The sequence below is a fragment of the Pseudomonas sp. Pseusp10 genome (assembly GCF_059492225.1).
In genome coordinates this window covers 5,231,160-5,287,637 of sequence record NZ_CP168528.1, presented here as the reverse complement: position 1 = coordinate 5,287,637, position 56,478 = coordinate 5,231,160, and the positions used below count along the sequence as shown (strand labels likewise).

Here is a 56,478-nt window from a genome sequence, read left to right as displayed (position 1 = left end):
CAGCAGAAAAAACTTATTTTAGTCGTAACGCTAGTTTCTACTTTTATAGCTGGGGTGTATGCATTTGTATCGCCGCCCGTGTACGAAGCTAAATACTATGTATCTCCACCGACTTTTGAAAATATTGCTAACTTGAATTATGGGCGCGAGAAAAGCTCTGCTTTAAATCCATTTACAGTTGATGACGTATACAAGGTGTTTCTGCGAAATCTTCAGTCTGACTCGTTGCGTCGAACATTTTTTGAAAATAACTTTATACCTGTCTCAAGTCGAAACGCTGAACAGTACGAGAAGTTTTCCAGGGATGTGGCGGTTTCGCCTGTGGATAAAGACTTGGGCGGGCGTTGGTTGGTTTCCATTCAGGGAAAGGACCCCGTGACAGTTACTAATTGGGTGAGCCAGTATGTTGAGCTGGCTGGGCAACGTGCACAGCGTGAAGTGATTAGCAACGCAACTAAAGAAGCTTCAGTTTTAGCTCGTAACCAACAGTTGCAGATAGATTCTCTTCGTGAGTCAGCCAAAAAAGTTCGAGAAGATACGATCAGCCAGGTACGGGAGGCTTTGGCACTTGCAAGAGCTAGTGGATTGGAAAAATCTATCGTTTTTACTGGTGACGGTACATCTGGGTTGGCCGGTAATATGGCAGGTAGTGATGCCTACATGCGCGGTAGCAAGGTGCTTGAGGCTGAGTTGAAAAATCTCGAAAACAGGGAGTCGAATGACCCATTTATTCCAGGGTTGAGAACCTTGCAAAATTGGTATGATTTTTACAAGGCCCTGGAAACAGGTGAGTATAGCGTCACGGTGTATCGACAGGATGGCATTGTGGATCAACCTAGCACTCCCATTAAACCTAAAAAAGCTCTTGTCTTGATATTGGGTGTTATTTTAGGTGGGCTATTGGGTACTGCTATTGCGTTGGGACGAGTTTTTGTTTTGAAATCGAGACGGAGTTAATCTTCTACTCGCGGATCGCAATGAATTTGTTGTTGCAGAAATCGGTGTTGGGATCCTTTTGGAAATCTAGAAGCTCCCAATATCGATTACTTTATATGGTTTGCGCTGGCGAATTTTATGGACTGAAGTTTCGATGTTGAATATTTTATTGGTGTCTGGAAGCTGATTATTACTAAGTATACGAAAATTTAGGGAGGTAGGACCTGGCGATATGGGGCAGATTGCTTTCTGGTGCAACTCTACCTCTCGCATATTTGTATGGTCTTTCATTTAGTGTTTTGATTTTGGCTTCCAGGTATGCGAGTGTCATTTTATTTCATGGCCCATGCAGTTTCTTGATAATCATTCCAAGTGCTTTTATGGAGGGTAGGGGCTAATTAATTAGTCTCTAACATGGGGTTGGTTTTTAAACTGACGTGATTTTAATTAGCTGGGTTTTCTGGCGGCAATATTCAATTGTTTTAGTCTTCCGAAGACTATTTTCGATCTTGTGAGGGGGGGCTAGGTCGTGTATTGGCGATGTCTTTGTAAGACACGGCTTCGGAGGGGGGGGAAGGAAGTTAGCCTTCTCACCTGGTTGATATGTTTTTTTGAATGCTGTGCAGGGGTGTGTCAGAGAAAAGCGATGTTGTTTTGCTATTGCATGGAGGACGCTAAGTTTTAGGGGCAATATAGAATGCGCATGCATTTCGTCAATGTTAATCGCAAAGTCCACCAATTCTCACCCTACAGTAAATGGTTTCAGCTTGGCGCGCAAGCATTTTGCCATCATTATAAAAAATAATCTATTTCCGAGCTTGGTGTCGTGCAGTTTAGGTGGAAATGCGATAATGCTCACGGCCACGGTTCATTTTATGGATTGTTTTTGGTCGCAATCGAGTGGGTCGGGAACGCAGCTGACTATCTTAGGGGCGCAGTTGCGTAAAGCGGCGTTGCATGCCGCCCGGTATGTTGGTGCTCATTCAAGGATTGACAGATGTTTTGGGCGGGCTGCTTTTCAACGCTGCTTCAACGCTGGTTTTGCCTGGATGTCTTGGTCTTGCAGAGCAGGCTGTGCCGGTGTAGCGGAGAAAATGGCTCCCGCGAAAGTGATTTTCGTCTCAATAGAAAAACACAATCGCCAAGGGGCACAAGGGCCAATAGCTATCAGGATGATTTTTGGTCAAGTAATAAATTGGCGTAATGGAGATTTGGTTTTGTTTTATATCTGGTTAGCCATAGCATTAGTGCCAATGTATTTTTGCGAACTTGCTTGTGGTTCACGAGTCAAAAGTTTTGGGCTCGCAGTTTTTGTAGCCTTTGTTTATTTTGTTATCGTGGCTGGGTTGCGTGATGATACCGGATACGATTGGTTTGTTTACAAGAATATATATAATGGAGTATCTGAGAGTGGCAGTTTGGCGGCTGCTATTTCGTTCGGACGAGATAACGGATCTGAATTAGGTTTCTCGGTGTTTCTTTATGTTTTGAGTCTCCTCGGTTTGAGTTTTTGGTGGATGCAGTTTTTGGTTGGTATCTTCAACTGTTACGCCTTCTTGAAGTTGAACAATGCACTTGGAAGAGGGACGGTGACCGGAGTATTGATTTACTTCTGCTGGTTATTTCTTGTGCTGCAAATGGGTGTCCTAAGGATGTCTGTTGCGTTATCCTTTTTGTCTTTGGCATTGCTTTTTATGTTGAAGGGGAAAAACGTAAAGTTTCTTTTGTTTGTTATGTTGGCCTCGTTGTTTCACACCTTTTCTATCGTGATTGGCGTGCTGATGTTATTGGCGCGTTTGTCTTTTCCTCGGTCGCATACGCTGGTTTTTTTATTTCTGGTTGCCATTATGTATGTTGCGGGCATAGATTTGGCTGGAGGTGTGGTTCAAATTGTTTCAGGGGTTATGCCAGAATTTATTAGCTCGAAACTAAATTTCTATTTGTTGTTGGGCGTAAACTATCAGAGAGGGGTGGGAGAGTTTTTATACAAGCTGATTGTGGTGTCTATGTATGTTTTTCTGGTGTTTCGAATTCAGGAAGAAGAAGATGAAAAGCTACTGCTGAATTTGAGTTATATATACATAATCGCATTGTTGGTTTTCTGGAAATATCCAATTTTTCATGATCGGCTTAAGTATTTTGTATTGATGCCTTTCTTTTATTTATTTTTAACAGCTGTAATGCGAATGAGAGTTTTCAATAGGTTGGTTTACGGTGTTGTTTTTTTGATGGCTAGTTTTATGGTGCTGATGCACGAGGTTAGTGGTCCGCTGTTTTTCCCGTACACCCCCTATTACAACATGTATGAACGGTGGTTGAGCGGGGAGGGGAATGACGGTGAGGAGCGGACACTGAAGTATTATAAAGAGTATGACTCTCAGTGGCTTGGGGGCGAGCAATGAAAGGCGTCCTTTATATAGGGTTTTCATTTTCCGTAAAGATGTTTTGTGCGTTGGCTGTTTTGAGGTTTTTGGCGGTAAGCCTAGGTAGTGAAGGTTTTGGTTATATAACACAGTTTATGGCATTTATGGCGATTGTGTTTGGGCTTTCATTAGGGGGGGCAATAAATTATTTGGTGAATAGGCTTTCGCAATCAAGCGATGTGATCTCTTCGGAAAAAGAGATTTCTGTTGTGTTTTCCTATGGCTTGATTTTTTTGTTTTTACTTGCATTTTTAATGATTGGTTTCAAGAGTTATTTAGAGACTTACATTTTTTTTGATGAGGTTAGTTGGTTTTTTATATTGTATTGTTTGGTGGTGTTTTATATATCAAATGTTTATGGTTGTTTGATGGCGTTGGCGCTGGCCAGAAAAAGGCTGAAGTTGTTTGCCTTTTCGAACGTTGCGGCGTCTTTGGTGTATTTGTTTTTGGTATTTGTTGCAGTGGAAACGGACTCGATTAAGGCTATCTACTGGATTATGCCTTTGTCGTATGTCCTCCCTGTGATGTTTTTAATCAAGTCATTTCCAGAGCGTATTCGATTCAACTTCAAGGCGCTGTGTGTAGATGGTGGTTTTTTGGCGATATTGAAGTATTGCATCATAGTTTACGCAGGCCTCGCATCATTGCCATTTGTTGGGATCCTGGTGAGAGAGTTGTTTCTCCAACTCTATGGCGGAGTAGAGCTAAGTAACTGGCAGGTCGCAGTGAAGTTTTCTGACACCATGCAGCAGTTCTATGGATTGTTTTGCTCTGCGATTCTCCTCCCATATTTTTCGAAAAATCTGTCGGCGATAAGTTGGTGGGGTTGGCAGAAAAAGTTAATCGCCATTTCAATGGTTTACCTTGCTGTAGCGGTGACGGTGTTTTGTCTTCGCGATATTATTGTGTACTTGTTGTTTAGTGATGAATATAAAACGGCAAGAAGTTATTTTTCTTATTATTTGATTGGCGATTATTTTAGAGGGGTTGCATTATTCTGTTCGTTTACTTTAATATCGGCTGGGCGTTACGGTAGTGCACTGCTGTTCGAGGTATTGCAAGGTGTTCTATTTTTTACTTTTTATCACCTCTTGCAATCTCGTGGCAATGTTGAAGGGGTGGGTTTGTCCTATGTGGTTGCGTATGTAATATGCGCTTCTGTAATGTGTGTTTTGGTTTTTTGTTATTTTAAGGGGCGCCAAGTTGAAAATTCTAATGCTGTGTAGTAGTTACTCTCTTCAGAGTGGTCACTCTTGGTTGACGGATAGTTTGGCTGAGGAGCTCGCGCTTAACCATAGTGTGGAGGTGGTTTTTCTAGATTGGAGTGGACAGCATAAGCAATACGCTTTCGTTGAAAAGAATGGCGTAAAAATTCATGTCTTTTCAACTATGGTCGGTGCTTTGAGGGGAAGGGTTGGCCAGGTCTTGAAGTGGTTTTTTGCTGCGCGTCTAAATATTCCAAATGTTAAAAAATGCTTGTCTCAGTCACAATACGATCTGGTGATTAACTATTCACCTGCCATGGTTATGCACCCAATATTCAATGCTCTGAAACGTAGAGTCAAATCGTCCTACCTGATACTTTGGGATTTTTTTCCAATTTACCATTTGCAGTTGGGTTTGCTGCCTAATTGGGGGGCGCCGATCTTAAAGTTCATCGAGACAAAAGCCTGTAATGGTTATGATCGTATTGGTCTTATGTCTCAAAAAAATCTCGAGTTTTTTAAGAGTAACTATAAAATCAGTCCTGGTGTTCAGTCAGAGATTTTATACCTTTGGGGCCCCAATGATGTTCAAGTCAGAAATAAGCAGGCTTATCTTGAGGCAAGAGCATCAGAAGGGATCCAGGACCAATTGGTCTGTGTGTTTGGCGGGCAACTTATAAAAGGGCGCGGAATTGATAAGTTAATCGAGTTGGCGTTGCATTCAAAAACGAATGGAATCAACTCTGTTTTCTATATATTTGGTGATGGCCCTGAGCGAGATGCAATGCTCAATGATTTAAAAGCTAATGATGTGCTGGATATCGTTCGCTATAAGGGCTTTAGACCCAGGGAAGAATACATGCGTTTTCTTAAAGGCGCTGACCTCGGGTTTGTATTTAATTCGGGGCACGTATCCGTGCCCACGTTTCCTTCGAAAGCTGTTGACTATTTCAGAGCTGCCGTTCCGGTGCTTGCCTATGTAGAGGATGCTACCGACTTCGGAAGTATTCTCGAGGAGGAGATAAGGGGGGGGTGGAGTGCTTCGCCGAAGTATCACTCTAAGCTAGTTGAAAGCTTTGAAGCAGCTTATAAGCTGTCGAGAGATGAGCTATTTAATGTTGGGTGTTCAGGGCAGAAATGGTATCTTGAGCATTTGCAGGTGCGTAAAACCTCGCATCACTTGACTGACGATCTAATTTGATGCGATTGGCGATTGGCTGGAATGAGTGCTAGCTGATAAGCGGGTTTTTGCTTTAGAGCATATTGAGATTGGACTGGAGAATAATATGTTTACAGATAAAATTCTAATGATCACTGGTGGTACCGGATCTTTTGGTAACGCGGTCCTTAAGCGGTTTTTAGATACTGATATCGCCGAAATTCGCATATTTAGTCGTGATGAAAAGAAACAAGACGATATGCGTAAGCGTTACTCAAGTTCCAAGTTGAAGTTTTATATCGGGGATGTTCGCGATTATCAATGTGTGTTGAATGCTTCGCGTGGTGTGGACTATATCTTTCATGCTGCAGCTTTGAAGCAGGTGCCTTCCTGTGAGTTTCACCCTATGGAGGCCGTCAAAACCAACGTTGTTGGCACAGATAACGTATTGGAAGCTGCAATTCAAAATGAAGTCCGTCGTGTAGTTTGCCTGAGTACTGACAAGGCGGTATATCCGATTAATGCAATGGGTATATCAAAGGCAATGATGGAAAAGGTTATGGTGGCGAAGTCTCGAAACGTCGATGACACTAAAACCGTAATTTGTGGTACGCGATACGGCAATGTTATGGCGTCTCGTGGATCGGTAATTCCGTTGTTTATAGAGCAAATTCGTGCGGGTAAGGCTCTGTCCATAACAGACCCTAATATGACACGATTCATGATGACATTGGCCGATGCGGTCGAATTGGTGTTGTACGCGTTTGAACATGGTAATAATGGCGATTTGTTTGTTCAAAAAGCTCCAGCAGCTACGGTAGAGGTCCTTGCGCAGGCATTGACGCAGATGGTCGGTAAACCTGATCACCCAATCCAGGTTATAGGAACTCGACACGGCGAGAAGCTCTATGAAGCGCTTCTGAGTCGCGAGGAAATGGCATGCGCGGAGGATATGGGTGACTATTTCCGTGTCCCGCCTGACTTGCGGGATTTGAACTACAGTAAATTTGTTGAGCAGGGTGAAGAAAAAATTTCTCGGATGGAGGATTATAATTCTCATAATACTCAGCGCCTGGATGTAGCAGGTATGCAGCAATTGTTGCTTAAGCTGGATTTCATGAAGGCCATCCAGCGCGGTGAAATTGTTACTCCGGAGGAATGATTGATGAAGGTACTAATCACCGGTGCCAGCGGTTTCATTGGCAAGAATCTTGCTGCTCATCTACGCGAACGTGCGGATGTCGAAGTGCTTTCATTCGTTCGCGGAGACGACCCGGCGTTGCTTGGGGGGTTAGTCGCTGAAGCTGATTGTGTATTTCACCTGGCGGGAGTTAACCGACCACAGAATCCGGAAGAGTTCGTGAGTGGTAACAGCGATCTTACTCGGATTGTTTGTGATGCCGTTGCGGCTAGCAGCCGAAAGATACCTCTTGTATATACATCGTCAACTCAGGCTGATCAAGACAATCCGTATGGTCGGAGCAAGCTCGATGCGGAAAGTGCATTGAGCGAATTGGCCCGTAAAAATGGGAACGACGTACACATTTTTCGTCTCCCTAATGTGTTCGGGAAGTGGGCAAGACCTAATTACAATTCAGCGGTAGCAACTTTTTGCCATAACATTGCACATGATCTGCCTATTCATATTCACGATGAAAATGCCTCTCTTACATTAGTTTATGTTGATGACGTAGTTCGTCATTTTATCGCAATTATGGACGGCCGTATTTCAAAAGAGTCGGCTGCCGTCGTTCAACCCGTTTATTCTACAACGGTAGGCGCATTGGCTGCTCAGTTGCGAGCGTTTCGCGAAAGCCGGTCGACGCTTATTAGCGAAGCCGTAGGTGAGGGGTTGCCCCGCGCTCTTTATTCAACGTATCTGAGTTATCTCCCACCTGAGTCTTTTACTTATGAGGTTCCTAAATATGGAGACCCTCGTGGTGTGTTTGTGGAGATGCTCAAGACAAAGGACTCGGGACAGTTTTCTTATTTCACAGCATTTCCCGGTATCACACGTGGCGGTCATTACCATCACTCAAAGACTGAAAAGTTTCTTGTGATTAAGGGTACCGCAAGTTTCCGTTTTCGTCATATCGATTCTGGCGAATTTTACGAGTTGCAGACGACAGGCGATCAACCGAGAATAGTTGAAACAGTGCCGGGCTGGACCCACGACATCACTAATATTGGTAATGATGAACTGATCGTGATGCTATGGGCAAATGAAATATTTGATCGTGAACATCCGGACACCTATGCATTGCCAGTGTGCCCTTGAAGCCTATCGATCAGGTAGAGGATTGTGATGAAAAAGCTGAAAGTAGTTACTGTTGTAGGTACGCGCCCGGAAATTATTCGTTTGTCGCGTGTCATAGTCGCTCTCGACCGATACTGTGACCACGTCTTGGTACACACCGGTCAAAATTATGATTATGAGTTGAACGAGATTTTCTTTCAGGATCTTGGTATACGGAAGCCCGATTATTTTTTGAATGCGGCAGGTACGACTGGCGCAGAAACGATTGGCAATGTAATTATTTCGATCGATCGGATGCTTTCCGAGGTGTTACCCGAGGCTATGTTGGTCTTGGGGGATACTAATAGCTGTATGGCAGTTATTCCGGCGAAGCGACGCAAGATTCCAACGTTTCATATGGAGGCTGGTAACCGTTGTTTTGACATGCGAGTTCCTGAGGAGATTAACCGTCGAATTGTAGATCATACGGCTGACATTAATCTCACTTATAGCACAATAGCTCGTGACTACCTCCTGCGTGAGGGGCTTGCACCGGACATGGTCGTCAAAACAGGAAGTCCAATGTTTGAAGTGCTGACCCACTATCGTGAGGGCATTGATGCGTCGGATGTATTGGAACGTCACGGTTTGCAGGCGGGACAGTTTTTTGTTGTCAGCGCACACAGGGAGGAAAATATCGATTCAGATAAAAACTTCCTTAAACTGGTTGAGGTGCTGAACGCTGTAGCCAAAACATATGATCTTCCGGTCATTGTGTCTACGCATCCGCGTACACAAAAGCGTGTCGATGCACTTGGGGTTGTGTTTCATAAGAATGTTCGGTTACTTAAACCTCTTGGTTTCAAGGATTATAACAAGCTGCAACTCGCATCGAAGGCCGCCTTGTCTGATAGTGGCACTATCAACGAGGAGTCTTCGATTCTTAATTTTCCAGCGCTGAATTTACGTGAGGCCCATGAGCGACCTGAAGGTATGGAGGAAGCGGCTGTCATGATGGTGGGGTTGGAGCTGGAGCGCGTGCTCCAAGGATTGCAGTTACTAGAAAGCCAGGGTCGCGATGAAAATCGAAGCTTGCGTCTGGTTGCGGATTACAGCATGCCGAATGTATCCGAAAAAGTGGTACGAATTATTCATAGCTATCGAGACTACGTTATGCGTACTGTCTGGAGAAGGTACTGATACGAATGGCTATTCGGGTTTTGTTGTAGAGCCATAGCAGTTGACGGTTTACTGGGCTCGTGATCGCATTCTGTCCGGGATTTCTGCGCTTGGCGTTCCATGTTATTCCAGATCTTGCTCTGAGGTGTACCTTGATAAAGCATTTGACGATACTGGCTGGCGTCCAGAAGCACGACTACCTATTGCGAAAGAGCTGGTTGAGACAAGCTTGATGTTCTTGGTACACCCGACGTTGACTGAAGCCGAAATCGAAAAGACCTGCGAGGTGATTTGCAGTGTTATGCAGCAAGTCGTGAAGCCTTAGACCCATTTGGGGCCTCACAATTTCCTGCTTTTGATGCGAGTCGGTTCTTGCCGGTGGGAAAAGGGGATGGCGAAAAATCGCCTGATATTCGTAATATCTGATCCCCTTCTCCTCAGGGTTTCAGTTCTTGCCGGTAGTAACGGTCGAGGCCTGCATTCCTTGCACGCGCCTCGTGCTGGTGATTTAGCTCCCTTATGGCGCTACCGGTTTCAATATTTTGAGCCAGACTAGTTATTAAAAAGTACGAGAGCGTCGGAGACGTACACTCGTCAGCACGATCAACAGGTGAGCGGTTCGAGGTGTACGACGGAGTTATGGATAAATTGCGCAAACTGTTGCTTGAGCTGCCACGCCATCAAAAACGGTTCATTCAGGTTGCGGCCGACGTCGTTCTTGTGTGGGTAGCCTTATGGATGGCGTTTATTGTGCGTCTGGGACCAGACGAGATGGTCAACTCGTTTATTCCGCACGTCTGGCTATTTATTAGCGCTCCTGTGATTGCTGTTCCTCTTTTCATTCGCTTTGGCATGTACCGTGCTGTCATGCGCTACTTTGGAAATGATGCGCTAATCGCCATTATCAAGGCGGTCAGCTTGTCGTCGCTGATTCTTGGCGTAGTTGTTTATTGGTACAGCAATCACCAAAACGTCGTTCCACGCTCAATCATTTTCAACTACTGGTGGTTGAGTCTGATCATGATCGGCGGGCTTCGCCTGGCCATGCGTCAATACTTTTTGGGCGACTGGTTCAGTGCTGCCCAGCACGTTCCGTTTACCAGTCGTGACGATGGTTTGCCGAAAGTCGCCATTTACGGTGCGGGGGCAGCCGGTAACCAGCTGGTTGCTGCCTTGCGGATGGGGCGAGTCATGCGTCCGGTGGCGTTTATCGATGATGATAGCGGGATTGCCGACAGGGTTATTTCCGGTTTGCAAGTTTATAAGCCCAAACATATCCAGCAGATGATCGATAACACCGGGGCCCAGGAAATCCTGCTGGCCATCCCGTCATCCAACCGTGGGCGGCGCCGGGAAATTCTTGGTTATCTCGAAGGTTTCCCGCTCCACGTTCGAAGCGTTCCCGGTTTCATGGACCTGGCCAGCGGGCGGGTAAAGGTCGATGACATCCAGGAAGTGGACATCGCCGACCTGCTGGGCCGGGATACCGTTCCAGCCCAGGGTGACCTGCTTGAGCATTGCATCAAGGGACAGTCTGTTCTGGTCACCGGGGCCGGCGGTTCGATCGGTTCAGAGTTATGTCGGCAGATTCTTGCATTGCATCCAACGACGCTGCTGTTGTTCGAGCACAGTGAGTTCAATCTTTACAGCATCTTGTCCGAGCTTGAGCAACGGGTTGCCCGTGAGTCTTTGTCTGTACGTTTATTGCCTATTCTCGGTTCCGTGCGCAATCCGGAGAAGTTGCTCGATGTGATGAAAACCTGGCATGTAGACACTGTCTATCATGCGGCGGCGTATAAACACGTGCCGATGGTTGAGCACAACATCGCTGAAGGTGTGCTGAACAACGTGGTGGGTACGCTCAATACCGCCCAGGCGGCATTGAAAGCCGGTGTTGCCAACTTCGTACTGATCTCGACAGACAAAGCCGTACGGCCCACCAATGTCATGGGCAGCACCAAGCGCCTTGCCGAATTGACGTTGCAAGCGCTGAGTCGTGAGTTGGCTCCGGTGTTGTTCGCGGATACGAGCAATGTTTCGCGAATGAACAAAACACGCTTCACCATGGTACGGTTTGGTAACGTCCTGGGATCGTCGGGTTCGGTCATTCCGTTGTTTCACAAGCAGATCAAGTCAGGCGGTCCACTGACGGTCACACATCCGAAGATCACCCGATACTTCATGACCATCCCTGAAGCGGCGCAGTTGGTGATTCAGGCGGGCTCCATGGGGCAGGGTGGTGACGTTTTTGTCCTGGACATGGGCGAGCCCGTGAGGATCGTCGAACTGGCCGAGAAGATGATCCATTTGTCCGGTCTGAGCGTCCGTTCGGAAAAAAACCTGCATGGTGACATCGCTATCGAGTTCACCGGGCTGCGTCCGGGTGAAAAGCTCTACGAAGAGCTGTTGATCGGTGACAACGTCAGCGCGACCCGGCATCCAATGATCATGACGGCCAACGAGGATCATCTGCCGTGGGATGTGCTCAAGCTGAAGCTGGCCGAGTTGCTTGGGGCCGTTGAGCAGGATGATTATTCGCGCGTCCGCCAGTTGTTGCGCGATACCGTCAGCGGCTACACCCCCGACGGTGAGATTGTCGATTGGATCTACCAGCAGCGCCGCCTTGAGCCCTGATTGTTTCACATTGCGCAACAGGCATATTTTTGACAGACTCCAGACATCGCCTAACTTTGGGGGGCGCTTGAGAAAAGCTGCTTTCCAAAATTGATGTCATGGAGTTCCGACTATCCGTAATGGCTACGGTCGCTGAGTACCGCATGCCGAATATTGCCGAGAAAGTAATGGGGATTGTTTACAATAGCTTGATTGTATAAACGAAAAAATGCTGAGTTGAGCTGCAGGAATGATTGAAAATAAGTTAAAGATTCTGATAGTTACACAGTATTTTTGGCCGGAAAATATGCGTATCAATGACCTGGTTCGCGCCTTCTCGGAAAATGGTCATGAGGTCACTGTGTTGACCGGATGGCCAAATTATCCAGAAGGTTCGGTATATTCTGAATTTAGTGCCAGTCCTGAGCGTTTCAGCAACTACTTCGGTGCGCGCGTAGTTAGAGTTCCATTAGTTTCGCGTGGAAAACGCAGTGTTAGCCTGGTTTTCAATTACGTTTCTTTTTTTCTCAGCGCTTCTACACTCGGCGTTTTCAAGCTTCGAAATGAAAAGTTTGATGCAGTTTTCGTATACGCAGTTTCTCCTATTATGGCTGCTATTCCCGCAGTTGTGTTAGGGCGAATAAAAAAGGCCCCGGTATTTGTCTGGGTCCTTGATCTTTGGCCGGAAACTCTGAGGGCTGTAGGGGTACTTCGTCAGCCCGCCTTGTTGGCTTTGGTCGGGCGCGTGGTCAGTGCGATCTACAATCGTGCTGATTATTTGCTTTTACAATCCAAAGGTTTTGCCGACAACGTAAAACAATATTGCACGAAGGAAATCACCCCAGAGCGTTTGATTTATTTCCCAAGTTGGGCTGAGGATGACTTTTCGGCCTCCACTCCGCTCACTTCAAATTTGCTACAGCGAGATGACTCAGTCTTCACCATTGTTTTTGCAGGAAATTTAGGCGAAGCGCAGGATTTTCCCGCGATCCTGGACGCCGCAGAAGCATTGAAGAACAAAGTCGCAGTGCGCTGGGTGATCGTGGGGGATGGACGTATGAGCAAATGGTTGCATGAACAAGTCACGACAAGAAACTTGAGCAACGTATTGCTGCTGGGACGACACCCTCTGAGCGAGATGCCTGGGGTGTTTGCTTGTGCCGATGCGTTGCTGGTTTCATTGAAAACCAATGATGTATTCGAGAAGACGATTCCCGGGAAGGTTCAGGCTTATATGGCTTCGAGCAAGCCGATCCTGGGCATGATCAATGGGGAGGCAGCACGGGTAATCGAAGAGTCAGGCGGGGGATTTTCCTGCCCCTCAGGTGATATCCAGGGGCTTGTGCGGATTACTTTGGAGTTGGCCACCACATCCCCTGCTCAACGTGAAACTATGGGGCGTGCCGGTCGGTCCTACTATTTGAGCCACTTTTCCAAACCTGCACTTATGGAGCGTCTGGAAGAGTTGTTTCGCGTTGCTACTTTGCGAAGGACCACCCAATAATGTCGAAGACCGTATTGTTAACCGGAGCAACAGGGTTTGTTGGTGGCGCGACGCTAAGGTGTCTGGTCGCAAGAAACTACACTGTCATTGCCGCGCTGCGTAATGGATCGCAATTACTTCAGAATAAAGTCTCGACGATCCACGTTGACAGTATCGATGGTGCTACGTCCTGGAAAAACGGTCTCACCGGCGTAGACGTGGTCATACATGCCGCGGCTCGCGTTCATGTGATGAACGATACCGAAACCGATCCCTTGGCGGCATTCAGGCGAGTCAATGTTGAAGGTACATTGAACCTTGCACGCCAGGCAGCGTCTGCAGGTGTCCGACGCTTCGTATTTATCAGTTCCATCAAGGTGAACGGCGAAAGTACCGATTTGGGTGTCACATATTCTCCCGAGGACACGCCAGCCCCGGCAGATCCCTATGGGATATCCAAGATGGAAGCCGAAGAGCTGTTGCGTGAATTGGCCGTGGAGACCGGGATGGAGGTCGTGATCATAAGGCCAGTGTTGGTTTACGGCCCCGGGGTCAAGGCCAACTTTCAAAGCATGATGCGATGGCTCGATAAAGGTATTCCCTTGCCTTTTGGGGCGATTCACAACAGCCGCAGTCTCGTAGCATTGGACAATCTGGTGGATTTGATTGTCACCTGTATCGGTCATCCGGCGGCCGCTAATCAGACCTTTCTGGTCAGTGATGGTGAGGATCTTTCCACCACTCAATTGCTGCGCAAGATTGCGCTTGCCCTTGGGCGTACGGCTCGGCTTGTACCAATACCTGCCAGCGTCCTGCGCGGCATCGCCACATTGCTCGGAAGGAAAGCCCTGTCAAACCGGTTATGTGGATCCTTGCAGGTAGACATCAGCAAAACGCGCTCATTGCTGGGGTGGACACCTCCGGTCTCGGCAGATGACGCACTGAAGGCTACAGCACAACATTTTCAAGAAAGTAAATAACAATGATCTATTGGTGGTTAGTTCCTGCGGTGGCGAGTGTTTCCTTAATATTGACAGCGGTATTACGTCGTTATGCATTGGCGCGAAGTATTATCGACGTCCCCAATGCTCGCAGTTCTCATTCAGTACCCACTCCCAGGGGCGGTGGTGTCGCGATCGTCATCGCATTTTTGTTGGCGCTGCCATTTCTGGCATGGGCGCAGTTGGCAACCATGCCACTGTTGATCGCTATCGGGGGGGCGGGTGGCCTGATCGCAATTGTCGGCTTCATGGATGATCATGGTCATATAGCAGCACGTTGGCGCTTGTTAGGCCATTTCTGTGCGGCCGCCTGGGCCTTGTTCTGTCTGGGGGGGCTGCCTCCGATTACCTTGTTTGGATGGGCTGTGGATCTTGGTTGGCTCGGATGCATCCTGGCGGCGGTCTATCTTGTCTGGATGCTCAATCTTTACAATTTCATGGATGGAATCGATGGTATAGCCAGTGTTGAAGCGATTTCGGCGTGCCTGGGTGCTTGTCTGCTTTATTGGCTGAATGGATTCGAAAGCCAGATGTGGGTTCCAGGACTGTTGGCGATGGCGGTTGGAGGATTTCTGTTTTGGAATTTTCCCCCTGCACGCATCTTTATGGGAGACGCTGGAAGCGGGTTCCTCGGTATGGTGCTCGGTGTCATCTCGATTCAGGCTGCCTGGATTGCACCGCAGTTGCTCTGGGCCTGGCTGATCCTGTTGGGAGTGTTTGTTGTAGACGCAACCTTCACCTTGATTCGTCGCCTGGTTCGCGGTGACAAAGTTTATGAAGCTCATCGTAGTCACGCCTATCAGTTTGCATCACGCCGATATCGCAAGCATTTGCCTGTCACTCTCGCCGTCGGGGCAATCAACGTAGGTTGGTTGCTGCCCGTTGCACTTTGCGTGACTTCCTTTGGATTGGATGGTGCGCTTGGCCTGATAATCGCCTATATCCCACTGGTAATTCTGGCGCTCAAATTTCACGCGGGTGAAATCGAAAAAGCCAGTCCCTCAATAGCTGATTTGTGATTATTTGAAGTAACAAGTGCGTCAGGAGACGTACACTGATCAAGCACGGTCATGGGGAGTGGTTAGAGGTGTACGACGGGGTTATGGATAAATTGCGCAAACTGTTGCTTGAGCTGTCGCGCCGTCAAAAACGGCTCATTCAGGTTACGGCTGACGTCATTCTCGTGTGGGCAGCGTTGTGGTTGGCGTTTCTGGTTCGCCTTGGCATTGATGATATGGTCAATCCACTGATCGTCCATTCCTGGCTTTTCTTGAGTGCCCCGGTCGTTGCAATCCCGTTGTTTATCCGGTTTGGCATGTATCGCGCAGTCATGCGCTACTTCGGCAACGATGCGTTGATCGCCATTATCAAGGCGGTCAGCTTGTCGTCGCTGATTCTTGGCGTAGTTGTTTATTGGTACAGCAATCACCAAAACGTCGTTCCACGCTCAATCATTTTCAACTACTGGTGGTTGAGTCTGATCATGATCGGCGGGCTTCGCCTGGCCATGCGTCAATACTTTTTGGGCGACTGGTTCAGTGCTGCCCAGCACGTTCCGTTTACCAGTCGTGACGATGGTTTGCCGAAAGTCGCCATTTACGGTGCGGGGGCAGCCGGTAACCAGCTGGTTGCTGCCTTGCGGATGGGGCGAGTCATGCGTCCGGTGGCGTTTATCGATGATGATAGCGGGATTGCCGACAGGGTTATTTCCGGTTTGCAAGTTTATAAGCCCAAACATATCCAGCAGATGATCGATAACACCGGGGCCCAGGAAATCCTGCTGGCCATCCCGTCGTCCAACCGTGGGCGGCGCCGGGAAATTCTTGGTTATCTCGAAGGTTTCCCGCTCCACGTTCGAAGCGTTCCCGGTTTCATGGACCTGGCCAGCGGGCGGGTAAAGGTCGATGACATCCAGGAAGTGGACATCGCCGACCTGCTGGGCCGGGATACCGTTCCAGCCCAGGGTGACCTGCTTGAGCATTGCATCAAGGGACAGTCTGTTCTGGTCACCGGGGCCGGCGGTTCGATCGGTTCAGAGTTATGTCGGCAGATTCTTGCATTGCATCCAACGACGCTGCTGTTGTTCGAGCACAGTGAGTTCAATCTTTACAGCATCTTGTCCGAGCTTGAGCAACGGGTTGCCCGTGAGTCTTTGTCTGTACGTTTATTGCCTATTCTCGGTTCCGTGCGCAATCCGGAGAAGTTGCTCGATGTGATGAAAACCTGGCATGTAGACACTGTCTATCATGCGGCGGCGTATAAACACGTGCCGATGGTTGAGCACAACATCGCTGAAGGTGTGCTGAACAACGTGGTGGGTACGCTCAATACCGCCCAGGCGGCATTGAAAGCCGGTGTTGCCAACTTCGTACTGATCTCGACAGACAAAGCCGTACGGCCCACCAATGTCATGGGCAGCACCAAGCGCCTTGCCGAATTGACGTTGCAAGCGCTGAGTCGTGAGTTGGCTCCGGTGTTGTTCGCGGATACGAGCAATGTTTCGCGTGTGAACAAAACACGCTTCACCATGGTACGGTTTGGTAACGTGCTGGGATCGTCGGGTTCGGTCATTCCGTTGTTTCACAAGCAGATCAAGTCAGGCGGTCCGCTGACGGTCACACATCCGAAGATCACCCGATACTTCATGACCATCCCTGAAGCGGCGCAGTTGGTGATTCAGGCGGGCTCCATGGGGCAGGGTGGTGACGTTTTTGTCCTGGACATGGGCGAGCCCGTGAGGATCGTCGAGCTGGCCGAGAAGATGATCCATTTGTCCGGCCTGAGCGTCCGTTCGGAAAAAAACCTGCATGGTGACATCGCTATCGAATTCACCGGGCTGCGTCCGGGTGAGAAGCTCTACGAAGAGCTGTTGATCGGTGACAACGTCAGCGCGACCCAGCATCCAATGATCATGACGGCCAACGAGGATCACCTGCCGTGGGATGTGCTCAAGCTGAAGCTGGCCGAGTTGCTCGCTGCGGTGGATCAGGACGACTATGCGCGCGTCCGCCAGTTGTTGCGCGATACCGTCAGCGGCTACACCCCCGACGGTGAGATTGTCGATTGGATCTACCAGCAGCGCCGCCTTGAGCCCTGATTGTTTCATATGCAGTAACGTACACATTTTTGACAGTCCCATGGCATAGCCTACGTTTGGAGAGCAGCTTCGGAAAAGCTGCTTTCTCAAACGACGTCATGGAGTTTCACTAATGCGTACAAGCAGTTTCTACTCTCTGGTATTCGCCCTTCTCACCAGCGTTTCCCTTACGGCAATCGCCGCGCCTGTCAAGGCACCTGAGGTGACGAATGCGCCTCTGGTGCAGGATGTGACCGTCAAGGCGCCATCCGGCAAAGTCGATCTCAATAGTGCTGATGCACCTACGCTGCAGCGTGAGCTGGCTGGGGTGGGTGAGGTCAAAGCGAAAGCAATTGTTGCTTATCGTGAAAGTAATGGTGCGTTTGCGTCAGTTGACGAATTGCTGGAAGTGAAGGGTATCGGCAAAGCGATTCTGGATAGAAACCGCGATAGGATCGAAGTGAACTAAGGGCGAAACTGGACGACAAAGGTCGATCATTGATCGGCCTTTGCCAGTAGCGAGAGTTATGCCCGGTGGGTCAGTCGCAGTACTTGAATGGTTTGTCGGTTACCCACGATCAGGCAAAGTACAGGTCCGCGTTGTCCAGCAAGGTCGTCTGCCCAAGCAGCGTGATATTGCCACCGTAAGCGCCATCACTGCAATGTCGAATGTCACGACCAGCCCATTGGTTTGCAGCATTTGCGTCACTGCCTTGGTAGTCGTCCAGCCGTTGATATGCAGGGTGTCTTCACCTTGTTTGAATTCCTGGATGGTGTCCGAGCTACGAAAACGTCCTGCCCATTTCCGCCAATCAGACATCGCTTTGATCGCCATATGGGCTGCTTCGACGCATGAAAGTCCTGTCGCTCAGTCACCGTTGAATGCGCACTGTTCATCCGCCCCACCATTTATCGGTCGGCCCGCAATACCGTTCATTCCATCGCAGAGGTTCGGCGCGGTTTTGCGTTTGTTCAGGGTCTACTCTCTCATTCTGGCCTGGGCACCGACGAGAGCCGAGCGCTTCGTGGATATGGAAAATTACGGCTATCATATTGCGTTTGAATTATGCGTATAATAAATACCGCTTGCGTCGAAGTGCCTTGGCGTCAGGCGTCCTTCAGCATCCTTCAGGAGCACCGTCATGAATTCAGTTCAGTCCCAAGGTACGGCCCTCGTCACCGGCGCTTCTTCCGGTATCGGGGCGGTTTACGCTGAGCGGTTGGCAGCCCGTGGTTTTGATTTGTTGCTGGTGGCTCGCGACGAGCAGCGGCTGGAAGCGGCGGCGAGCAAGCTGCGCTCCGAGCATGGGATCAAGGTCGAGGTGCTGAAGTCGGATCTGACACGGAAGGAAGACGTGTTGCAGCTCGAACAGCGGTTACGCAGCGATTCGAGTATCAGCCTGTTGCTCAATAACGCCGGTGTGGCGGCGGACGGGCTATTGGCCAATGCCGATACCGACCAACTGGAGAGAATGATTCAGTTGAATATCACCGCGGTCACGCGATTGGCCTCGGCGGCTGCGGCCAGTTTCACCAAGGCCGGGCGCGGCACGATCATCAATATTGCATCGGTGGTGGCATTGTTTCCCGAGCGTTTCAATGCGACGTACAGCGCCAGCAAGGCTTATGTATTGAGCTTGACTCAATCGTTGAACGCCGAGCTGAATGGCACCGGGGTCAAGATTCAGGCGGTGCTGCCCGGTGTGACACGTACTGAAATCTGGGAGCGCTCCGGTATCGATGCTTCACAAATTCCTGCGGAAATGGTGATGGAGGCTGCAGAGATGGTCGATGCTGCGTTGTCGGGTCTGGACCAGGGTGAATTGATCACTATTCCTTCGTTGCCTGATGCGGCGGATTGGGATGCGTTCGTGGCGGCGCGTCATGTGATGGCGCCTAATCTTTCCAAAAGCAAGGCTGCTGCCCGTTATCGGTAAGCGCCATCAATCGGTTTGAGGTGTGTTTGGTATGAGTGATCGTCGCGTAGTTGTAACAGGCATGGGCCTGGTATCGCCGCTGGGGAGCGGTGTCGACGCGGTCTGGGCACGGCTGTTGGCCGGGCGTTCCGGGCTGCGCAAGTTACCTGAAGAGGTGGTTGCCGATCTGCCGGCCAAGGTCGGCGGTGCGGTGCCTGCGCTGGCTGATGATCCGCAGGCGGGGTTCGATCCGGACCGGGCAACCCCACCCAAGGAACAGAAGAAGATGGACCGCTTCATCCTGTTCGCCATGGAAGCCGCGCGTCAGGCACTGGAACAAGCCGGCTGGCAAGCGCTGGATGCCAATGCCCAGGAGCGCACGGCCACCATCATCGGTTCAGGTGTGGGTGGCTTCGGCGCGATTGCCGACGCGGTGCGCACCACCGATAGCCGTGGTCCGAGACGTTTGTCGCCATTCACCATCCCGTCGTTTCTGGTCAACCTCGCGGCAGGTCATGTGTCGATCCAGCATGGCTTCAAGGGGCCATTAGGCGCGCCTGTCACGGCATGCGCCGCCGGGGTTCAGGCGATTGGTGACGCGGCGCGGTTGATTCGTGCGGGTGAGGCGGATATCGCTGTGTGCGGTGGTGCGGAAGCGGCGATCGATCGGGTCAGTCTTGCCGGGTTTGCAGCTGCTCGCGCCTTGTCCAGCGCTTACAACGAAACGCCTGAGCGCGCTTCGCGACCTTTCGACAATGGTCGCGATGGCTTTGTCATGGGAGAGGGGGCCGGGCTACTGGTTATCGAGTCTCTGGAGCATGCGCTGGCTCGGGGGGCTCAACCTCTGGCGGAGCTGGTCGGCTACGGCACCAGCGCCGATGCCTATCACCTGACCGCTGGCCCCGAAGACGGCAGCGGTGCGCGGCGAGCGATGTCGTTGGCATTGGCTCAGGCAGGTGTTTCACCGGCTCAGGTTCAGCACCTGAATGCTCATGCAACCTCGACCCCGGTGGGTGATCTGGGTGAGCTGGCAGCGATCAAGGCGCTGTTCGGTGCGCAAAATGGCATCGCCGTGACATCGACCAAGTCGGCGACCGGGCATTTGCTCGGTGCAGCGGGAGGACTCGAAGCGATCTTTACGCTGCTGGCGATCCGCGACCAGATCGTGCCGGCGACTCTCAATTTCGAGAACCCGGACCCTGCCACTGAAGGTGTGGACATCGTTCATGGCAACGCGCGGCCGATGGCGATCGAATACGCATTGTCCAACGGCTTCGGATTTGGCGGGGTCAATGCCAGTGTGCTGTTCAAGCGTTGGCAGGGTTAATCCTGCGAGTGTTTGAGGTGTTCGCGTGCGACGTCGAGAATCCGTTGGGCAAACTCGGCGTCGGCAACGCTGCGGGATAACAGCAAGGCGCCGACCAGCGTAGACATGATGACGATGCTGCGCTCGGCGGTGCGCGCTCCGTCAAGAGTGTGCTGGATTTGATCGAGTCGCGCCTGGAGCACAACGTCGCTGGTTGGACTCGGTTGACCACGCAGCCCCAGTTCCGAGGAAATGGTCAGCAGTGGGCAGCCTTCCTGAGGTGAGGTTTGATGCCATTCGGACAGATAAGCGTCGATGAAGGCTTCGAGTGGATGCTCCTCGGCGAAGATTTGCGCGCACAACTTGTCGACTTGTTCGCCAGCCTCTTGCAAGGCTTTTTCCACCAGTTCGTCTTTGGATTTGAAGTGCGAGTAAAAGCCACCGTGGGTCAAGCCCAGTGCTTTCATCAGGGGTTGCAGCCCGGTCGCGCCGATACCGTCGCGTCGAAATCGCGCTGAAGCTTCCTTGATTATGCGTTGGTGGGTCTGGGCTTTATGGTCCTGCGAGTAACGCATCTGATATCTCCGCATCAATGCGGCCCATATTAACCAATGAAAATTGCATGGTGACTGTACTTCTACTTCTAAAAAGCATGCAGATGCTTCGATATGGGGACGAAGCGGCATGGTTTCAGGCGCTTTCACGCAAAAACAAACCCCGCCGTTCCAGGCGGGGGGGGCAGTCAGCGGTCCTGCGCTTCCTTGGCGTCCATTTCCGCATTGCGTTCGGCGACGCGCTTACGTTGCTCTTCGGTCAGTTCGACTTTGTTGGCGGTGTCACGCAGCAGCATCAGGCCACCAACGATCGAGCCGATGGCAACGACCAGAATCAACCAGGCATACCAGGGCATAGGACTCTCCTTGAAAACAGGCGGTCGGCGAAGGTTCATCAACCGATCGTGCATACCACTTTGAGTGATGGGGTTCCATCGCTATCACCCTTATTCTATGCCTGTTGTTCAAGGTTCACTCGAACGCTTTCAATGTCCGGTCAACATCGCATCCGCCGGTGCGTCGGCACGTAATTGCGCAGTGAGCATGAAGTACACGAAACCTGCCACCATGAAGCCCAGGAAGATCAGACCGATCAACGTGTTGAACCAGGCCATCGCCACCAGGCACACCACCGCCAGCATCAGTGCAATGAACGGCACCAGCGGGTAGCACGGAGCGCGGAAGGTGCGTTCCAGGTTCGGCTCGGTTTTACGCAGTTTGAACAGGCTGAGCATGCTCATGATGTACATCACGATGGCGCCGAACACGGCCATGGTGATCATCGCGGCGGTCAGCGTCATGCCGCCGAGGTTGATCAGTCCGTCGCTATAGATGGCTGCAATGCCGATTACTCCGCCGGCGACGATCGCCCGGTGTGGAGTCTGAAAACGCGACAATCTGGCCAGGGATGTCGGTAGGTAACCGGCCCGGGCGAGGGCGAAGAACTGCCGCGAGTAGCCGAGGATGATCCCGTGGAAACTCGCCACCAGGCCGAACAGGCCGATCCACACCAGCATGTGCAGCCAGCCCGAGCTTTCGCCGACCACGGTTTTCATCGCCTGCGGCAGCGGGTCGTTGATGTTCGACAAGGTGCGCCAGTCGCCGACGCCACCGGCGAAGAACATCACGCCCATCGCCAGTAGCACCAAGGTCAAAATACCGCTGATGTAAGCCTTGGGAATCGTGCGCTTCGGGTCCTTGGCTTCTTCGGCGGCCATGGCTGCGCCTTCGATGGCGAGGAAAAACCAGATGGCAAAGGGGATGGCCGCGAACATCCCGGCAATCGCCGGAGCACCGAACACGTCGGAGCCGGCCCAGCCATTGAGCGCGAAGTTGCTGAAGCTGAATGCCGGGGCGACGACGCCCATGAACACCAGCAATTCGGCGACCGCCAACACGCAGACCACCAACTCGAAGGTCGCTGCCAGTTTCACGCCAAGGATGTTCAGGCCCATGAATACGATGTAGGCACCGACTGCCGCGTGTTTCGGATCCAGGGCGGGAAACTGAACATTGAGGTAGGCGCCGATGGCCAGGGCAATCGCCGGCGGAGCGAAGACAAATTCGATCAGTGTCGCCAGCCCGGCGATCAACCCGCCTTTTTCGCCAAAGGCGCGACGGCTGTAGGCAAAGGGACCGCCGGCGTGAGGAATGGCGGTGGTCAGCTCGGTGAAACTGAAGATGAAGCAGGTGTACATGGTGGCGACCATGAACGAGGTCACCAGAAAGCCCAGCGTCCCGGCCACGCCCCAGCCATAACTCCAGCCGAAATACTCTCCGGAAATCACCAGCCCGACCGCAATACCCCACAGATGCAAGGTGCCCAGCGTGGGTTTGAGTTGTGTGTTCATGCGTTTGCTCCCTGAGTGGTTTGGAAAGCTCAGGGGGGCAGTGCAGTGGGCGTGCCATTTCGCGATTGTGCGTCGTAATGGGCTGAAAGCTGTCGTATCGGGGATGTTCGCCACCGGATGCACGAATTTTATGCTTCAGTCAGGGGCGCAGTTGTTTCAGATGCCGCTTTCGTGAGCAAGCCCGCATACCCGCTACCCGACACCGCGGCGACGCGGAGATTTCGTAGTTCAATGCTGGTGCGGGCTGCGGTTGATGCTCAGGTTTGTTCACTAAGGCACTCGCGCAACGCCGTTTGCCAGTCAGGTTGACTGACGCCCCAATCGCGTCGCAAGCGACTGCAATCCAGGCGCGAGTTGAGCGGTCGGGCGGCCGGCGTAGGGTAGTCGCTGGACGGGATCGGTAACAGGTCGGCGCAGGGCCTGCCCTGTTGTCGCAATGTTTCGCCGATCGCCCGGGCGAAGCCAAACCAGGAGGTTTCACCTTGAGCGGTCAGGTGATAAGTACCCCAGTTGGCAACGTCGTTCGTCTGCCAGCGTTCAATCAGGGCAAGGGTGCTATTGGCGATTGTACCGGCCCATGTAGGCGCTCCGATTTGATCGGCGACTACCCGTAACTCGGGTTTCTCTTGCAGCAAACGCTGCATCGTCAGCAGAAAGTTGCGGCCATGGGTTGAATAGACCCAACTGGTACGCAGGATCAGATATTTACCTTGCACATCCCTGATGGCCTGTTCACCGGCCAGCTTGCTCTTGCCGTACACCCCGAGCGGATTTGGCGTGTCGTCCTCGTTGTAGGGGCTGGCTTTCATCCCGTCGAATACATAGTCCGTGGAGTAATGTATCAACGGGATGTCGAGAGCCAGCGCTTCTTCGGCGAGGATGCCGGGAGCTACCGCATTAATGGCAAAGGCTGTTTGCGGCTCGCTTTCTGCCAGATCAACCGCGGTATGGGCCGCTGCGTTGATGATCAGATCGGGCCGGACGTTTTGCACCTGTCGGCGAATCTGATCGGGTTGCGCGAGATCGAGCTGATCGCGACCCAATACGATCAGTTCGCCGACAGCCCCCAGCCGCCGCTGCAACTCATGTGAAACCTGACCGTGCCGGCCATTGATGAGTATTTTCACAGGTACAGTCCAGTCTCGTTACCGGGCAAATCGGGCTCACACAGGTTCATTGCTCTTCCCCTGCGAGTTTGGCCAGGTACTGGCCATATCCGGTCTTGCCGAAGTACCGGGCGCGCTCCAGCAACTGTTCGCGGTTGATCCAGCCATGTTCATAGGCAATCTCTTCGAGACAGGCAACTTTGAGGCCTTGGCGGTGTTCGATGGTTTGCACGTACTGGGAGGCTTCGAGCAAGCTATCGTGGGTGCCAGTGTCGAGCCAGGCGAAACCTCGACCAAAGCGTTCGACCTGCAGATCGCCACGTTGCAGATAGGCATTGTTGACGTCGGTGATTTCCAGCTCGCCGCGAGGCGAAGGTTTTACCGCCTTGGCAATCTCGATCACGTCGTTGTCGTAGAAATACAGGCCGGTAACGGCATAACTTGATTTCGGCTTTTTCGGTTTTTCCTCGATCGAAAGCGCACGGCCGTCGCTGTCGAAATCGATGACACCGAAGCGCTCGGGGTCTTTGACCCAGTAACCGAACACGGTGGCGCCGGAAGAGCGTTTTGCCGCGCTCTGCAATTGTTCGCCAAAGTGCTGACCATGGAAGATGTTGTCGCCGAGGATTAGGCACACAGAGTCATTGCCAATGAACTCTTCGCCAATCAGAAAAGCCTGGGCCAGACCGTCCGGTGATGGCTGCTCGGCAAAGCTGAAATTCACCCCGAACTGGCTGCCGTCGCCCAGCAGATTGCGATATTGAGGCAGGTCATGCGGTGTGGAAATCAGCAGAATATCCTTGATGCCGGCCAGCATCAGCACCGAGATCGGATAATAGATCATTGGCTTGTCGTAGACCGGCAACAGCTGCTTCGACACTCCGAGCGTAATCGGGTGCAGGCGTGTGCCCGAGCCACCCGCCAAAACGATGCCTTTCATCATGCGAGCAGTTCCTTCGGATTGATGGCGCCAAGGCGTTCGCCCTGATAGCTGCCATCTTGAACACGGCGGCACCATTGCATGTTGTCCAGGTACCATTGAACGGTTTTGCGCAGGCCGGTTTCGAACGTCTCTTCGGGCACCCAGCCCAGTTCGCGTTCAATCTTGCTGGCGTCGATCGCGTAGCGTAAGTCATGGCCAGGACGATCCTGGACGAACGTGATCAGGTCGGCGTAATGCGCAACGCCCTCAGGCTTGTGCGGTGCCAGTTCTTCAAGCAAGGCACAGATGCCACGCACCACGTCGATGTTCTTTTGTTCGTTGTGCCCGCCGATATTGTAGGTCTCGCCGACGGTACCGGTGGTCACGACTTTGAGCAGTGCCCGGGCGTGATCTTCGACGAACAGCCAGTCGCGAACTTGCAGGCCATCGCCATACACCGGCAGCGGCTTGCCGGCCAAGGCATTGAGGATGACCAGCGGAATCAGTTTCTCGGGGAAGTGGAACGGCCCGTAATTGTTCGAGCAATTGGTCAGCAGCACCGGCAGGCCATAGGTTCGTTGCCAGGCGCGGACCAGGTGGTCGGACGCTGCCTTGCTGGCGGAGTAGGGCGAGCTCGGTGCGTAGGGCGTCGTTTCCGTAAACAGATCGTCGGCACCGTGCAGGTCGCCGTAAACCTCGTCAGTGGAAATGTGATGAAAGCGGAAGGCGCTTTTCTCAGGCTCCGGCAGGGCTTGCCAATAGGCGCGGCTGGCTTCGAGCAGGCTGTAGGTACCGACGATGTTGGTCTGGATGAATTCCGATGGCCCGTCGATGGAACGGTCGACGTGGGACTCCGCTGCCAGGTGCATGATCGCGTGAGGCTGGAAACGTGCCAGCACGGCTGTGACGCTCGCCTGATCCACGATATCGGCCTGAACGAACTCGTAGCGAGTGTCGTTGGCAATGCTGGTCAGCGATTCGAGATTGCCGGCATACGTCAGTTTGTCCAGGTTGAGCACTTCATGCTCAGTGTGTTGAATCAGCTCGCGAACAAGGGCCGAGCCTATGAAACCGGCTCCGCCGGTAATAAGGATACGCACGTTGGGCCAGCCTTTTTCAGTAATGCGGATAACGGTAGCTTGCAGGCGCGAGCGGGGAGGTGCAAGAGTTCTTGACCCCATTCGGTTGCGTCACGCCAATCGGGCGGAATTATCCACGACTTGCAGCCATCCCTCACTACTCTCGCGCACAATTTAGAGTTCTACCTGCGACACTCCCGTTTTTTCCGCACCGGAGCTCCTCCTCACACCCTGTAACCCCAGCGTAAACCCACTCTTTACGCTTTCTTTATGCCCCGCCCGCACCCTCTATCTCGTTCCTTTACAGCCTCCTTTCCGACAATGACTCCACACGCGGCAATACGCCGTAACACGGAGAACTTCCATGAGCGTTCTGGACGGGGTGTCGCTGCTGCTGGCAGTGGGGCTGTTCATTTATCTGTTGGTTGCGCTGCTGCGCGCGGACCGGAACTAGGAGCGGCTATGCACAGTTATGACTATTGGCTGATCCTCGGGTTTTTCGCCCTGGTATTGGTCCCGGCGCCGTTTCTCGGGCGCTTCTACTACAAGGTGATGGAAGGGCAGCGCACCTGGCTGACGCCGGTTCTCGGTCCGGTCGAACGCGGTTGTTATCGTCTGGCCGGCGTCGATCCGCAAGCCGAACAGAGCTGGCAGAAGTACACGCTGGCCTTGCTCGCCTTCAACCTCGCGGGTTTCCTGCTGCTGTTCGCGATCCTGTTGTTCCAGGACCACTTGCCGCTGAACCCGCAAAACCTGCCGGGTCAGGAGTGGACACTGGCGTTCAACACCGCCGTCAGCTTCATGACCAACACCAACTGGCAGGCCTACAGCGGTGAAGCGTCCCTGAGCTACTTGAGCCAGATGGTCGGCCTCACCGTGCAGAACTTCGTCAGCGCCGCCACCGGTCTCGCTGTGCTGGTTGCTCTTTGCCGCGGTATCGGGCGCAAGTCCACCCAGTCCCTGGGCAACTTCTGGGTCGACATGACCCGCGCCACCCTCTACGGCTTGCTGCCCATGTGCCTGCTGCTGGCGCTGTACCTGGTCTGGCAGGGCGTGCCGCAAACCTTCGCCCAGTACGTGAACGCGGTGACGATGCAGGGGGTTGATCAAGTGATCCCGCTCGGCCCGGCCGCCAGTCAGATTGCGATCAAGCAATTGGGCACCAATGGTGGCGGTTTCTTCGGCGTGAACTCAGCGCATCCGTTCGAGAACCCGACCGCGTGGAGCAACCTGTTCGAAATGGCCTCGATCATTCTGATCCCCGTCGCGCTGGTGTTCACCTTCGGCCATTACGTGAAGGACCTGCGCCAGAGCCGCGCGATCATCGCCTGCATGCTGGCGCTGTTCCTGATCGGCGGCGCGACCTCGCTGTGGGCTGAATACCAACCGAACCCGGCCCTGAACAATGTCGCTGTCGAACAGACGGCACCGCTGGAAGGCAAGGAAGCGCGTTTCGGCACCACTGCCACGGTGTTGTGGTCGGTGACCACCACGGCCGCGTCCAACGGTTCGGTAAACGCCATGCACGACAGCCTCAACCCGCTGAGCGGCATGGTGGCGCTGGTCAACATGATGGTTGGTGAAGTGATCTTCGGTGGCGTTGGCGCCGGTCTCTACGGCATGTTGCTCAACGTGCTGATCGCGGTGTTCCTCGCCGGCCTGATGATCGGTCGTACTCCGGAGTACCTCGGCAAGAAACTGCAAGCCAAAGAAGTGCAATTGCTGGTGGTGACCCTGATGGTCATGCCGATTGGCGTACTGGTGCTCGGCGCGATTGCCGCCAGCCTGCCAGGCCCTGTGGCCGCCGTGAGCAACCCTGGCGCCCATGGTTTCAGTCAACTGCTCTACGCCTACACCTCGGCCAGTGCCAACAACGGTTCGGCGTTTGGTGGCTTCGGCGCCAACACCCCGTTCCACAACCTGATGCTGGGCCTTGGCATGTTGATCGGTCGCTTCGGTTACATCCTCCCGGTTCTGGCCCTGGCCGGCAGCCTGGCGATGAAGAAAACCGCACCGATCGGGCAGAACAGCTTCCCGACCCACGGCCCGCTGTTCGTGACCCTGCTGACCGTGACCATATTGCTGGTGGGTGGCCTGACCTTCTTGCCGACGTTGGCGCTGGGTCCTATCGCTGAACATCTGAGCATGGGCTTCTGAGGATTATTTGATGAATATGCCCGTAATTAAACCGGTCGCCCTGAAAGCGCCGGAGCAACCGAAAACCGCGATCTCGGCCCTGTGGCGCCCGGCGCTGCTGCAAGCCTTCGTCAAGCTCGACCCACGGCAATTGCAGCGTGCGCCGGTGATGCTGGTGGTCGAACTGACGGCGATCCTGACCACCGTGCTGTGCTTCATTCCCGACACGGCGGTGCCGACCTTCGTTGCCGCGCAAATCGCGGTGTGGCTGTGGTTCACCGTGCTGTTCGCCAACTTCGCCGAAGCCCTGGCCGAAGGCCGCGGCAAGGCCCGCGCCGACAGCCTCAAGGCCGGCAGCGAAGGCCTCAGCGCCCGGCGCAAAACCGGCAACGGCAGCTTTCAGGTGGTGCCGGCCGCCAACCTGCGCAAAGGCGATGTGGTGCGCGTCGAAGCGGGGGAGATGATTCCCGGTGACGGCGAGGTGATTGAAGGCATCGCGGCGGTCAACGAAGCGGCGATTACCGGTGAATCGGCACCCGTGATTCGCGAGTCCGGCGGCGACCGCTCGGCCGTTACCGGCAACACCCGACTGGTGTCCGACTGGCTGCTGGTGAAAATCACCGCCAACCCCGGCGAGTCGACCCTGGACCGCATGATCGCCCTGGTCGAAGGCGCCAAACGCCAGAAGACCCCGAACGAAGTGGCGCTCGACATCCTGCTGATCGGCCTGACCCTGATCTTCCTGCTGGTCGTGGTGACCCTGCAACCGTTCGCCCACTTCGCCAATGGCAGCCTGCCGCTGGTGTTCCTGGTGGCGCTGTTGGTCACGTTGATTCCGACCACCATCGGCGGTTTGCTGTCGGCCATTGGTATCGCCGGGATGGATCGACTGGTGCGCCTGAACGTGATCGCCAAGTCCGGTCGTGCGGTGGAAGCGGCGGGGGACGTGCACGTCCTGCTGCTGGACAAGACCGGCACCATCACCTTCGGTAACCGTCGTTGCTCGGCGGTGCATGCCGCGCCAGGCGTGACAGCCAGGGAGCTGGCTGAGGGCGCATTGCTGGCTTCGCTGGCCGACGACACTGCCGAAGGCAAGTCGATCGTCGAGTACTTGCGTGGCACTCATCCGCAACCGGAGCCGTCCTCTGACTTGCTGACAGCCGTGCCATTCAGTGCTGAAACCCGCTTGTCCGGTGTCGACTATCAAGGGCACGTGTACCGCAAAGGCGCGGTGGATTCGTTGCTGGCGTTCGTGGGCCTCAAGCGTGCCGATCTGGCGGCACCGTTGTCCCGTGAAATCGACAAGATCGCCCAAAGCGGCGGTACCCCGTTGCTGGTGTGTGCCAACGGTAAACTGCTCGGCGTGATCCACCTCAAGGACGTGGTCAAGCCCGGCATCCGCGAGCGCTTCGCCGAGCTGCGCAAGCTGGGGATCCGCACCGTCATGGTCACCGGCGACAACCCGCTGACCGCCGCCGCCATCGCTGCCGAAGCGGGTGTGGACGATGTGCTGGCCGAAGCCACGCCGGAGAAAAAACTGGCGCGCATTCGTCACGAGCAAAACGACGGTCGCCTGGTCGCCATGTGCGGCGACGGCGCCAACGACGCCCCGGCCCTGGCCCAGGCGGACGTCGGCATGGCGATGAACGACGGCACGCAAGCGGCACGTGAAGCGGCCAACATGGTCGACCTCGACAGCGACCCGACCAAGCTGCTGGACGTGGTGCAGATCGGCAAGGAATTGCTGGTCACCCGAGGTGCGCTGACGACCTTTTCCATCGCCAACGACGTGGCCAAGTATTTCGCGATTCTGCCGGCGCTGTTCGCCGCGATCTACCCGCAATTGGGCGTACTCAACGTGATGCACCTGAGCAGTCCGCAGAGCGCGATTCTGTCGGCGATCGTGTTCAACGCCTTGATCATTGTGGTGCTGATTCCTCTGGCGCTGCGCGGTGTGCGGGTGCAAGCGGCGAGCGCGGCGGCGTTGCTGCGGCGCAATCTGCTGATCTACGGCCTGGGCGGGATTCTGGTGCCGTTCGTGGGCATCAAGGCGATCGACATGCTGTTGACGGCGTTGCATTTGGTTTGACCTGACACCCCCCACTGTAGGAGCGAGCTTGCTCGCGATGGTGGTTAACGATAACGCGCCCTTTCTGACAAAGCGCGGCGCCTTCAGATCCATCGCGAGCAAGCTCGCTCCCACAGGTTTTTCCTGCGAATTAGAGGATTTTGAAATGTCCACATTGATACGCCCGGCCCTGAGCCTGCTGGTCCTGATGACGCTGATCACCGGCGTCGCTTATCCACTGGTGGTCACCGGCGTGGCCCAGGTGGCTTTCCCGGATCAGGCCAATGGCAGCCTGGTGCGCGATGCCGAGGGCAAGGTCCGCGGCTCCTCGCTGATCGCCCAGGATTTCGTCGGTGACGCCTGGTTCCACCCGCGCCCTTCGGCCGGTGCCTTTGCCACCGTGTCGAGCAGTGCCAGCAACCTGTCGCCCAGCAACCCGGCCCTGGCCACGCGGGTGATCGACGATGCCACTAAACAGCTGGTGCCAGGCCAGGGGCCGGTGCCACTGGCGCTGCTCACTACGTCCGGCAGCGGTCTCGATCCGCACTTGCCACCGGCAGCGATTGCCTATCAACTGGCGCGAGTCGCGACGGCGCGCAACCTGCCGGTAGCGACCCTGCAGCAACTGCTGGATACCCACATCGAGCAGCCACTGGTAGGCCCGCCGGTGGTGAATGTGCTTGAGTTGAATCTGGCGCTGGAAAAACTGTAATTCCGTGGTGGAGCCATTCGCGAGCAAGCCCGCTCCCACAGGAGTACGCATTCCAACTGTGGGAGCGGGCTTGCTCGCGAAGACGGCTTCGCAATCACCACATCGACATCTGAAAAAAGAGATCCCCAAGCATGAGCAACTCCGGCCGCGCCGACGCGCTGTTAGCAAACCTGCCCCGCGACGGCCGTGGACGGCTCAAGGTATTTCTCGGCGCCGCGCCGGGTGTCGGCAAGACCTACGCCATGTTGCAAGCGGCCCACACCCAGTTGCGCCAAGGGGTGAAAGTCATCGCCGGCGTTGTCGAAACCCACGGCCGGGCCGAAACCGAAGCGCTGCTCAGCGGTTTGCCGCAGCAGCCGTTGGTGCGTTCGGAATACCGTGGCGTGTTGCTCGAAGAAATGGACCTCGACGGTCTGATCAAAGCCAAGCCGAAACTGGTGCTGGTCGACGAGCTGGCCCACACCAACGCACCGGGCAGTCGTCACGAAAAGCGCTGGCAAGACATTCAGGAGCTGCTCGCCGCCGGCATTGATGTGTACACCACGGTCAACGTTCAGCATCTGGAAAGCCTCAACGACCAGGTGCGTGGCATCACCGGCGTGCAGGTCCGTGAAACCCTGCCGGACTGGGTATTGCAGGAAGCCTACGAACTGCTGCTGATCGACTTGCCGCCGCGGGAGTTGCTGGAGCGTTTGCGCGACGGCAAGGTCTATGTGCCGGAGCAGGCGCGGGCGGCCATCGATGCGTTCTTTTCCCAGACCAACCTGACGGCCCTGCGTGAACTGGCGATGCAAACCGCGGCGGCTCAGGTCGATAACGATCTGGCCCAGGGCTATCGCCAACTCGGTCAAGCGGCGCCAGCCGTGCGCGGGCGTTTGCTGGTGGGGGTCGACGGCGATGCCCAGGCCGAGCGCCTGGTGCGGCATGCCAGTCGCGTGGCCCAGCGGCGGCACCTGCCCTGGAGCCTGGTGCATGTGGACAACGGCCGCGTGCGTGACGAGCAGTCGCGCCTGCGCCTGCAAAGTGCCCAGCAACTGGCTGAACGGCTGGGGGGCGAAGTGGTGTTGCTACGGGCCGGTGAAGTGGCGAAAACCCTGATCCAGCATGCCGCCGAACGCCGCGCCAGCCTGGTGCTGGTCGGTCAGTCTCGGCCGCGCTTGCGCCGACGTCTGTTCGGTGGCGGGCTGGCGGCGCGGCTGCTGCGCAATGCTCGCGGACTGGAAATCAACGTTCTCGATAGCGATCATCAACAGCATCAACCCCATCAGCGGTCGATGCAGACGCTGGTCTGGTTCGACTACGCCCTGGCCGTGTTCGCGACGGTTCTGGCCAGCGCCCTGGCCTGGGCCGTGGCGAGTGTTCTGCCGCTGCCAAATATTTCTCTGGTGTTCCTTGCTGCCGTTTTGCTGGTCGCGGTGCGCAGCAGTCTCGGGCCGGCTCTGGCCTGTGCCGCGCTGTCGTTTCTGACCTATGACTTTCTGTTCATTCCACCGACGTTCTCTTTCAGCATCCAGCGCGAAGAAGACGTGCTGACCTTGCTGTTCTTCCTGCTGATGGCGGCCCTCACCGGTAACCTCGCGGCGCGCCAGCGCAGGCAATTGCAGGCACTGCGCGATACACAGGAAGAGACCACCGAATTGCTCGACCTGTCACGTAAACTCACCGCCGCCACCGACCGTCAGGCTGTGGTCAGCGCGGCTGCCCAGCACCTCAACGGTTGGAGTGATGTACAACTGTGCCTGCTCAATCGCGACGGGCAAAACGGCTGGAAAGTCGAAACCGGTGGCCCGCTGGAGTTCACCGAAGCCGAACGCGCTGCCGCCGACTGGGCCTGGCAGCACGATCAACCGGCGGGGGCGGGCACCGGCACATTGCCGTTCGGCCGCTGGTGGTGGTGGCCGTTATCGGTGGAGGACGGCCCGCTGGCGTTGCTCGGCGTATGCGCCAGGGAAGGCCAGGTCTTGAGTGGCCAGCGCCGACGCTTGTTGACCGCGCTGAGCCAGCCGCTGGCCCAGGCACTGGCTCGGGCGCAACTGGCCGATGATCTGGAAGCGGCGCGGCTGCACGGCGAAACCGAGCAACTGCGCAGTGCCTTGCTGGCTTCGGTGTCCCATGATCTGCGCACACCGCTGACGTCCATGCGCGGCAGTATCGACAGCCTGCTGGCCCTGGGTGAAGCGATCCCGCTGGAGGATCGACGTGAACTGCTCGAAGGCACCCGCGATGAAGCCGAGCGTCTGGACCGCTACATCCAAAACCTGCTCGACATGACCCGGCTCGGTCACGGTGCCCTGAAGCTGGCGCGGGACTGGGTGTCGCCGGCGGACATCGTCGGCAGTGCGCTCAATCGCTTGCGCGCGGTACTCGCGTCGCTGCAGGTCAGCACCGAAGTACCGGCGCAACTGCCGTTGCTGTTCGTCCATGCCGCGCTGATCGAACAGGCACTGATCAACGTGCTGGAAAACGCCGCGCGGTTCTCGCCGCCCCACGGGCGCTTGCAATTGCGCGCCGGGGCTGATGACAGTGAGCTGTTTTTTTCGGTCAGCGATGAGGGGCCGGGCATTCCGGAGGCGGAACGGGCGAAAATTTTCGACATGTTCTACACCGCGGCGCGAGGTGATCGTGGCGGGCAGGGCACCGGGTTGGGGCTGGCGATTTGTCAGGGTATGGTCGGTGCCCACGGCGGGCGCATCAGCGTCGCCGACGGCATCGAGGGGCGTGGCACCTGCATCTCTTTACATCTGCCGCTACAGGCTCAGCCGGGATACGAAGGTGAAGCCTGATTGTGCTTGCGCTACTCTCTTGCCACTTCTTGGTGTTGATGTGAATTCATGAGCCAGACCGCGACCATTTTGGTCATCGATGATGAACCGCAGATCCGCAAATTCCTGCGCATCAGCCTCGCGTCCCAGGGCTATAAAGTGCTGGAGGCCGCCACCGGCAGCGAGGGATTGGCACAAGCCGCACTGAACAAACCGGATTTACTGGTGCTCGACCTCGGCTTGCCGGACATGGACGGCCAACAGGTATTGCGCGATTTTCGCGAGTGGTCGACGGTGCCGGTGCTGGTGCTCTCCGTGCGCGCCGGTGAAGGGCAGAAAGTCGAGGCCCTGGATGGTGGCGCCAATGACTACGTGACCAAGCCGTTCGGCATTCAGGAATTCCTGGCACGGGTTCGTGCGTTGTTGCGCCAGGCGCCCGTAGGCGAGGTCCAGCAAGCGGCGCTGACCTTCGGTCCGTTGACCGTCGACCTGGCGTATCGCCGGGTACTGCTCGACGGTGCCGAAGTCGCGCTGACTCGCAAGGAATACGCTGTGCTGGCGCAACTGGCGCGGCATCCCGGGCGAGTGATCACCCAGCAGCAATTGCTCAAGGACATCTGGGGGCCGACTCACACCGAAGACACTCATTACCTGCGCATCGTGGTCGGGCACTTGCGCCAGAAACTGGCGGATGATCCGACCCAACCAAGGTTCATCGTGACCGAGGCGGGGGTGGGGTATCGGTTGTTGAGTGAAGACAGCCTTTAGTTTTGTGCTGAATGATCCGCCCCCATCGCGAGCAGGCTCGCTCCTACATGGGATCCCCTGGTCAGACACAAACTTTGTGTACACCAAAGATTCACTGTGGGAGCGAGCTTGCTCGCGATGAGGGCATTACATTCAATCGAGAGTTTTCAGACAGTCAGTTCTGCTCATTCTCATACCGGTCCAGCGTATCCCGCGCAATCTCCCGTCCCAGCGCGATCAGCTCCGGCGCCTTGTAGAACTCGAAAAAACGGCACACACGCTTGGGCACGTTGATCAGGATGTCCGGTGGATACCCGGCAATCTTGTACTGCGCCAGCGACGTCTGCATCACCTCGAAACTCTGGTTGATCAGATCCAGCAAGGACGCCGGCCCGACGTTGTCGATGATGAACGAACCGGTGGCGGAGCGGGGCGCACCACTGGCTTGCGGGGCTGCCGCGGGTTGCTGCGCGTCGGGCTCGGCGGATTCGATCCACGGGTTGAAGTCCGCACCTTCGGCCTTCAAGGCTTCCTGTTCCAGAACCAACAATTGTTCAGCCTGTTTGCGCCGGAACGGCAACTTCGAGCCGACGGAGTTGATCAGGCTGTCGAAGCGGGTCTTGAAGGCGGCGGGGCGCTGGATGACCGGCAATTGATAGTGGCGCTGGTTGGTGGAGTTGAGGTTGACTGCGATGATCAAATCGCAATGGCTCGACACTACGGGCACGATCGGCAGCGGGTTGAGAATGCCGCCGTCGACCAGCATGCGGTTGCCCTGCATCACCGGAGTGAACAGGCTGGGAATCGCTGCCGAGGCGCGCATGGCCTGATGCAGGCAACCTTCCTGGAACCAGATTTCCTGCTGGTTGGTCAGGTCGGTGGCAACCGCGGTGTAGGGGATACGCAAGTCTTCGATGTTGACCTCGCCGACGATCTTGCGGATCTGCCCGAACACCTTCTCGCCACGAATCGCCCCCAGACGAAAACTCACGTCCACCAGACGCAACACGTCGAGATAATCCAGGCTCTCGATCCAGTCGCGGTAATCATTGAGTTTGCCGGCGGCATAGATCCCGCCTACCACCGCGCCCATGGAGCAACCGGCGATACAGGCAATGTCATAGCCGCGCCGTTCGATCTCTTCAATGACCCCAATATGCGCATAACCCCGGGCTCCACCCGAGCCCAATACCAGTGCGACACGCTTTTTCATGGATCGCCCTCGCTTGAATGGTTCAACAATGCACCCATCGAGGGCCATGCTTCAATCGCCATGGTCGTTCGATGGGGCAAGAGCGTCGTTTTTTCGACACTCCATGGCGGCACATGGTTATTCTCGGCAGCGCTATAGTTTGCACAACGGACCAACGGCACTTTTCAGGTGCCACACCGTCTTACCTGCACGACTGTTGACCTATCTTTGAGGAGTGAGTGATGAAAGCCTGGATCTGCGTGCCATTGATTGCCCTGGCGCTCGCCGGTTGTGCCGGCAAAACCGCTTATCGCGACAGTTGCGGTAGTAACCTGGATGCCGCGTGGCATGAGCTGGACCTGGCCAAGGCCGAAGGTTTCGCCGGGACCGTCAGCTACTCCAAGGCCTTGTCGCTGTTGACCGCGGCCAAGACCCAGCAGCAATTCGAGGGGTTCGAAGGCTGCACCACCAAAGCCGAGAAGGCCCGTTTCTACATTCGTGAGTCGCGCGCGGGGCGTTGAAGGCAAAAAGCAGCCGCAGGTTCTAAGCTACGAGTTGCAAGACTCATCGGGCTTGCAGCTCGTAGCTTGCAGCCTGGCGCTGTTTACGGAGTAAACCCCCATGATCGATCGGTTGGTGGCTCATGTTCTGGGCCTGGAAGTTCGTCTGCTGGCCTGTCAGGCCCGTTTGAAGGAGCGTACTGACCCTGAAGCGTTACACGATCTGCGCACAACCATGCGTCGGTTACGCAGCCTGTTGCGACCCTTGAACGGGGTGCCCGGAGTCGAACAACTGGAAGCGGCCGCCTCACGGGTGGGCGAACTGACCACGCCATTACGTGATCGCGAAGTGCTGGCGGCGTACCTGCTCCAGCACCATCAACTCCAAGCCGCACAGTGGCGCATGGCACAAATGGCCGAGGCCTATCCGGCCGTAGCGGCCAGTCCCGAGCTCGCGCAAATGCTGATCGTCCTCGATGCGTTTCCGCGCTTTCTACGCGCTGCCCAGCGCCAGGGATTGCTCAAGGGCTTGCGCAAGCGCATTGAAAAACGCCTGGGCAAGCAGTGGAAAAAACTCGACGAAGCGTTGCACGACCCGACCCACGACCGCCACCGGCTGCGCCTGCTGATCAAGCGCGTGCGCTATGGCATCGACGCTTACCCCGAGCTGGACCGTTTGCCGAAAGCGGCCATGCCCCGATTGAAATCGGCCCAGGGCGCGCTGGGTGACTGGCACGATTGCGTGCAATGGCTGGCCATGGCTGAACGGGAAGCGGATTTGCAGCCCTGTGTTGCAGTGTGGAAAGCCACTATGGCCGAGGCTGAACAATGTGCAGACCGTGTGCTGGAAAAACTCAGTCGCGATTGCTTCAAATCCTGAGACCACCACCGAACAAATGTGGGAGCGGGCTTGCTCGCGAAGACGGTTTGTCAGTCTCCATCAATGTCAGGGCTGATGGCCTCTTCGCGAGCAAGCCCGCTCCCACAGGGTTTTATGTCGACATGAAACCTGCACGGCTCATCTGTCAGTCAATTTGGCCGGAATGGGTGCTGTATAGCCATCGCTGGCTGGTTAAGATCCCTTCATCTTTTTCCGATCCCTGAGGTTTTCATGCGCTTTTCAGAACTGCTTGACGCTGTCCGTAGCCAGCCGCTGGAGCTCTCTATCCCGGCCTCCTGGGCACAGGGGCGGGCCAGTTTCGGTGGCCTGGTGGCCGCTTTGCAGTACGAAGCCATGCGTGCCCGGGTTCCGATGGATCGTCCGGTGCGTTCGTTGGCAATCACCTTTGTCGGCCCGGTTGAACCCGAGGTTCCGGTCAGTTTCGAGGTCGACGTGCTGCGCGAAGGCAAGGCCGTCAGTCAAGTGTTGGGCCGGGTGATGCAGAAGGGCCAGGTAGTGACGTTGATCCAGGGCAGCTTTGGTGCCTCGCGCCCCTCGGAAGTGGCGGTGGTCGCTGAACTGGCACCGGAAATGAAGCACTGGGACGAGTGCCAGGAACTGCCTTTTGTCGAAGGCGTCCTCCCGGCGTTCATGCGGCATCTGGCGATGCGCTGGAGTGTCGGCGGGCTGCCGTTCAGCGCAAGCACATCGCGTCAGATGGGCGGCTGGGTACGCTTGCGCGGCGACGTTAAAGAAGAGGCGATCAGCGAGGCGCATATTCTGGCACTGGTGGACGCCTGGCCACCGGCCCTGATGCCGTTTTTAAAGAAACCGGCGATGGGCAGTACGCTGACCTGGACCATCGAGTTCGTGCAACCGCTGCTGCAACTGAACACCCTGGACTGGTGCAAATACCTCGTCGAAACCGAGTACGCCGCCGACGGTTACGGGCATGCCGCCGCGAAAATGTGGAGCGCGGATGGCCGGTTGATCGCCATGAGCCGGCAGACGGTGACGGTGTTCGCCTGATCAGTGACGGCGGTGGCGCTCACGCCAGGCGCGCCACCAGCCACCGCTGAGCAAGAACCTGGGAAAAGTCAGGAACTGCTCGACCAACAAGCGCGATATCGCATCTTTGCGATCACTGAAAGGTTCGGAGGCTTGCGTCTCCAGGTTGTGGCCGTGGCGTTGCAAGGCCAGCGCAGCAATCACACCGACCACGCCAATGGCGACGTTCGCCAGGCTCAGGCTGAATACCCCGGACACGATCAACAGAAACGCCACGATGAAGAGTGGCACCGCGATCAGGTGCAACACCAGATTGGTCGGGTGCTGATGATTGTTCGGGTACGCTCGCCATTGCCAGGCGGGAAGGTTGGGGTGACGTTTGCCCATGATGCTGATCCTCGATCCATGTTGAACACATATGATGAAGAATAGGTCCGGTCAATGCTGGCGGCGAATCAAGGCTGGCTATTGGCTTGATAGGCATCATGGTCTGGATTGATGTTGCCGGCTCCGGCCTCTTCGCGGGCTTGCCCGCGAAGAGGCCCTCAAAGTTTCAGCTGACCTATCGCCTTGCTCAACTCCCCGGCCAATGCCGCCAACTCATTGCTGGTAATCGCCGAAGTCACCGTCTGCTGCACCGTATTCTCGGTCACGTTACGGATGCTCACCACCGCCCGGTTCATCTCTTCCGCTACCTGACTTTGCTGCTCGGCCGCCACCGCGATTTGCGTGTTGCTTTCACGCATCTGCGCCACCGCGCTGGTGATCTCGGCCAATGCCGAACCTGCCTCCTGCGCCTGCTGCACGCAATCGTCGGCCTTGAACGAGCTCTCTTGCATGAAATCCACGGCGTCCCGCGTGCCAGACTGCAACGCCGACACCATGATGGTGATTTCATCCGTGGAGACCTGCACGCGTTTGGCAAGGTTGCGCACTTCATCGGCGACCACCGCAAAGCCGCGACCCATCTCACCGGCCCGGGCCGCTTCGATGGCAGCGTTCAACGCCAACAGGTTGGTCTGCTCGGCGATGCTGTGAATCACGTTGACCACGCCGTTGATCTTCTGGCTGTCCTCCGCCAGGCGTTGAATCATCTCGGCGGTCTGCTGGACGCCGGTGGACAGTCCGGCAATCGACCTCTGCACCCGCGTAACCACCCCCTGGCCGCTGCCGGCCAGGGTATCGGCCGATTGTGAAAGGTCACGGGTGGCGCCCGCGTGTTGGGCGATGTGATAGACCGTGGCAGTCATTTCATTGATCGCCGTGGCGGCCTGATCGGTTTCGCTTTGCTGACCCAACATGCCGTGGCGCACCTCATTCATGCTGGCTGCCAGCCGCGCGGCGCCGACGTCCAGTTGCCGGGCGGTGCTGGCGACGGTGCTGACCACCCGTTGATAACCGGCCTGCATGGCGTTGAAGGCGTTGGCCATTTGCCCGACTTCGTCGCTGCAAGCCAATGGCACGCGGGCCGACAGGTCGCCGGTTTTCTCCACGTGCAACATGACGTCTTTCAAGGTGTTGAGCTGGCTGAGCAGGAAGCGGATCAACAACTGCGATGCGCCGAGCATTGCCAGCATCAGGATGAACACGGCCACCGCGTAATTGGCAAAGCGCTCGCTGAACACCTGGCTCAGGCTGGGACCATGAGCAATCACGGCGACCTGCTGGCTGCCGGCGCGGGTAAACACTTCGGCGCCCATCAACGGGTCGTCACCGAACAGCGGCATCGCGTTGATCTCGACCCAGCCATTGGCATTGGCCAGTGCCTGCACGGGTTGTTCATTGAGCGTGGGTGCCTGCCCGCGACTGAACGCCAGCAGGTTGTCGGCATGGGGCAGCGGTTGCCCTGCGGGCCAGGCTTCGAGCAATCGGGCCTGGGCCTGGGCCGAAGCCTGGGCGGACTGACTGCGAGCCTGCTGTTCGAGCTGCACCGCGTACAGCACCAACAACAGGGTGGTAACGAACGCGACGGCATTGACCGCCCAGAATTTGTATTTCAGCGAGATATTGCTAAGCCAGGCACCCATGGAGGTCTTCTCTGATAGCGGAAACAGATTTGGCAAGGTGCCATCATTGTGCCGCTACTCAGGTGACTGATTCTTGATGCAGATCAACGGGCCAGCAGCATCCCCATGTGGGAGCGAGCTTGCTCGCGATAGCGCTAGAACCGTCACACGTGAGGTGACTGTCAGAGCGCTATCGCGAGCAAGCTCGCTCCCACAGGGGATTTGTGGTTATTGAGGGATTGATGGCAACCCGAAGAACGCCCGTGCGCACGCTGTGGTGTGCGCCGCCAGATCTTCCTGGCTTTCGCCGCGATGCAGCGCCACTTCGCGCAATACTTCGGTCAGGTACGCCGGCTCGTTACGCCCGTTTTTTGGCTTGGGGCGCAGGCTGCGCGGCAGCAGGTACGGCGCATCGCTTTCGAGCATCAGGCGCCCGCGCTTGATCTCCTTGACCAGTGGATGCAAATGCGTGCCCCGGCGCTCGTCGCAAATCCAGCCGGTAATGCCGATGTGCAGATCCAGGTCGAGATAGCTGAACAGTGCCTTCTGTTCGCCAGTGAAGCAGTGCACCACGGCAGCCGGCAATTGATCGCGGAAGTCGCGCAGGATTTCCAGCAATCGCTGGCTGGCGTCGCGTTCGTGCAGAAAAACCGGCAGCTGCATTTCAACAGCCATGGCCAGATGTTCTTCGAGGACCTTCTCCTGCTGCGGACGCGGCGAGAAATCACGGTTGAAATCCAGCCCGCATTCGCCCACGGCCACCACATTTGGCTCATTGAGCAAACTGCGCAAACGTCGGGCGCTGTCGGCGTTCCAGTCGCTGGCGCAGTGAGGGTGAATACCGGCGGTAGCGAACAGGCGCTGCGCACTTGCATCCAGCTGCTGGCACAGCTCAAGGGCCTGTTCGCTGCCCTCGACACTGGTGCCGGTCAGCACCAGTTGGCACACGCCGGCCGCGTAGGCGCGGTCGAGTACGGCCTGGTGTTTGTCGGCAAAACCGGGGTTGGTCAGGTTGACGCCGATATCGATGAGTTGCATGGTGCTACCTCGGCCCAAAGGCCGGAAAGCATATCAGAGCCGTGGATTTATAAGAAAAGCCAAGAACTACAACGGGTTAACGCTGTCTCTTGAGCCGCGAGCCAGACCGGGTTGGTAGTTTTGCCATCATTGTGCCAGTCTTTCGCACTTTGCCAGCGCCTTGGGCGCTCTGTTTTTGTCGCCGTGCTTGATGTCATTCGTCATTGAAGCGGGCCTTATATTCTTTCCGGAGAGTGGATGATTCGTCCCTCGGTTTTGCTACTGCTGTGTTGTTCGCTGCTACTGCCGATGTCGGCGGTCGCGCGTCTGCCCGGGCCGCTGCAAGCCGTACCGGCCACCAAGGTGCGCGACCTTGCGGAAATTCGCAGCAGCCGTGTGCTGCGGGTGTTGGTCAACCAGAGCCGCAACAGTTCCGGCGAAGTCCAGGGGCAGGCGATCGGGGTCGAATACCATCGCCTGAGAGCTTTCGAGCAATACCTCAACGGCCACGCCCGTGACGGTCAGGAAATCATCCTCAAGATCATTCCCAAGGCCAAGGATCAACTGCTCGGTGCATTGCAGCGCGGGGAGGGCGATCTGGTGGCGCCAGGCGAGTTGCTCGATCTGCAAGCGGGTTTCGCCGTCAGCACCAGTGAGCCGATTGCCAGCAACATCCCATTGGTCCTGGTGGGCATCAAAGGCGAACGCCGCTACACCCGGCTTGAACAGCTTTCCGGCAAGACCCTGGCGTTACCCGCCGGCAGCGCCGCCGGGGATGCCGTCAGCCAGATCAATCAAAAACTCGCCCTGCACAAACTGCCACCGGTCAAAGTCGAATGGGTCGATCCGAGCCTTGCCGTCGAGGACGTACTGGAGATGGTGCAGGGCGGGATCTTCCACCTGACCATCGTCGAGCAGCCGATAGCCGAACGCTGGGGCAAGATCCTGCCCAACCTGCGTTTCGACAGGCAGGTACTGATCAGTGATCCGGGAGAAGAGTTCTGGTTCGTGCGCCGTGATGCGTCGATGTTGCGGGCCAGCATTGATCGTTTCCTCACCGTCTACAAAAAACCATCGGATCAGGACGCCGCATTCCTGCGGATCTATCGTCGTCTCTACCAAGTGCACTATCCACTGGCCAAGGCGGACCGGCAGCGTCTGGAAAAACTTCGCCCGGTGCTGCAGAAACACGCCGATGCCCAGGGCATGGACTGGCTGAACCTGGCGGCGCTGGCCTTCAAGGAGTCAGCCCTGCAACCTGCCGCCCGCAGTGGCGGAGGCCCGACCGGTCTGATGCAGATCACGCCTTCGGCGGCGCAGCGGGTGGGGGTCGACAATATTCAGGACGTAGACGGCAATGTGCAGGCCGGGGCCAAGTACCTGGCGATGATCCGCCGCAAGTTTTTTGCCAGCCCGAAACTCAACGAGCGCGAACGCATGGCTTTCGTACTGGCAGCCTACAACATCGGGCCGGAGCGGGTTCAGGGCATGCGCGCCGAAGCCCGGCGGCGAGGATTGAATCCCAACCAGTGGTTCTTCCAGGTCGAACGCGTTGCCATGGAGCAAGTGGGTATGGGCCCCGTTAGCTATGTTAATAGCGTGAACAAGTATTTCTTGGCGTTCGACCGGGAGCGGGAGTCGTTGGAGCCACAGGGACAAAAAGTTGTCTTGCGACAATGATCAATTAATTCGATTTTTATGTTGAGATTTTTGCGCTTTTAACATGCGATTTACTGATTAATATAGCGGCCAACCAACACACACTTACAAGGAATGAAACAGCATGAGCACTCTGATCAACAAGGTACTGTCTACTCGCGCTAGCTACGGCCTGACCTTTCTGCGCATCGTGGTCGGTATTATTTCCGCCGCTCACGGCTCGCAGAAACTCTTCGGGGCATTCGGTGGCTATGGTCTGGCGGGAACCGCGCAGTACATGGAAAGCCTCGGACTGACGCCGGGTTACCTGATGGCGACACTGGCGGGCGGCATCGAGTTCTTCGCCGGCCTGGCCCTGATCATCGGCCTGCTGGTTCGTCCGGCCGCACTGGGTCTGATCTTCCTGTTGCTGGTCGCGATTTTCTCGGTGCACATCAGCAACGGACTGTTCATGGCCAACAACGGTTATGAATTCGCCCTGGCCCTGCTCGGTGGCAGTATCGCGGTATTGATCGAAGGTGCGGGCAAACTCTCGGCGGACCGTGCCATCGCCGGCTGACCGCTCTGGCTCAACAAAAAAGGCCCGCATCGTGCGGGCCTTTTTGTTGCGCGTCATTCTTGACACTGTCCAGTCAGCTTCTCTAGGATGTTGCTCATGCGCCGATTTAAACAGCTACTTGCGGGGCGCCAGGTGACTCATTCAGTTGCCGACAGAAGCCAGAACAGGCTTCGAAATACCGCTAAAGCGCTGGTTCGGTGTTGCCTCTCACCTGCCATGCAGACTTTTGAGGCAGAGACACGACACAATGAATGCACTAAACCCTGTTGTACGTCCCGCGCCGATCACGGCACATCTGACCCAGCGCAATCCAAAAATCCTGCTTGGCGGCAAACATCAGCCGACGCTCTTGCGTTATCTCGATGGCTGGCCACGTCGTACCGGCGGTCCCGCTGCCTTCCTGATCCAGTTTGTCGAAGACGGTGAGTCGCTCGCTCGTTTTGCCGACGACAGTTTCGATCTGGCGGTGATTCAATCTCCCAGCCTCGAAGACGCTCCTGAAGTGATCAGGCAACTCACCCGCGTTGCCCGGCAAGGGCTGATTACCCGGCGCTGAGGCCCGGAACGCTGCGGTTCACGGGTACTCGATTGCCACGATGTACACACACTGCTCACCGGTCGGTGTCTGGACCCGAACTTCGGCGTCCAGAGCCTTGCCGATCAGGGCGCGAGCCAAGGGCGAGTCGATGCTGATCAGGCCCTGTTTGAGGTCCAGTTCATCCGGCCCGACGATACGGTAGCGCGACTCTTTGCCGTCTTCGTCCTCAATCGTGACCCAGGCGCCGAAATAGACCTTGTTCGGATCGCTGGGTTTTTCGCTGACAACCTTGAGCGCTTCCAGGCGTTTGGTGAGAAAACGCACGCGGCTGTCGATCTCTCGCAGCATCTTTTTGCCGTAGGTGTATTCGGCGTTCTCCGAGCGATCGCCCTGGGCCGCGGCTTCGCTGACAGCCTGGGTAACCTGGGGGCGACGTACATGCCACAGCTCATGGAACTCGGCGCGCATCCGCGCTTCACCCTCGGGGGTGATCAGCGCGGTGCCGGCGGTGCGGGGAGGGCGGTAACGGCTCATGACAGCTTCTTGTGGTGAGGATGGCAGGAGTCTATCAACCCTCGCGCAGGACTGTCAGCGGGCTGGCGTTCAATGCCCGACGAGTGCCGAACACCCCGGCACCACCAATGAGCACGGCGCCAACCAGTGGCAGCAACAACAGCCATGGATGCGGGTGCCACGGCAGGTCAAAGGCATAACGGTAAAGCACCCAACTCACGACTTCCGAACCCAGCGCCGCCAGCAAACCACTGACCGCACCGAGCAAGCCGAACTCGATGCGCCGCACCTTGACCAGCAATTGCCGTTCGGCCCCCAGTGCTCGCAGTAATGCGCCCTGGCGAATACGTTCGTCCAGCGTCGCCTGCAGGCCGGAAAACAGCACCGCCATCCCCGCCGCCAATACGAACAACAACACATACTCCACCGCCAGGGTCACCTGGGCGAGGATGCTGCGCAGTTGCTCCAGCAAGGCTTCGACCTGCAGGATCGTCACCGCCGGGAAGGCACGGGACAGGTCGACGATCTGTTGGTCATGACCCGGTGCCAGATAGAAACTGGTCAGGTAAGTCGCCGGAAGATCCTTCAGGGTGCCGGGCTGGAAGATCATGAAGAAGTTCGGCTGGAAGTTGTCCCAGTTGATCTCGCGCAGGCTGGTGACTTGCGCCTCGCGATTGACCCCGCCAACACTGAAAACCAGATGATCGCCGAGCTTGATTTTCAGGCTTTCAGCGACCTTGCCTTCTACCGACACACCGGGAACATCGTCCGGCGCTTGTTCATTCCACCAATTGCCGGCCGTGAGCTTGTTGCCCGACGGCAGGTCCGCGGCCCAGGTCAGACTCAGGTCGCGCTGGATCGCCCGGTCGCCGGCCGATTCTTTGGTGACGATTTGCTGCACCGGCTCGCCGTTGATGCTGATCAAGCGCCCCGGCACCACCGGGTACAGTGGCGCCGATTGTGCTGACACGGCGATCAGGTGATCGGTGAAGGCCTGTTTGTCCGCCGGCAGGATGTTCAGCGCAAAGTAGTTCGGTGCGTTTTTGGGTAACTGGTTCTGCCAGGTGTCCAGGAGCTCGCCACGTAGCAAGGCGATAAGTGCCATCGACAGCAGAATCAGGCCGAACGCCAGGGACTGGCCCGCGGCAGCCAGCGGATGACGCAGCAATTGGCCGAGTCCGAGGCGCCAGGGCAAGGACGCACGAGCAAGCAAGCGCCGCAGACTCTTCAACAGCAGCAGCAACAAACCGCCCAACACCAGCGCTGCAATTACGCCGCCGCCGAGCAGGGCAAAGGTCAGCAACAGGTCCAGGCTCAGGCGCCACATGATCAGGCCGAGGGCGCCCAGCGCTGCGCCGTAGACCATCCAGGTGCTGGATGGAATCGGCAGCATATCCCGGCGCAGTACGCGCAATGGCGGAACCCGGCCCAGGGCCGCCAGCGGCGGCAAGGCGAAACCGGCCAGCGCCACCAGTCCGGTGCCGATCCCGGCAATGGCCGGAAACAGCCCGCCCGGGGGCACGTCGGTCGGCAGCAAGTCATGCAGCAGGGCAAACAACCCGAGCTGTGCGAGCCAGCCGAGGAGGGCGCCGCTGATGCTGGCCAGCAGCCCGAGCACAGTCAGTTGCAGGCTGAACAAGACCATGGTTTCCCGGCGTGACAGCCCGAGGCAGCGCAGCAACGCACTGGCATCGAATCGTCGGGTGGCGAAGCGGGTTGCCGACAGCGCCACTGCCACGCCGGACAGCAACACCGCCACCAGGCTGGCCATGTTCAGGTAGCGTTCGGCCTTGCCCAGGGCGCCTCCGATCTGCCGGTTGCCATCGCGGGCATCCTGCAGACGCTGGTTGGCGGCCAGCCCTGGTTTGATCAGTTGCCGATACGTCTCGAGTGCCTGGGCATTGCCTCGCCATAATTCGCGGTAACTGACCCGGCTACCGGGTTGCACCACGCCGGTTGCCGCAAGGTCGCCGAGATTGATCAGCACTCGCGGCGTCAGGCTGTAGAAGTTGCCGGCGCGGTCGGGTTCATACGTCAGCACTCGCGCCAGCTTCAGGGTTTTCATGCCGACATCGATGCTGTCGCCGATCTTCAGGTCCAGGGCGGTCAACAGGCGTGCCTCGACCCAGGCTTCACCGGGTTGCGGTCCGCCACCGACGGTTTCCGTGGCGAATGGGGTGGGCGCGCTTTTCAGTTCGCCGCGCAGCGGGTAGGTGTCATCGGCCGCCTTGATACTGGACAACTGGATGCCGTTGTCGGTGGCGATGACGCTGGAAAACTCCACCACCTGCGCATGTTCCAGTCCCAGTTCAACGCCGCTTCTTATCTGTTCGGCGCGTGCCGGCGAACTGCCTTCGAGGAGCAGGTCGGCACCGAGAAACTCGGTAGCGCGCAGCATCATGGCGCCGTTCAGGCGCGCGCCGAAATAACCAATCGCAGTACTCGCGGCCACGGCCACCAGCAAGGCGAAAAACAACACGCGCAGCTCACCGGCGCGGGCGTCGCGCAGCAATTGGCGGATGGCAAGGGTGAACAGGCGTAACAGCGGCAGGCGTGCCATCAAGGCTCCAGAGGGGCGACCAGCAGGCCGGCTTCAAGACGAATCAGGCGCCGGCAGCGATGGGCCAGGCGTTCATCATGAGTCACCAGCACCAGGGTCGTGCCGCGCTCCTTGTTGAGTTCGAACAGCAAGTCGCTGATGCGCTCGCCGGTGTGGCTGTCGAGGTTGCCGGTAGGTTCGTCGGCGAACAGCACAGCGGGTTCGGCGGCAAACGCGCGGGCAATCGCCACGCGTTGCTGCTCGCCCCCGGAGAGCTGGCGCGGCGAGTGAGTCAGGCGTTGGCCCAGCCCAACGCGTTGCAGCAATTGGGTGGCGCGTTCGCGGGCGTCTTTGCGGCCATCGAGCTCCAGTGGCAGCATGACGTTTTCCAGAGCATTGAGGCTGTCGAGCAACTGGAATGACTGGAACACAAAACCCACGTGCTCGGCACGGATGCGTGCACGCTGGTCCTCATCGAGGTTGCTCAGGCCTTGCCCGGCGAGTGTAACTTCGCCACCGCTCGGCAAATCGAGCCCGGCAAGCAGGCCCAGCAGTGTGGACTTGCCGGAGCCCGAAGCACCGACGATGGCCAGGCTATCGCCCTTGTTCAGTTCCAGGCTGAGTTCGTGCAGGATGGTCAGTTCACCTTCCGCGCTGGGAACCACTTTGCTAAGGTCCTTCGCGATGAGAATGCTTGCGCCCATGGAGAGTCCGATGCGTGTCTGGTTTTTGAGTGCTGGCCTGGCCTTGATGTGCATGGCCCAAAACGCAGCGGCGGGTACAGTCCTGATCGTTGGCGATAGTATCAGCGCCGGTTTCGGGCTGGATACCCGGCTGGGGTGGGTGTCGCTGCTTGAGCAACGGCTCAGGCGCGAAGGATTCGACGACAAAGTGATCAATGCGTCCATCAGTGGCGACACCAGTGCCGGAGGCCAGGCGCGCCTGCCTGCGCTGCTCGTAGAGCATAAACCGGATCTGGTGATCCTCGAGTTGGGCGGCAATGACGGTCTGCGTGGAATGCTGCCAACTCAATTGCAACAAAATCTTGCATCAATGATCGACAGATCACGGGCCAGCGGTGCCAAGGTGTTGCTGCTCGGCATGCAATTGCCACCCAATTACGGTGCGCGTTACACAAAGGCGTTTGCCGAGGTCTACAGCAACCTGGCCGATGAGAAAAAAATCCCGCTGGTGCCGTTTTTCCTCGACGGCGTGGGCGGCCATCCGGACTTGATGCAGGCTGACGGCATACACCCGGCGGCCGGGGCCCAGGACAAGTTGCTGGAAAATGTCTGGCCTACTCTAAAACCGCTGTTATGACACTTTTCTAGAGGCAGGCTTTCGGCTAAGGTGGCGCCCCCGATTTGGAGCCCCCGATGCCGCGTCCCGCCTGGTCACTATTTGCCTACCAACTGATCGAGCCTGACGAACAGCTGGATCTGTTCGCCTGCCAGGAAGTGCGGGTACACCTGGTGACCCGTCAATTGGAGTTGGGCGGCTCGGCGGATCGCACCTTGTGCGGCAGCCTGTTGCCGGCACAGCCACGCTGGTCGAGTGTTGATCGCCGGGTGTTTCAGGATCAGCGGCTGTGTTCGCTGTGCAGGGCCATTCTTGAGTCGCAGAAGCGGGGTACTTCGCCGATCTGGCCGGAGTTGCGGTTCGAGCTTTGATCTGTCGTTGCCTGCTTGCCCTGTTATTTTGAGTGCATATCCGTTGTTAAGGTAACGGCGGCTTATGGTTTCGCCCTACGGCGACTCACCTCCCCCCGGATGAACGCCGGAACGAGGCCTGCCGAGGGGCGGGTGGATCAAGATCAAGAGCTGCAGGCGAGCTAACGCTCGGCCCTGTAGGAGCGAGCTTGCTCGCGATGGACGTCAACGATAACGCGTGCTGCCTGAATGCCCGCGTTGTCCTGGCGTTTTTCGCGAGCAAGTCGGATCGCCGCACTGTCGCTCCTACAGGGAAACGAGTTCAATTGCGATCAGGCCGGCCGGTATACCGCCTCGCTTTGCTTTTGCGGTACGCGCCCCTTCGTGAGGCCGCGCGTAGTTACCGGGAGCACGACATGAATGTGTTGATGGGCGCACCGAACATCGTGCGGGGCGGGTCGCACTCGGGTAACGTGACTGCCGCAGATCTGGCCGCAGCGGGGGTGCCGGTGGTCCAGCAAGTATGGCGACAAGCGAAGAGGGTGTATTGATGGCGGGCAGGTTGATCTATCTCATCGGGCCTTCAGGCTCGGGCAAGGACAGCCTGCTGGATGCCGCGCGAGCGCGGTTGGCTGAACGCGGCTGCCGTATCGTGCGGCGGGTCATTACCCGCTCGGCTGAAGCCATGGGCGAGGCGGCGCTGGGCGTCAGTGCGCAACAATTCGCCGATATGGAAGCTCAGGGCGCGTTTGCCCTGAGCTGGCACGCCAATGGGTTGTCCTATGGCATCCCGCGGGAAATCGACGATTGGCTGGCCGCTGGCGAGGACGTGCTGGTCAATGGTTCTCGGGGGCATTTGCAGAACACACGCCTGCGCTATCCTGACGTGTTGGTGCTGTTGTTGACTGTGGATCAAACGGAACTGCGCCATCGCTTGCTGGAGCGCGGGCGAGAATCGCTGATCGAGATCGATCAGCGGTTGGCACGCAATGCCCGATTCAGCGAGCAACTGCTGGCGGACGACCCGACCGTACACGTGCTCGACAACTCCGGGCCACTTGAGCAAACGGTCGAGCGGTTGCTGGTCTGCATTGACGAGTGACACCGATTTACCTGACATTGCCGGGAACGGACGACGAGCAATTAGCTTCGTACGCGGCCAATGCAGGCCATGGCGCAGCCTGTGATCTTTTGATCTTGATTGAGCGGCCTGTCAGGCCTTCCTGTCCAACAACCCCTGCACATACTCCACAAACGCCCGAGCCTTGGCGCTGGCCATTCTCCCGGTGGGGAACACCGCCCACAGATCCAGGTTCGGCAAGGTCCAGTCCTTCATTGCCTCGCGGACCGAACCGACGGCCAGTTCCGGCGCGAACATCCATTGCGAGGCCATGGTCAGCCCTTGATGGGCCAGCACGGCTTCACGCAGGCCTTCGGCGGCGTTGACGCGGATCCGGCCGTTGATGATCACCGATTGCTCCTCGCCGGCCTTGTTGAATAGCCAACTGGTGCCGCCGCCAAGGGTGTAGACGATTGCCTGATGCTTGCACAGGTCGGCGGGGCAGGTGGGTTCGCCGTGTTTTTCGAAGTACGCCGGTGTGCCCAGTACCATGCGCCGGCATTCGGCGATCTTGCGGGCGGTCAGCCCCGAGTCGCTCAACTCGCCCATGCGCAGGGCGATATCGACGCCTTCTTCCACCAGATTGACGTTGCGATCATCGAGCATCAAGTCGATGTTCAACTCCGGGTTTTGCTCCAGGAAGGGTCCCAGGTGCGGGACGATGTGCAGCCGGCCGAAGGTGACCGCCGCACAGATGCGCAGGTTGCCACTCAGCCCGCTGGCGGAACCGCGTGCGGCGTTGTCGGCCTCGTCGGCTTCTTCGATGGCGCGCTTGGCCCGTTCGAAAAAGGCCAGCCCGGCCTCGGTGGGCGTCAGGCCCCGGGTCGAGCGCAGCAACAGGCGCACCGCCAACCGCGATTCCAGTTGCGCGATGGTTTTCGACACGGCCGGCTGCCCGATGTTCAGGCGCCGGGCCGCGGCGGAAAACGAGCCGGTTTCCACCACGTAGACGAAGGTTTCCATTGCGCCGAGGCGGTCCATCTGAGGTCCTTGTGCAAAGTCTAGAGAATGTCGCAAGTCTACTGTGGGATATGTGGCGACAGCGGCACTTGAACGGGTCAGCCGCAAATCGCATCCAGCATCGCTTCAGGCTCTGGGCGCTGAGTGTAATCGGGGTTGACCTCGGCGTAACGGATCACGCCATCCTGCCCGATCACATAACGCGCCGGCATCGGCAATGTCCAGGACGGATCATCGTTGAAGATCGGCAGGTCATTGCGCAGGTTTTTATACAACTCGATCAGGTAGTCCGGCAACGCGAAGCGCAGCCCGAAGGCGTCGGCCACATCGTTATGGCGGTCACTGAGGATCGGGAATTGCAGGCCGTTGGTGCGCATCGACTTGCGGCTGTTGGCAGCAATCTGCGGCGAGATGGCCACCAGGCTGGCACCGGCCTCCTGCAATGTCGGCAGGAAAGCCTGCAAGGCTTGCAGCTCCAGATTGCAGTAAGGGCACCACACGCCTCGGTAGAACGTCAGCACCAATGGACCTTTGGCCAGCAACTCGGCGGATGACACTGGATGACCGTCGGGATCTTTCAAGGTGAACAGCGGTGCCTTGTCGCCGACTTTCAAGGCTTTGTTCGCCGCGCCCGATGCAATCAGTTCGGCGGTTGCACGCTCCATGACCGGGTGGATATCAGCCGGCGCGTTGTACGGCGGTTTACCGGCCTTGAAGTCGGCTTTGAAGGCATCGAGTTTTGCTTGCAGGGACATGATCGTAATCCTCGTGGACGAAGCCGGTTTGGCTGGGGTCCATGTTGACCTAGGGCAGGTGCGGGCGGAACGCAGGCGGGTGGCATAGGATTCATGTCTGGAGGGAATGGTGAGGCTTTCATCAGGAGCTTTCATCACACTCTGTAAAACAACCGAACGTCGTGCTTCGGTTTTTTGTGCTTGAGTAAAGATAACTCTAGGGTTACTTTTGTTTTTGCCAAGCAAGGAGGCTGGTGGTGCAGAGCAGGCTATTGATCAAGGAGTTGGTGGAAGCGGGTTGGACCCTGGACCGGGTCACTGGTAGTCATCATATCTTCACGCACCGTTACAACCCTTACACCATTCCCGTCCCTCATCCAAAAAAGGATTTACCGATCGGGACGGTCAAGAGCATCAGGAGGCGAGCCGGGCTGAACTGCCCGCCAGCCAGTTACGCAGGAGATCCATAATGCAATATCCAATCTGTATCGAATGGGGCGATGAGAACACCGCCATCGGTATCCAGATCCCCGATATTCCAGGTGCGGTGACTGCCGGGGATACCTTTGAAGAGGCTTACAACGCAGCCGTCGAAATTGCCCACATCATGTTGCAGGAGATGGCTGCAGACGGCGATACGATTCCGATGCCGACTTCGGCGGCATTGCACCGCGGCAATCCTGAATTCGCCGACATGGGCTGGGGCATGCTGGAACTGGACATCTCGCCGTACATGGGCAAGACCGAGAAGGTCAATGTCACGCTGCCCGGCTATGTGATCCAGCGCATCGACCGCTATGTGCGAGAGCACAACGTCAAAAGCCGCTCCTCATTTTTGGCGGATGCGGCGATGGAGAAGCTGGTTCGGCAATGAGTGAGGCCAATCACATCGCAAGCAAGTTCGATTCAACAGGGTTAATGGAGAACCTGTAGGAGCGAGCCTGCTCGCGATGCTGTTGAAGGCTTACGCCGTCGCCAGCGACGCCTTCTGCGAAACACTCAAGAACCGCAACAATGCCAACAGCGGAAACGCACTGCCGACGATCACGATCCACAACCAGCCGCCCTGTTCGTACACCGCGCTGGCCACCGAAGAGCCGAAGGCGCCGCCGATGAAGATGCTGGTCATGTACAGCGCATTCAGGCGGCTGCGGCTTTTGCCGTCGAGGGCGTAGACCGCACGCTGGCCGAGGACCATGTTCATCTGCACGCAGAAATCGAGCACCACGCCGGTCACGGCCAGGCCGATGACGCTGTAGGCCGGATGGATAAATGCCGGTAGAAAACTCAGGCTGGCGAACAGCAGGGCCAGCAGTGACGCGATGCGGGTGTGACCGGCGTCGGCCAGTCGCCCGGCGATCGGGGCGGCAATGGCGCCGATGGCCCCCACCAGCGCGAAAATCGCGATCTCGCTTTGCGATAAACCGTGATTGCGCGCCAGTTCCAGCGGCACGGCGGTCCAGAACAGGCTGAAAGTGGCAAACATGCAACCCTGGTAAAAGGCCCGTTGGCGCAGGACCGGCTGTTTGCGCAACAGCGTCCACAGCGAGCCCAGCAACTGGCCATAGGAAGCGCTGTGATCAGGCTCACGCTTGGGAATGGTCACTGCCAGCACGATGCTGATGGCGGCCATCAACAAGGCGGCAATCACAAACATCGCCCGCCAGCCGAAGTGGTCGGCCACCACACTCGACACCGGCCGGGCCAGCAGAATGCCGAGCAACAAACCGCCCATGATCCCGCCCACCACACGGCCACGGGTTTCTTCCGGCGCCAGGTGCGCGGCCAATGGAATCAGGATCTGCACCGAGACCGAACTGAACCCGACCAACAGCGAAATCAGCAAAAACACGTTCGGCTGATCGGTGAACGCCGCACCCAGCAGGCTGATAATCGCCACCAGCGTGGTGGTGATCATCAATCGGCGGTTCTCCAGCAAATCCCCCAGCGGAACCAGGAAAAACAGCCCCAGCGCATAGCCGATCTGAGTCAGGGAAACGATCAGGCTGGCCATGGTGTTGGACAGGCCAATATCCGGGGCGATCAGGCCGATGATCGGCTGGGCGTAGTAGATGTTGGCAACAATGGCGCCGCAGCAGAAGGCGAACAGCAGCACCATGCCTCGGGTCATTGTCGCGGTGCCGTGGGGCACCTGGATCGCTGGGTTCATAACGGGTCTCGCTGTACGGAATAGAATGCGCGCAGGCTAATGGGCTGGCGGAAACGGCGGAAGCGGGATTGAAGTGATAGCAATCATTCCATTGCGGAATGACTGACGGATGCGTGTGTCGTCCGCCGTTGTGCCTTGCGTCAGAACATCGAGGGTGGATGATACATTCACTTACATTCTGTTCGATAGCGTGCTTATGTTCTTTTACCACGTCCTGTCATCGGAAGGCCGTTCCATGAATGCGATGTTCCGTCACCTGATTCGCGGCGTTTTCACCGGTACATTGATCGGTTTGTGTGCTGCGGGCCTGGCCCAGGCAGAGGATGCGCCGGGCACGCGCATCGGTGTACGCGGCGAGATCACCGGCGTCAGTCCGGACGTTCTGAAAGTCCATGCAAACAGCGGCGAAAACGTGGTGATCAACCTGACCCAGGACACCAAAGTCCGCGCCGTGACCCTGGCCAATATCGAAGACATCAAGCCCGGCAGCTACATCGGCTCCGCGGCTATTCCTCAGGAGGATGGCACCCTCAAGGCCCTGGAGGTCCACGTTTTCCCACCGGAGCTGGCCGGCAGTGGCGACGGTCATCGGCCGTTTGATCTGGTCAAGGGCAGCAGCATGACCAACGGCAGCGTCGGCGACCTGGTGGTGAGCAATGGCCGGGTGCTGACCGTCAACTACAAGGGTGGCCAACAGAAGATCCTGGTGCCCGAAGACGTCCCCATCGTCAACCTGATGCCGGCCGATCGCAGTCTGTTGAAGGTGGGCGTGAAGATCGTGACCTTTGTCACGCAGGGCGCTGACGGCACGCTCACCGCTCAATCCATCTCGGCAGGCAAGGATGGCGTGACGCCGCCGATGTAGCCAACACGTGGCAACCGGCCATCTGAAGAAAAGCCCGCACAGCCCCGGCAGCTAGAATCTACAGGGGGGATCACTTCAATGTGTCCTTACAAGCGGGAGTATCACGATGAAAATCGTAACTTCGCTGGCGTTAGTGGTAGCGGTCGGTTGGATCTCTGGGTGCTCGACAGTGCCTGACAGTCAGGTCACCAGCGTTCCCCTGAATGCTACATCCAACAATCCCGGGAATATTGCCCGGTTGATCATGATGCCCAGTGATAACGCAACAACGTTCTGGGTTGAGGTCAGCGGCGAGAGCATAGGCAGCACATTGCCGGGGCGGTTGACGGCCTACATCTATCCGGGAAGCTGTGGGAACCTGGGTTCGAAACCAGTCTATGACATGAATGACGGTCCAAATGCCCGGTTCTATTCGCAAGCGTCAAACCAGCGCTTCTGGAAAAGCGCACCGGTCGCCGTCGAGACCCTTCGAGCCGGTGGCTACGCCTTGGTCGTGCGTGAAAGCCCGGCCAATGGTCATCAGGCTATTTTCTGCGGCAACCTGAGCTGAAACAGCAGGCACAAAACCTGTGGGAGCGAGCTTGCTCGCGAAGGTCGTGAACGATAACGCGTAAAGCCTGATGCCCAGCGGAGTCCTTGGTCTTTTCGCGAGCAAGCTCGCTCCTACAGTGGGTTGGTGTTGTACCCACAAAAAAGGCGACCTGTGCAGGTCGCCTTTTTCATTGCCGTTCAGTGATCACTTACCGCTGTAGATCTGATCGAAAACCCCGCCATCATTGAAGTGGGTTTTCTGCACGGTGCGCCAGTCGCCGAAGGTTTTCTCTACCGACAGGAAGTCCACTTTCGGGAAACGGTCGGTGTACTTGGCCAAAACAGCCGGGTCACGCGGGCGCAGGTAGTTCGCCGCGGCAATCTCCTGACCTTCCGGCGACCACAGGTACTTCAGGTATTCCTCGGCTGCCGCACGGGTGCCTTTCTTGTCGACGGTTTTGTCGACCACCGACACCGGTGGCTCTGCTTCGGCGGAAACGCTTGGGTAGATGACTTCGAACTGATCGCGGCCGAACTCGCGGGCGATCATTTCCGCTTCGTTTTCGAAGGTCACCAATACGTCGCCAATCTGATTGGTCATGAAGGTGGTGGTGGCGGCACGGCCACCGGTATCCAGGACCGGCGCTTGCTTGAACAGTTTGCCGACAAAGTCTTTGGCCTTGTTTTCGTCGCCGCCGCTTTTCAGCACGTAGCCCCAGGCCGAGAGGTAGGTGTAGCGACCATTACCGGAAGTTTTCGGGTTCGGGACGATAACCTGAACGCCATCCTTGAGCAGGTCCGGCCAGTCTTTCAGGGCTTTCGGGTTGCCCTTGCGCACGATGAACACGGTGGCCGAAGTGAACGGCGCGCTGTTGTTCGGCAGGCGCGTGACCCAGTTGTCCGGGACCAGTTTGCCGTTGTCGGCCAGGGCGTTGATGTCGGTGGCCATGTTCATGGTGATGACATCCGCCGGCAGGCCGTCGATCACCGAGCGCGCCTGTTTGCTGGAGCCGCCGAAGGACATTTGCAGGGTGATGTTTTCGTTGTGCTCGGCTTGCCAGTGTTTCTGGAACGCAGAGTTGTAGTCCTTGTAGAAATCGCGCATCACGTCGTAGGAAACGTTGAGCAGGGTCGGTGCGGCTTGAGCCACGCTGGTCAATGCCAGGCCAGCGGCGAGAAGAGAGGCGCCAAAGAGTTTTTTCACTGCGCAGTCCTTGTTCTGTCATGTAGGAGCTGCCGCAGGCTGCGATCTTTTGATCTTCTGTTTCTAAAAGCAAGATCAAAAGATCGCAGCCTGCGGCAGCTCCTACAGGTTATTTGTTGGTTTCAAAGCACGCGACTATAGCCGGGCATTCATAGTCCTTTAAAGATTAAAAAGCTCTTTGCTTATTCCAGTTTCTTGAATAGTGCATTGCCGCAACGGGAGCAGAACGACGCTTCCTGTTCGTGGCTGTTTTTCGCACACACCGGGCAATTGTGCTGCAACTGACCACCGCGCATGGCGGTGGCCAGTTCGGCGGTGAAGATCCCGGTGGGCACGGCAATGATCGAGTAACCGGTGATCATCAC

At 56.7% G+C, this 56,478-nt stretch carries 52 protein-coding genes and 2 pseudogenes (2 of these 54 running past the window's edge); 36 read left to right on the top strand and 18 right to left on the bottom strand.

The features are described 5' to 3' along the window. The 16 genes and pseudogenes from ACEN8Z_RS24085 to fabF all read left to right on the top strand — a co-directional run. A protein-coding gene (locus tag ACEN8Z_RS24085) for an LPS O-antigen chain length determinant protein WzzB (protein WP_495595901.1) crosses the window boundary here: on the top strand, positions 1 to 957 show its 3' portion. The gene continues 72 nt to the left of window position 1, outside the view; only the last 957 of its 1,029 coding nucleotides appear in the window; its start codon lies off the left edge, out of view; its stop codon occupies positions 955 to 957. Positions 958 to 1,652: 695 nt separating this feature from the next. Beyond that, positions 1,653 to 3,338 carry an EpsG family protein gene (locus ACEN8Z_RS24080; protein ID WP_495595900.1) on the top strand — a complete coding sequence of 562 codons (1,686 nt, stop codon included), beginning with the start codon at positions 1,653 to 1,655 and terminating at the stop codon, positions 3,336 to 3,338. Continuing rightward, entirely contained in the window at positions 3,335 to 4,585 is a 1,251-nt protein-coding gene (locus tag ACEN8Z_RS24075; protein ID WP_495595899.1) for an MATE family efflux transporter, read from the top strand. Before ACEN8Z_RS24080 ends, ACEN8Z_RS24075 begins: the two co-directional genes overlap by 4 nt. Further along, the gene (locus ACEN8Z_RS24070; RefSeq protein WP_495595898.1) at positions 4,563 to 5,765 is read left to right on the top strand and encodes a glycosyltransferase family 4 protein; all 1,203 of its coding nucleotides are present in this window, start codon (positions 4,563 to 4,565) and stop codon (positions 5,763 to 5,765) included. The genes ACEN8Z_RS24075 and ACEN8Z_RS24070 overlap by 23 nt, the downstream gene beginning before the upstream one ends. A gap of 85 nt (positions 5,766 to 5,850) precedes the next feature. Next, positions 5,851 to 6,885 carry a polysaccharide biosynthesis protein gene (locus ACEN8Z_RS24065; RefSeq protein WP_007999949.1) on the top strand — a complete coding sequence of 345 codons (1,035 nt, stop codon included), beginning with the start codon at positions 5,851 to 5,853 and terminating at the stop codon, positions 6,883 to 6,885. A 3-nt stretch (positions 6,886 to 6,888) separates the two neighbouring features. Next, positions 6,889 to 8,001: a UDP-2-acetamido-2,6-beta-L-arabino-hexul-4-ose reductase gene (wbjC, locus tag ACEN8Z_RS24060; RefSeq protein WP_495595897.1), complete on the top strand. Its 1,113-nt coding sequence runs from the start codon at positions 6,889 to 6,891 to the stop codon at positions 7,999 to 8,001. A 27-nt stretch (positions 8,002 to 8,028) separates the two neighbouring features. Continuing rightward, positions 8,029 to 9,159 (top strand): non-hydrolyzing UDP-N-acetylglucosamine 2-epimerase, encoded by a 1,131-nt coding sequence (wecB, locus tag ACEN8Z_RS24055; protein WP_495595896.1) that lies wholly within the window; start codon positions 8,029 to 8,031, stop codon positions 9,157 to 9,159. 37 nt (positions 9,160 to 9,196) lie between these two features. Further along, positions 9,197 to 9,463 (top strand): annotated as a pseudogene (locus ACEN8Z_RS24050) (aminotransferase); the annotation flags it as partial. A 314-nt stretch (positions 9,464 to 9,777) separates the two neighbouring features. After that, complete coding sequence (locus tag ACEN8Z_RS24045) at positions 9,778 to 11,772, top strand: polysaccharide biosynthesis protein (protein ID WP_495595895.1); 1,995 nt, start codon at positions 9,778 to 9,780, stop codon at positions 11,770 to 11,772. 229 nt (positions 11,773 to 12,001) lie between these two features. Then, positions 12,002 to 13,255, top strand: a complete 1,254-nt coding sequence (locus tag ACEN8Z_RS24040; RefSeq protein WP_495595894.1) for a glycosyltransferase family 4 protein — start codon at positions 12,002 to 12,004, stop codon at positions 13,253 to 13,255. Beyond that, positions 13,255 to 14,214 (top strand): UDP-glucose 4-epimerase family protein, encoded by a 960-nt coding sequence (locus ACEN8Z_RS24035; protein WP_495595893.1) that lies wholly within the window; start codon positions 13,255 to 13,257, stop codon positions 14,212 to 14,214. Before ACEN8Z_RS24040 ends, ACEN8Z_RS24035 begins: the two co-directional genes overlap by 1 nt. Positions 14,215 to 14,216: 2 nt before the next feature. Further along, positions 14,217 to 15,254: an MraY family glycosyltransferase gene (locus ACEN8Z_RS24030; protein ID WP_442101115.1), complete on the top strand. Its 1,038-nt coding sequence runs from the start codon at positions 14,217 to 14,219 to the stop codon at positions 15,252 to 15,254. 83 nt (positions 15,255 to 15,337) lie between these two features. Beyond that, positions 15,338 to 17,332 (top strand): polysaccharide biosynthesis protein, encoded by a 1,995-nt coding sequence (locus ACEN8Z_RS24025; RefSeq protein ID WP_495595892.1) that lies wholly within the window; start codon positions 15,338 to 15,340, stop codon positions 17,330 to 17,332. 112 nt (positions 17,333 to 17,444) lie between these two features. After that, positions 17,445 to 17,780: a ComEA family DNA-binding protein gene (locus ACEN8Z_RS24020; protein ID WP_495595891.1), complete on the top strand. Its 336-nt coding sequence runs from the start codon at positions 17,445 to 17,447 to the stop codon at positions 17,778 to 17,780. 673 nt (positions 17,781 to 18,453) lie between these two features. Further along, complete coding sequence (locus ACEN8Z_RS24015) at positions 18,454 to 19,248, top strand: SDR family NAD(P)-dependent oxidoreductase (protein ID WP_495595890.1); 795 nt, start codon at positions 18,454 to 18,456, stop codon at positions 19,246 to 19,248. A 31-nt stretch (positions 19,249 to 19,279) separates the two neighbouring features. Beyond that, the gene (fabF, locus tag ACEN8Z_RS24010) at positions 19,280 to 20,554 is read left to right on the top strand and encodes a beta-ketoacyl-ACP synthase II (protein ID WP_495595889.1); all 1,275 of its coding nucleotides are present in this window, start codon (positions 19,280 to 19,282) and stop codon (positions 20,552 to 20,554) included. On the opposite strand, the gene ACEN8Z_RS24005 is transcribed toward fabF, so the two are convergent. From ACEN8Z_RS24005 to rfbB, 6 genes are all read right to left on the bottom strand, one after another. Then, a complete protein-coding gene (locus tag ACEN8Z_RS24005; protein ID WP_495595888.1) occupies positions 20,551 to 21,108 on the bottom strand; it encodes a TetR/AcrR family transcriptional regulator in 558 nt (185 codons plus the stop codon). The genes fabF and ACEN8Z_RS24005 overlap by 4 nt on opposite strands. A 167-nt stretch (positions 21,109 to 21,275) precedes the next feature. Further along, entirely contained in the window at positions 21,276 to 21,443 is a 168-nt protein-coding gene (locus ACEN8Z_RS24000; RefSeq protein WP_007985427.1) for a DUF2897 family protein, read from the bottom strand. Between the two features lie 129 nt (positions 21,444 to 21,572). After that, entirely contained in the window at positions 21,573 to 22,937 is a 1,365-nt protein-coding gene (gene eat, locus ACEN8Z_RS23995; RefSeq protein WP_495595887.1) for an ethanolamine permease, read from the bottom strand. Positions 22,938 to 23,194: 257 nt separating this feature from the next. Continuing rightward, positions 23,195 to 24,064, bottom strand: a complete 870-nt coding sequence (rfbD, locus tag ACEN8Z_RS23990; RefSeq protein WP_495595886.1) for a dTDP-4-dehydrorhamnose reductase — start codon at positions 24,062 to 24,064, stop codon at positions 23,195 to 23,197. Positions 24,065 to 24,110: 46 nt separating this feature from the next. Then, positions 24,111 to 24,986 (bottom strand): glucose-1-phosphate thymidylyltransferase RfbA, encoded by an 876-nt coding sequence (gene rfbA, locus ACEN8Z_RS23985; protein WP_008003325.1) that lies wholly within the window; start codon positions 24,984 to 24,986, stop codon positions 24,111 to 24,113. Next, positions 24,983 to 26,065 carry a dTDP-glucose 4,6-dehydratase gene (gene rfbB / locus ACEN8Z_RS23980; protein WP_116263243.1) on the bottom strand — a complete coding sequence of 361 codons (1,083 nt, stop codon included), beginning with the start codon at positions 26,063 to 26,065 and terminating at the stop codon, positions 24,983 to 24,985. Before rfbB ends, rfbA begins: the two co-directional genes overlap by 4 nt. A 343-nt stretch (positions 26,066 to 26,408) precedes the next feature. Between rfbB and kdpF the strand changes: the two genes are divergently transcribed. The 6 genes from kdpF (at position 26,409) to ACEN8Z_RS23950 (ending at position 34,490) form a co-directional block, all read left to right on the top strand. Next, positions 26,409 to 26,498 (top strand): K(+)-transporting ATPase subunit F, encoded by a 90-nt coding sequence (kdpF, locus tag ACEN8Z_RS23975; protein WP_007899818.1) that lies wholly within the window; start codon positions 26,409 to 26,411, stop codon positions 26,496 to 26,498. A gap of 8 nt (positions 26,499 to 26,506) precedes the next feature. Beyond that, positions 26,507 to 28,201 (top strand): potassium-transporting ATPase subunit KdpA, encoded by a 1,695-nt coding sequence (gene kdpA / locus ACEN8Z_RS23970; protein WP_442098016.1) that lies wholly within the window; start codon positions 26,507 to 26,509, stop codon positions 28,199 to 28,201. A gap of 10 nt (positions 28,202 to 28,211) precedes the next feature. Next, complete coding sequence (kdpB, locus tag ACEN8Z_RS23965; RefSeq protein ID WP_495595885.1) at positions 28,212 to 30,269, top strand: potassium-transporting ATPase subunit KdpB; 2,058 nt, start codon at positions 28,212 to 28,214, stop codon at positions 30,267 to 30,269. A gap of 145 nt (positions 30,270 to 30,414) precedes the next feature. Beyond that, complete coding sequence (gene kdpC / locus ACEN8Z_RS23960) at positions 30,415 to 30,960, top strand: potassium-transporting ATPase subunit KdpC (RefSeq protein WP_495595884.1); 546 nt, start codon at positions 30,415 to 30,417, stop codon at positions 30,958 to 30,960. A gap of 131 nt (positions 30,961 to 31,091) precedes the next feature. Then, positions 31,092 to 33,743 (top strand): DUF4118 domain-containing protein, encoded by a 2,652-nt coding sequence (locus tag ACEN8Z_RS23955; RefSeq protein WP_495595883.1) that lies wholly within the window; start codon positions 31,092 to 31,094, stop codon positions 33,741 to 33,743. Between the two features lie 48 nt (positions 33,744 to 33,791). After that, positions 33,792 to 34,490: a response regulator gene (locus ACEN8Z_RS23950; RefSeq protein ID WP_442098020.1), complete on the top strand. Its 699-nt coding sequence runs from the start codon at positions 33,792 to 33,794 to the stop codon at positions 34,488 to 34,490. A 154-nt stretch (positions 34,491 to 34,644) separates the two neighbouring features. Here the strand turns inward: ACEN8Z_RS23950 and ACEN8Z_RS23945 are convergent, their stop codons facing one another. Then, entirely contained in the window at positions 34,645 to 35,682 is a 1,038-nt protein-coding gene (locus tag ACEN8Z_RS23945; RefSeq protein ID WP_008000317.1) for a patatin-like phospholipase family protein, read from the bottom strand. 221 nt (positions 35,683 to 35,903) lie between these two features. Between ACEN8Z_RS23945 and ACEN8Z_RS23940 the strand changes: the two genes are divergently transcribed. The 3 genes from ACEN8Z_RS23940 to ACEN8Z_RS23930 all read left to right on the top strand — a co-directional run bounded on the left by ACEN8Z_RS23940 (position 35,904) and on the right by ACEN8Z_RS23930 (position 38,070). Continuing rightward, positions 35,904 to 36,182: a hypothetical protein gene (locus ACEN8Z_RS23940; RefSeq protein ID WP_008000319.1), complete on the top strand. Its 279-nt coding sequence runs from the start codon at positions 35,904 to 35,906 to the stop codon at positions 36,180 to 36,182. Between the two features lie 100 nt (positions 36,183 to 36,282). Continuing rightward, entirely contained in the window at positions 36,283 to 37,041 is a 759-nt protein-coding gene (locus tag ACEN8Z_RS23935; RefSeq protein ID WP_495595882.1) for a CHAD domain-containing protein, read from the top strand. Between the two features lie 231 nt (positions 37,042 to 37,272). Next, the gene (locus tag ACEN8Z_RS23930) at positions 37,273 to 38,070 is read left to right on the top strand and encodes an acyl-CoA thioesterase (RefSeq protein WP_495595881.1); all 798 of its coding nucleotides are present in this window, start codon (positions 37,273 to 37,275) and stop codon (positions 38,068 to 38,070) included. Here the strand turns inward: ACEN8Z_RS23930 and ACEN8Z_RS23925 are convergent, their stop codons facing one another. The 3 genes from ACEN8Z_RS23925 to ACEN8Z_RS23915 all read right to left on the bottom strand — a co-directional run bounded on the left by ACEN8Z_RS23925 (position 38,071) and on the right by ACEN8Z_RS23915 (position 41,093). Continuing rightward, a complete protein-coding gene (locus ACEN8Z_RS23925) occupies positions 38,071 to 38,436 on the bottom strand; it encodes a terminase (RefSeq protein WP_495595880.1) in 366 nt (121 codons plus the stop codon). Positions 38,437 to 38,594: 158 nt separating this feature from the next. Beyond that, a complete protein-coding gene (locus tag ACEN8Z_RS23920) occupies positions 38,595 to 40,076 on the bottom strand; it encodes a methyl-accepting chemotaxis protein (RefSeq protein WP_495595879.1) in 1,482 nt (493 codons plus the stop codon). Positions 40,077 to 40,283: 207 nt separating this feature from the next. Then, on the bottom strand, positions 40,284 to 41,093 hold the full coding sequence (locus ACEN8Z_RS23915) for a TatD family hydrolase (protein ID WP_495595878.1): 810 nt from the start codon (positions 41,091 to 41,093) through the stop codon (positions 40,284 to 40,286). A 237-nt stretch (positions 41,094 to 41,330) separates the two neighbouring features. Between ACEN8Z_RS23915 and ACEN8Z_RS23910 the strand changes: the two genes are divergently transcribed. The 3 genes from ACEN8Z_RS23910 (at position 41,331) to ACEN8Z_RS23900 (ending at position 43,846) form a co-directional block, all read left to right on the top strand. Continuing rightward, positions 41,331 to 42,752 (top strand): MltF family protein, encoded by a 1,422-nt coding sequence (locus ACEN8Z_RS23910; RefSeq protein WP_495595877.1) that lies wholly within the window; start codon positions 41,331 to 41,333, stop codon positions 42,750 to 42,752. A 103-nt stretch (positions 42,753 to 42,855) separates the two neighbouring features. After that, positions 42,856 to 43,290, top strand: coding sequence for a DoxX family protein (locus ACEN8Z_RS23905; protein WP_495595876.1), 435 nt, complete (start codon positions 42,856 to 42,858; stop codon positions 43,288 to 43,290). Between the two features lie 247 nt (positions 43,291 to 43,537). Next, positions 43,538 to 43,846 (top strand): hypothetical protein, encoded by a 309-nt coding sequence (locus ACEN8Z_RS23900; protein ID WP_008001428.1) that lies wholly within the window; start codon positions 43,538 to 43,540, stop codon positions 43,844 to 43,846. Between the two features lie 18 nt (positions 43,847 to 43,864). Here the strand turns inward: ACEN8Z_RS23900 and greB are convergent, their stop codons facing one another. Genes greB through ACEN8Z_RS23885 form a run of 3 tightly spaced genes read right to left on the bottom strand, consistent with a single transcriptional unit; the run spans position 43,865 to position 47,584 of the window. Then, positions 43,865 to 44,362, bottom strand: a complete 498-nt coding sequence (gene greB / locus ACEN8Z_RS23895) for a transcription elongation factor GreB (RefSeq protein WP_057713804.1) — start codon at positions 44,360 to 44,362, stop codon at positions 43,865 to 43,867. A 34-nt stretch (positions 44,363 to 44,396) separates the two neighbouring features. After that, positions 44,397 to 46,901, bottom strand: coding sequence for an ABC transporter permease (locus ACEN8Z_RS23890; RefSeq protein ID WP_495595875.1), 2,505 nt, complete (start codon positions 46,899 to 46,901; stop codon positions 44,397 to 44,399). Beyond that, positions 46,901 to 47,584: an ABC transporter ATP-binding protein gene (locus ACEN8Z_RS23885; RefSeq protein ID WP_495595874.1), complete on the bottom strand. Its 684-nt coding sequence runs from the start codon at positions 47,582 to 47,584 to the stop codon at positions 46,901 to 46,903. Before ACEN8Z_RS23885 ends, ACEN8Z_RS23890 begins: the two co-directional genes overlap by 1 nt. Positions 47,585 to 47,594: 10 nt before the next feature. Here ACEN8Z_RS23885 and ACEN8Z_RS23880 point away from each other — a divergent pair, with 10 nt between their 5' ends. From ACEN8Z_RS23880 to phnN, 4 genes and pseudogenes are all read left to right on the top strand, one after another. Continuing rightward, entirely contained in the window at positions 47,595 to 48,200 is a 606-nt protein-coding gene (locus tag ACEN8Z_RS23880; RefSeq protein ID WP_495595873.1) for an arylesterase, read from the top strand. A 56-nt stretch (positions 48,201 to 48,256) separates the two neighbouring features. Further along, positions 48,257 to 48,550, top strand: a complete 294-nt coding sequence (locus ACEN8Z_RS23875; RefSeq protein ID WP_003226812.1) for a hypothetical protein — start codon at positions 48,257 to 48,259, stop codon at positions 48,548 to 48,550. Between the two features lie 365 nt (positions 48,551 to 48,915). After that, a pseudogene (locus ACEN8Z_RS23870) lies at positions 48,916 to 49,035 on the top strand (alpha-D-ribose 1-methylphosphonate 5-triphosphate diphosphatase); the annotation flags it as partial. 44 nt (positions 49,036 to 49,079) lie between these two features. Beyond that, complete coding sequence (gene phnN / locus ACEN8Z_RS23865; protein WP_495595872.1) at positions 49,080 to 49,631, top strand: phosphonate metabolism protein/1,5-bisphosphokinase (PRPP-forming) PhnN; 552 nt, start codon at positions 49,080 to 49,082, stop codon at positions 49,629 to 49,631. 111 nt (positions 49,632 to 49,742) lie between these two features. On the opposite strand, the gene ACEN8Z_RS23860 is transcribed toward phnN, so the two are convergent. After that, a complete protein-coding gene (locus tag ACEN8Z_RS23860; RefSeq protein WP_495595871.1) occupies positions 49,743 to 50,630 on the bottom strand; it encodes a LysR family transcriptional regulator in 888 nt (295 codons plus the stop codon). A gap of 77 nt (positions 50,631 to 50,707) precedes the next feature. Then, positions 50,708 to 51,364 carry a peroxiredoxin-like family protein gene (locus ACEN8Z_RS23855; RefSeq protein WP_495595870.1) on the bottom strand — a complete coding sequence of 219 codons (657 nt, stop codon included), beginning with the start codon at positions 51,362 to 51,364 and terminating at the stop codon, positions 50,708 to 50,710. A gap of 236 nt (positions 51,365 to 51,600) precedes the next feature. On the opposite strand from ACEN8Z_RS23855, the gene ACEN8Z_RS23850 reads away from it, so the two are divergent. Next, a complete protein-coding gene (locus ACEN8Z_RS23850) occupies positions 51,601 to 51,813 on the top strand; it encodes a type II toxin-antitoxin system HicA family toxin (RefSeq protein WP_108231325.1) in 213 nt (70 codons plus the stop codon). Beyond that, complete coding sequence (locus tag ACEN8Z_RS23845; RefSeq protein ID WP_007983297.1) at positions 51,813 to 52,217, top strand: type II toxin-antitoxin system HicB family antitoxin; 405 nt, start codon at positions 51,813 to 51,815, stop codon at positions 52,215 to 52,217. Before ACEN8Z_RS23850 ends, ACEN8Z_RS23845 begins: the two co-directional genes overlap by 1 nt. Positions 52,218 to 52,307: 90 nt before the next feature. On the opposite strand, the gene ACEN8Z_RS23840 is transcribed toward ACEN8Z_RS23845, so the two are convergent. Beyond that, positions 52,308 to 53,513, bottom strand: coding sequence for an MFS transporter (locus ACEN8Z_RS23840; RefSeq protein WP_495595869.1), 1,206 nt, complete (start codon positions 53,511 to 53,513; stop codon positions 52,308 to 52,310). A gap of 235 nt (positions 53,514 to 53,748) precedes the next feature. On the opposite strand from ACEN8Z_RS23840, the gene ACEN8Z_RS23835 reads away from it, so the two are divergent. Next, positions 53,749 to 54,378: a hypothetical protein gene (locus ACEN8Z_RS23835; protein WP_495595868.1), complete on the top strand. Its 630-nt coding sequence runs from the start codon at positions 53,749 to 53,751 to the stop codon at positions 54,376 to 54,378. Positions 54,379 to 54,484: 106 nt separating this feature from the next. After that, positions 54,485 to 54,928 carry a hypothetical protein gene (locus ACEN8Z_RS23830; protein ID WP_495595867.1) on the top strand — a complete coding sequence of 148 codons (444 nt, stop codon included), beginning with the start codon at positions 54,485 to 54,487 and terminating at the stop codon, positions 54,926 to 54,928. Between the two features lie 186 nt (positions 54,929 to 55,114). Here the strand turns inward: ACEN8Z_RS23830 and ACEN8Z_RS23825 are convergent, their stop codons facing one another. Beyond that, positions 55,115 to 56,113 (bottom strand): sulfate ABC transporter substrate-binding protein, encoded by a 999-nt coding sequence (locus ACEN8Z_RS23825; RefSeq protein ID WP_495595866.1) that lies wholly within the window; start codon positions 56,111 to 56,113, stop codon positions 55,115 to 55,117. A gap of 182 nt (positions 56,114 to 56,295) precedes the next feature. Further along, on the bottom strand, positions 56,296 to 56,478 hold the end of the coding sequence (locus tag ACEN8Z_RS23820) for an ion transporter (protein ID WP_007983287.1). 642 nt of this gene lie beyond the right edge of the window; only the last 183 of its 825 coding nucleotides appear in the window; its start codon lies off the right edge, out of view; the stop codon is at positions 56,296 to 56,298.

Bases quoted from the DNA above. Each gene is read 5' to 3' on its own strand.
- ACEN8Z_RS24080 (WP_495595900.1), top strand. From the start codon at position 1,653: ATGTTAATCGCAAAGTCCACCAATTCTCACCCTACAGTAAATGGTTTC.
- ACEN8Z_RS23855 (WP_495595870.1), bottom strand. From the start codon at position 51,364: ATGTCCCTGCAAGCAAAACTCGATGCCTTCAAAGCCGACTTCAAGGCC.
- ACEN8Z_RS23905 (WP_495595876.1), top strand. From the start codon at position 42,856: ATGAGCACTCTGATCAACAAGGTACTGTCTACTCGCGCTAGCTACGGC.
- ACEN8Z_RS23950 (WP_442098020.1), top strand. From the start codon at position 33,792: ATGAGCCAGACCGCGACCATTTTGGTCATCGATGATGAACCGCAGATC.
- ACEN8Z_RS24040 (WP_495595894.1), top strand. From the start codon at position 12,002: ATGATTGAAAATAAGTTAAAGATTCTGATAGTTACACAGTATTTTTGG.
- ACEN8Z_RS23835 (WP_495595868.1), top strand. From the start codon at position 53,749: ATGAATGCGATGTTCCGTCACCTGATTCGCGGCGTTTTCACCGGTACA.
- ACEN8Z_RS24005 (WP_495595888.1), bottom strand. From the start codon at position 21,108: ATGCGTTACTCGCAGGACCATAAAGCCCAGACCCACCAACGCATAATC.
- rfbA (WP_008003325.1), bottom strand. From the start codon at position 24,986: ATGATGAAAGGCATCGTTTTGGCGGGTGGCTCGGGCACACGCCTGCAC.
- ACEN8Z_RS23910 (WP_495595877.1), top strand. From the start codon at position 41,331: ATGATTCGTCCCTCGGTTTTGCTACTGCTGTGTTGTTCGCTGCTACTG.
- ACEN8Z_RS23830 (WP_495595867.1), top strand. From the start codon at position 54,485: ATGAAAATCGTAACTTCGCTGGCGTTAGTGGTAGCGGTCGGTTGGATC.
- ACEN8Z_RS23860 (WP_495595871.1), bottom strand. From the start codon at position 50,630: ATGGACCGCCTCGGCGCAATGGAAACCTTCGTCTACGTGGTGGAAACC.
- ACEN8Z_RS24030 (WP_442101115.1), top strand. From the start codon at position 14,217: ATGATCTATTGGTGGTTAGTTCCTGCGGTGGCGAGTGTTTCCTTAATA.
- ACEN8Z_RS23940 (WP_008000319.1), top strand. From the start codon at position 35,904: ATGAAAGCCTGGATCTGCGTGCCATTGATTGCCCTGGCGCTCGCCGGT.
- ACEN8Z_RS23875 (WP_003226812.1), top strand. From the start codon at position 48,257: ATGCCGCGTCCCGCCTGGTCACTATTTGCCTACCAACTGATCGAGCCT.
- eat (WP_495595887.1), bottom strand. From the start codon at position 22,937: ATGAACACACAACTCAAACCCACGCTGGGCACCTTGCATCTGTGGGGT.
- ACEN8Z_RS23900 (WP_008001428.1), top strand. From the start codon at position 43,538: ATGAATGCACTAAACCCTGTTGTACGTCCCGCGCCGATCACGGCACAT.
- ACEN8Z_RS23935 (WP_495595882.1), top strand. From the start codon at position 36,283: ATGATCGATCGGTTGGTGGCTCATGTTCTGGGCCTGGAAGTTCGTCTG.
- ACEN8Z_RS23845 (WP_007983297.1), top strand. From the start codon at position 51,813: ATGCAATATCCAATCTGTATCGAATGGGGCGATGAGAACACCGCCATC.
- ACEN8Z_RS24025 (WP_495595892.1), top strand. From the start codon at position 15,338: ATGGATAAATTGCGCAAACTGTTGCTTGAGCTGTCGCGCCGTCAAAAA.
- kdpA (WP_442098016.1), top strand. From the start codon at position 26,507: ATGCACAGTTATGACTATTGGCTGATCCTCGGGTTTTTCGCCCTGGTA.
- ACEN8Z_RS23885 (WP_495595874.1), bottom strand. From the start codon at position 47,584: ATGGGCGCAAGCATTCTCATCGCGAAGGACCTTAGCAAAGTGGTTCCC.
- ACEN8Z_RS23840 (WP_495595869.1), bottom strand. From the start codon at position 53,513: ATGAACCCAGCGATCCAGGTGCCCCACGGCACCGCGACAATGACCCGA.
- ACEN8Z_RS24020 (WP_495595891.1), top strand. From the start codon at position 17,445: ATGCGTACAAGCAGTTTCTACTCTCTGGTATTCGCCCTTCTCACCAGC.
- ACEN8Z_RS23925 (WP_495595880.1), bottom strand. From the start codon at position 38,436: ATGGGCAAACGTCACCCCAACCTTCCCGCCTGGCAATGGCGAGCGTAC.
- kdpF (WP_007899818.1), top strand. From the start codon at position 26,409: ATGAGCGTTCTGGACGGGGTGTCGCTGCTGCTGGCAGTGGGGCTGTTC.
- ACEN8Z_RS24075 (WP_495595899.1), top strand. From the start codon at position 3,335: ATGAAAGGCGTCCTTTATATAGGGTTTTCATTTTCCGTAAAGATGTTT.
- ACEN8Z_RS24000 (WP_007985427.1), bottom strand. From the start codon at position 21,443: ATGCCCTGGTATGCCTGGTTGATTCTGGTCGTTGCCATCGGCTCGATC.
- ACEN8Z_RS24045 (WP_495595895.1), top strand. From the start codon at position 9,778: ATGGATAAATTGCGCAAACTGTTGCTTGAGCTGCCACGCCATCAAAAA.
- wbjC (WP_495595897.1), top strand. From the start codon at position 6,889: ATGAAGGTACTAATCACCGGTGCCAGCGGTTTCATTGGCAAGAATCTT.
- ACEN8Z_RS23920 (WP_495595879.1), bottom strand. From the start codon at position 40,076: ATGGGTGCCTGGCTTAGCAATATCTCGCTGAAATACAAATTCTGGGCG.
- kdpC (WP_495595884.1), top strand. From the start codon at position 30,415: ATGTCCACATTGATACGCCCGGCCCTGAGCCTGCTGGTCCTGATGACG.
- ACEN8Z_RS24035 (WP_495595893.1), top strand. From the start codon at position 13,255: ATGTCGAAGACCGTATTGTTAACCGGAGCAACAGGGTTTGTTGGTGGC.
- ACEN8Z_RS23890 (WP_495595875.1), bottom strand. From the start codon at position 46,901: ATGGCACGCCTGCCGCTGTTACGCCTGTTCACCCTTGCCATCCGCCAA.
- ACEN8Z_RS24015 (WP_495595890.1), top strand. From the start codon at position 18,454: ATGAATTCAGTTCAGTCCCAAGGTACGGCCCTCGTCACCGGCGCTTCT.
- ACEN8Z_RS23880 (WP_495595873.1), top strand. From the start codon at position 47,595: ATGCGTGTCTGGTTTTTGAGTGCTGGCCTGGCCTTGATGTGCATGGCC.
- ACEN8Z_RS23945 (WP_008000317.1), bottom strand. From the start codon at position 35,682: ATGAAAAAGCGTGTCGCACTGGTATTGGGCTCGGGTGGAGCCCGGGGT.
- phnN (WP_495595872.1), top strand. From the start codon at position 49,080: ATGGCGGGCAGGTTGATCTATCTCATCGGGCCTTCAGGCTCGGGCAAG.
- kdpB (WP_495595885.1), top strand. From the start codon at position 28,212: ATGAATATGCCCGTAATTAAACCGGTCGCCCTGAAAGCGCCGGAGCAA.
- greB (WP_057713804.1), bottom strand. From the start codon at position 44,362: ATGAGCCGTTACCGCCCTCCCCGCACCGCCGGCACCGCGCTGATCACC.
- ACEN8Z_RS24065 (WP_007999949.1), top strand. From the start codon at position 5,851: ATGTTTACAGATAAAATTCTAATGATCACTGGTGGTACCGGATCTTTT.
- ACEN8Z_RS23955 (WP_495595883.1), top strand. From the start codon at position 31,092: ATGAGCAACTCCGGCCGCGCCGACGCGCTGTTAGCAAACCTGCCCCGC.
- fabF (WP_495595889.1), top strand. From the start codon at position 19,280: ATGAGTGATCGTCGCGTAGTTGTAACAGGCATGGGCCTGGTATCGCCG.
- ACEN8Z_RS23915 (WP_495595878.1), bottom strand. From the start codon at position 41,093: ATGCAACTCATCGATATCGGCGTCAACCTGACCAACCCCGGTTTTGCC.
- ACEN8Z_RS23930 (WP_495595881.1), top strand. From the start codon at position 37,273: ATGCGCTTTTCAGAACTGCTTGACGCTGTCCGTAGCCAGCCGCTGGAG.
- wecB (WP_495595896.1), top strand. From the start codon at position 8,029: ATGAAAAAGCTGAAAGTAGTTACTGTTGTAGGTACGCGCCCGGAAATT.